We start from the raw sequence: 57,671 nt of genomic DNA, 5'->3' as shown, positions 1-57,671 counted from the left end.
AAGCGCTGGTAGCAGCGGGAGGTTTTAATAAAGCGCGGGCCGAAATGGATTCGGTGAATTTAATTCGCCTCAATCCTAACGGCACTGTTTCGCAGTTAACTGTTAAGGTTAATTTTTCCGCAACAGCTAATGAGGAAACTAATCCCAAACTGCAAAATAATGATGTAATTATGGTAAGGCGATCGGGCCGCGCTACGTTCTCGGATAATGTAGGCGGGACTCTCTCTCCTTTAAGCCCGCTGTTAGGAATATTTCGGTTGTTCAATATTTTTTAGTGATTTGAATAGACTAGCATTAAGGTTTCATAAACCGATTTTTGAGAAAAAATTTCGGTTTGGGAACGCAATATCTAGGAATCAACCGGGTTCCTGAAACTGCGCAAGCGGTACAGACGTTTAAACTAATAAGTTGTAGAAATCAAATGAAACCAGGGAAAAAATCTCAAATAGCACTGTTTAATAATCATAAAAAAGCCGCTGATATGCAAAAAATATCTTCCGTGCTTTATGAAGAAGAGCAATTTTTAGGCTTAGACAAAACAGAGGAAGAAGAGTTAAGTTTTTGGGAAGTTTGCCGCAGTCGTTCCATTTTAGTTATCGGCGTAGCAGCGGCAGTGACCACCGGGGTTTTCGCCTGGACGCTCAATCAAAAAAGCGAGTACGAAGGGCGCTTTCAATTATTAGTAGAACCCGCAGTTACGCAAAATACATTAGCAAAAATATACTCCGGTGAGCTAAAACTGCAACCAGCGGCCCCCGCGACGCAAGAAAAGGGCGGTTTTGACTACGAATCGCAAATTCAAGTTTTGCAAAGCCCGCAAGTAATGTCGCCGATTATTAAACAGTTGCAGGCTAAATATCCGGAAATAAATTATAACTACCTCTTGAACCAAAAAGCCGATAATTTGCCGTTTTCTCAGGAAACCCGGTTGTCAATCAATCGGTTCAAAAACACCAAAATTATAGAAGTTAGATATCGGGATTATGATCCGAAAAAAATTCAGTTTGTTTTGGGAAAAGTGGCGCTAGGCTACCGCAACTACAGCGTGCAAGATACCACAACTCAAATTAGTCAGACTCTGGATTTTGTAAAATCGCAAATTCCCAACCAGCAAAAGCGCCAACAAGCTCTGCAAACAGAAATTCAAAAGTTGCGGCAGCAGTACAATTTCATCGACCCGCAAATTCAAACCCAACAACTGGCGCAGCAAATCAGCCAACTTCAAACGCAAAGATTGGACGCGCAAACGCAGCTCAATCAGCAGAGATTGCTCTATTCCAATCTGCAAAATCAGCTCGGACTGAACCAGAAGCAAGCGCTGATGGCCTCTGCTCTGAGTCAAGCTCCCCGCTATCAAGCGATGCTGACTCAATTGCAGCAATTAGAAGGGCAAATTGCGATTAACTCGGCTACGTTTACAGACCAAACTCCGCAAATGCAATTGTTGCGAGAACAGCAAAAAAACCTCATTCCTTTGTTAAAGAAAGAAGCCCAACAGGTTCTGGGAACTGATTTGGCTAAGGTAAGTTCGCAAGTGCTGGCTTTTCAAGATCCGGTGCGGATTAAGTTAATCGAGCAGTTTATCGGTACTGCTAATTTAATTCAGGTGCTGGGCGTGCGGAATCAAGTTTTGGAACAAGCTGCTAAGCAGTTGAATCAATACTCTCAAGGATTACCGGTGATTTTGCGGCGCTATTCCGATTTGCAGCGCGAGTTGGATTTGACTAACAATACGCTGAATGGTTTGCTGGCAAAACAACAAGCTTTGCAGCTTGAAGCTGTGGGTAAAAAAGAAGTGGCTTGGGAAATTATTGCTAAGCCGGAAATTCCGCGCTACAAAAATGGCGAGTTGATGGCTGTTTCTCCAATTATGCCTTTGAATTTGGCTTTGGGGGGATTGGCTGGTTTGCTGTTCGGTATGCTGGCGGCGCAATTGGCGGAACGGTTTAACAATAAAACGGTGTTCCACACTCCCGAGGATGTCAAACATTCGATTCGGCTGCCTTTGTTGGGGGTAATTCCTGCTAGCGATAAAATTTTGAGGCTTCCTCCTGCTGAGACAAGTCCGGTGGATGTGGCAAGTTCGCCGGTGCCTACAGATGCTTTTCAAGAAGCTTTTCGATCGCTCAATGCTAATATTCGGTTGCTAAACGTTGATACTCCGATTAATTCTTGCGTAATTACTTCTTGTCAAGTAGCTGACGGCAAGTCTACTGTCGCAGTAAATCTGGCGCGGGCGGCGGCTGCAATGGGCCAGCAAGTGCTGTTGGTGGATGCGGATTTACGGCGGCCGCAGGTGCACGAAATGCTGGGTTTACCGAACTGGCAAGGCTTGCACAATGCGATCGCGGATGATGTGGATGTGGAAAAGTTGATTTTGCGATCGCCCCGCGATGAAAATTTGTTTGTGTTAACTTCCGGCCCGGTTCCTCTCGATCCCACAAAGGTGCTTTCTTCCAAAAAAATGCAGCATTTAATGGGAGCTTTGTCAAGTCATTTTGACTTAGTTATTTACGATACTGCACCGCTTTTGGGTTTGGCGGATGCGAATTTGTTGGCGGCTCACACTAACGGATTAATGCTGGTAGTGGGGCTGAATCAAACTGAGCGGGAGGCGCTGTTGTTGGCTTTTGAAGATTTGAAAATGGCGGGGATTCCGCTGTTGGGAATGGTGGCGAATAACGATAAAGGCAGCAGGTATTACTATCAGTCTTACGTGCAGGATTACATTCAGGAACAGTCTGTTTGAGGGAGAAGGCTTGAGAAATGTATAATAGTGGAACAGGCCTTCGGGCCTGTTAAGCGAGAATGCTGCAAGATGTCTGTTTTAATTTTTAACTTTGTATCGAAGTCTCGCTCCTGCTAAACCTCCCTTAAAAAGAGGGACTTTAAGAGATGATTCGGATTTTGAAATCGCTGCTGAGACTCAAACGAAGTCAGCACAACGCGAGATTAAGAGAGCCAGTTGAAGAACGAATTTTCTTAAGATTTGCGATCGAGATTCTGAACTATAATTAAAAGTAGAGAGATTTAAACAAATCCCGACACTTGCCAATTGGCATGACCTGAAAACGTGGCTGGTAAATTCCCATTTTGTAATACATTGATACAACTCCCCACCTAGCTTGAAAACAAGAGGGGAGTTTTGTGTTTTTCATACAGGAGAGGAAACGATGGCTATTGCTACTATCAACCCGGCAACGGGAGAAACGCTGAAAACTTTCGAGGCGATCGCGGATGAGGCAATAGAAGCTAAGCTGGAATTAGCACAGCAAGCTTTTAACAAATACCGCTACCTGCCGTTTGAGCAGCGATCTCTGTGGATGCAGAAAGCCGCAGACATCTTAGAGCGCGATCGCGAAATTTATGCTGAAATGATGACCCTGGAAATGGGCAAAACGCTCAAATCTGCGATCGGCGAAGTGGAAAAATGCGCCTTAGTTTGCCGCTATTACGCCAAAAATGCCGCTCAATTTATGGCAGACGTACCGGCAACCACCGACGCTAGCAGCAGCTTTGTCCGCTACCAACCGCTGGGCGCTATTTTAGCCGTCATGCCCTGGAATTTCCCATTTTGGCAAGTTTTTCGGTTTGCGGCGCCGGCGCTGATGGCGGGCAATGTGGGCTTGCTAAAACACGCTTCCAACGTACCGCAGTGCGCTTTGAAAATCGAAGAAATTTTCGCGCAAGCTGGCTTTCCCGAAGGAGTTTTTCAAACTTTGTTAGTGGGTTCGGACAAGGTAGCTAAGATAGTTGCGGACGATCGCATCAAAGCAGCAACCCTCACCGGCAGCGAACCAGCAGGTGCTAGTTTAGCAGCAAATGCGGGCAAAAGCTTGAAAAAAGTTGTACTGGAATTAGGAGGAAGCGACCCCTTTATCGTGATGTCCAGTGGTGATTTAGCAGCAGCTTTATCAACTGCTGTGACATCCCGGATGCTGAATAACGGTCAATCTTGCATCGCTGCCAAACGCTTTATTTTAGCAGAAGATATCGCCGACGAATTCATCAAAGGATTTGTCGAAAAAATCGAGCAATTAAAAGTAGGCGATCCGATGTTGCCCGAAACCGATATCGGCCCTTTAGCTACTCCCGCAATCCTCAAAGACTTGGACAATCAAGTGCAAACTTGCATCCAATCGGGAGCAAAACTTCTGACAGGCGGCCGCCCATTGTCAGAGAAAGCGGGCAATTTCTACTTGCCCACTATTCTGGCAGATATTCCCCCGGATGCAGCAGCCCGTCAAGAAGAGTTTTTTGGCCCCGTAGCTTTAGTATTCCGGGTTGCAAACATTGATGAGGCGATCGAACTCGCAAACAGCACATCTTTTGGCTTGGGTGCGACGGCTTGGACTACAGCAAACTCAGAGAGCGATCGGTTTATTTCCGAACTAGAAGCAGGCGCCGTATTCATCAACGGCTTAGTAAAATCAGACCCCAGATTGCCCTTTGGCGGCATCAAACGCTCCGGTTACGGACGCGAATTGAGCATCCAAGGAATGCACGAATTTGTCAACATTAAAACAGTGTGGGTAAAATAAGTAAAAATCGATACAATGCTCGTAAAAATACTAATTAATCTACGTTAATCTGCGGTTAATAAAAACTAACCGAGTATTTTTACGAGCATTTAACCGAGACAAAAAATCCATACTTACAGAGGAAAAAACGGAAATGAACACAGCTCAACTACTGGTAAAATGTTTAGAAAACGAAGGCGTAGAATACGTCTTCGGACTTCCCGGAGAAGAAAATTTAGAAGTTCTAGAAGCCCTGAGAAACTCTTCAATTAAATTTATTACTACTCGCCACGAACAAGGCGCAGCCTTCATGGCAGACGTTTACGGCCGCCTCACCGGCAAAGCCGGCGTTTGCTTGTCCACCTTGGGCCCCGGTGCCACCAACTTAATGACGGGCGTTGCTGACGCCAACTTAGACGGCGCTCCTTTAATAGCAATCACCGGACAAGTCGGCACGGACAGAATGCACATAGAATCGCACCAATATTTAGATTTGGTCGCTATGTTTGCGCCAGTTACTAAGTGGAACGCTCAAATTGTCCGCCCCAGCACGACGGCAGAAATTGTCCGCAAAGCCTTTAAAGTAGCTCAAAGTGAAAAGCCGGGAGCAGTTCACATTGACTTGCCTGAAAACATCGCAGCAATGGCTGTGGAAGGAAATCCGCTAACCAAAGATAACCGCGAAAAAACATTTGGCGCTTACCAAAGCCTGAATAAAGCCGCTGTGGCAATTTCCAAGGCCAAAAGTCCTCTGCTATTAGTAGGAAATGGCGCTATCCGCGCGAATGCCAGCGATGCTTTGACACAATTTGCTACTCGATTGAATATTCCCGTAGCTAATACTTTCATGGGCAAAGGCGTAATTCCTTACACTCATCCTTTGGCACTTTGGACGACGGGATTGCAAAAACGGGATTACATTAGCTGTGCTTTTGAAGAAACGGATTTAGTGATTGCTGTTGGGTACGATTTGATTGAATATTCCCCGAAGAAGTGGAATCCAGACGGGAAAATTCCGATTATTCACATAGGAGCTCTGCCAGCAGAAATAGACAGCAGTTATATTCCTATGGTAGAAGTTGTGGGGGATATTTCTGATTCCCTCAATGAAATTTTGCAGCGTGCCGATCGCATGGAGAAAATAGACCCTTTTGCTAAGCAATTGCGGGCGGATATTCGCGCTGGGTACGAACAATATGCAGCCGACGACGGTTTCCCGATCAAGCCGCAAAAACTCATTTACGATTTGCGGCAAGTCTTGGGCCCGGAAGATATTCTTATATCTGATGTGGGAGCTCACAAAATGTGGATCGCGCGGCACTATCATTGCGATCGCCCGAATACCTGTTTGATTTCCAACGGATTTGCGGCGATGGGAATTGCGATTCCGGGTGCGGTGGCTGCAAAACTCGTTTATCCCGATCGCAAAGTAGTAGCAGCCACCGGAGACGGTGGCTTTATGATGAATTGCCAAGAATTAGAAACTGCTTTGCGAGTGGGTACTAATTTTGTGACACTCATCTTTAATGACGGCGGTTACGGCTTAATTGAATGGAAGCAGCAAGATTATTTTGGTCATTCAGATTTCATCAAATTTGGCAATCCCGACTTTGTGAAATTTGCCGAAAGTATGGGTTTAAAAGGCTATCGAGTAGAATCTGCAACTGATTTAATTCCCATCCTCAAAGAAGCCCTTGCTCAAGATGTTCCTTGCGTGATTGACTGTCCGGTTGACTACCGGGAAAATGCGCGTTTCAGTCAATTATCTGGGGATATGAGTTGCAATTTGTAAGAGTAGCGCGGAATCAGGAAACGGCACTGCCGTTTCCCTACAGTTAATCAGGCGATGGTTACATCCTGAAATTGCGATGGATTATTTTGGGGTAGGGAAACGGCATTGCCGTGTCCTCCATCCCCGTCTTGTTGAGGGTTATATCCGATCGCCCTTTAATCGCGCTTTTTGACAATTTGGGATTAAAGGGCGATCGCATGATTGAATCATACTTGTATGCTCAGTAATTAATTAATGAGTGGAATTAATCGCCAAATCGCCCTTGACAGCAGGCACATTGCTAAACACTTGCCAGAGACGCCACAAATGAGAAGACTGCTTAATAAAGGACGTGCTGCTCATATTTTTAACGATGAGGCTACTATGAATCAGGTAGCTCAAGCCATAATAGAAGATGGAGAATTTACAGGTACGATTCGGGGCTACGATCGTTATGGTATGTTTTTTGCTGAATCAATTGGTTATAGAGTTGACCCGGATGGTAGCCGTCTTTTACTTTATTACGGAGAGATAAAAGTTGATGCAGAAAACCGATACCACGTTACGCCTCGAAACCGATTTAGTGAAGAATAACTGGGAATTTACAGAGGTATGGATCGATCCAAATCTTTCACCGCCTTATCTGCTTTTGTTACTAAGTGACGCTGAGGGAAATTGTCGGATATACGATCCGGCTGAGGGTTATAAAATTGTGTTTTCTAGTCAGAGTTATGATGAGGCGCAGTATTGGCTTTTAGAGGATGAGTATGAACCCGTAGAAGGGCGGCTGAGTGTGTCGGAGTTAGTTTGAATAATTCATGTAGAGGCGATTCCCTACGGGATAGCTGCGCTTCACGCACTTTTTGACAAATTGGGATGTAAGGGCGATCGCTATTAGGTCATTATTCCGCACTGTTTGCTACAATTATTTAAGTCAGCTCTAAGAACTGCCATGACTCAAGCTACCTCAATAACAACTGAATATCAAATAAATGTAAGTTCTCCAGTCTGGCAAAAAGTTGAGCAAATTGCCGGAGAATTTAACTTGTCAGTTTCTGAACTATTGGAACAGATAGGCGAAGGTCAACTGAAAGTTGTTGCGGTTGCAGCTAATTCGGACAAATTTAGCGATCGAGATATTGCAAATGCTTTCATTTGGTTAGCCGCGCAAAATAATGTAGAAATCAACGTCTACAAGCTACAAAAACTCTTGTATTACGCTCAAGCTTGGTATTTAGGAGTTTACGGCAAGCCACTCTTTGATGCAGATTTTCAAGCCTGGATTCACGGGCCGGTGATTCCTGATTTATTGGAGAAGTATCAACGCCAATTTAGCTGGGAACCAATTACAGAGAAAATCGAACAACCGAAACTTCCCCAAAAAATTGGGCAATTTATCGAAGAAGTTGGTGAGGCATATTTTGAGTATGATGATGAAACTTTGGAACGAATGATTTGCAGTGAAATGCCTTGGCTGGAAGCGAGAGGGGATTTGCCGAGAGACGAATCTTGTCATGGGATTATTTCTCAGGAATCGATGAAAAAATATTATTCGGCCCGTGTCAAAGAAGAAACCTCAGTCTAAAATTGTCCCTTCTCAACCGGAATCGCCCGAAGGTTTGGGATTTTCCTTCAAGTACCTGCAAACTCAGAATGAAAAATTTTCAATTCGCGATCGCCCTCCGAATTATTTTACTGCTTTTCTGGAAAGAGTGCGCGATTTATCGACATTAACGGCACAAGAAGTGAAGATGAATCGCAGTCAGTCCCTTCGCTGTCATCCGATTAAGTGGCGAGATACAACAGAACCAAATGGGTTTGGTATCCCGAATGAAAAAGAATTGGTAACAATTCCTTATCAGTTTTCTCTTTCAACGAACGAACACGGTCGAGTGCATGGTTTTTTTATTGAAGATGTGTTTTATATTGTTTGGTTAGATCCAAATCACAATCTTTATCAGTAAGTAGTGCTTTTTTTAAAAATAGAGGCGAGGGGCGAGCGCCTTTCCATAAAAACAGTTTTTTGATTAGATAATCATCAGGTTAGCTTTAACAGTGAGAAATTTCTCTATATAGCTATGATAGGAAATTTTGATTTTTTTAGCTCCAATATCTTAATGCTTTATCGTATGCTTCCATTAGTCTTTCAGAAGAGGACTCTAGCCAGTGATTCCGGGTATAGCAATTACATGAAAAAATATGATTTCTAAAGAAACCTAATGATATCAGAGCTGCAATCCCTATTTTCCCGCATTCAGGGCAGGTGCCCCAAAAATGGTCATATGATCGATATATCCAATCTCCTTGAACATGATCTGGGATATAGAAAAAAAGAACTGAGTATATCTCGGCAGCCTCCTGTGGAACCACTGATTTTGAGTAGTGCCAGTCTTCAGAAATAGGCCAAGCGAATCCACCCTGGTCTAAGTATACTAGGTCGCCAGTTTTACCAGCTAATTGTAAACATTTCAACTCTGCTTCCTCTTCGTGTGCAATTTTTGCATTAGGCTTAATCTCGACCCATAAAGCTAAATCAACTATCCAAAAATCAGGTATATATTGCTTTCCATCTGGAAGCTCAAACATCTGTGGTTCGTACTCCCATTTCACTCCTAGCTCATCCCAGAAGACGGCCCATTGAGCCTCTAACTTAGATCTGAATGTCACCCCGTTGTATCTAGTTCGTCTTGCTTCTATATCTCTAGCCATCTTGTATTCCCCTTCGTATTCTATAGGACTGCTATTTTCTATCCTGTCTCTATTGAACTAATTTCCCTAAAGAGAGGGTAGTTTTCCATACTACAATTAGTTCATAAGTCCCCAAATTAGTTCACTTAGCTTTACGCTATTGAGAGGATAACATCTAAAATGACAATAAGCGCAATCAGGTTTACCAGTACCTTATCGATCACAAATTAGACTATCACCACCTTTTGCATAGCACTCTTGTATCATTTTTGGCCTTTGGTTCTCAAATTGTTCACGCACATCCGAACTCACCACCCTCGAAAACTGGATTTTGGACCGCACCCGCCTCATCACCATCTTAGGCTTATCCGGTATTGGCAAAACCGCCCTTACACTCCAACTAATCCCACAAATTCAACACGAATTCGATCGCATTATCTGGCGAAGTCTCCGCAACTCTCCACCGCTGGCATCACTCCAAACCGACTTAATTAAATTCCTCTCGCAGCAGCAAGAAACTAACCCCCCCAACCCCCCCTTATCAAGGGGGGGCGAAGAGATTCAACCTCTTTCTCCCAGGCGCGGCGAAGAGATTCAACCTCTTTCTCCCCCTCTTAGCAAGGGGGGGTTGGGGGGGTAATCAACTATTTACGATCGCACCGCTGTCTCATCATCCTCGATGATATCCAAACCATCTTCAGCAGCCAACAACTCGCAGGAAATTACCAACCTGGATATGAAAATTACGGCGCATTCTTCAAACAACTAACAGAATTATCCCACAACAGTTGCTTAATCCTCCTGAGTTGGGAAAAACCCAGAGAAACAGCCGCCTTAGAAGGCGAAAACCGCCCCTGCAAATCGCTGCAACTCAACGGTTTAGGCGCGGAAGCACAAGAAATATTCAGAGAAAAAGGATTAGCAGAACTGGAGAAATGGTCAGAACTGATCGACCTTTACCGAGGCAATCCCTTATGGTTAAATATAGTTGCCACATTAATTCAAGACTTACTCGGCGGTAGCGTTTCCGAATTCCTCTCCTATGATACCCTATTCTTAGGTGACTTAGAATCACTCCTGCACCAGCATTTCGATCGCCTAACCGCATCCGAACAACAAGTTATCTCTTGGCTAGCAAGTACGATCGAACCAGCCGACATCTCACAAATACCAGAAAACCTGCAACTATCACCGCCAGAACTCTTGAAAGTCATGCAATCTTTAGGACGAAGGTCATTAGTTGAAACAGTAAAACAAAACGGGCGATCGCACTTTACGATCTGGCCAGTAATCAGAGAGTATATAACAAACAAAAAATGAAAATCGCCACCTGGAACGTCAACTCAATCCGCACCCGCATAGAACACGTTACTAGCTGGTTGCAAACCAACTCCCCAGACGTTATCTGCCTCCAAGAAACCAAAGTTACAGACAAAGACTTCCCCCTAGAACCCTTCATCAACCTCGGCTACAACTGCTACATTTCCGGTCAAAAATCCTATAACGGTGTCGCCATTCTCAGCCGATCGCCCCTAACGCAAATCACCACCGGATTTGCCCCCCTTCTCGGCGAAGAAACCGCAGGTATTTTTGACGAACAAAAACGCCTAATAGCCGGAATAATCGACGATATTTGCATTATTTGCGTATACGTTCCCAACGGTTCCGAAGTCGGCAGCGAGAAATATGACTACAAACTAAAGTGGCTCAAACTGCTGCAAGAATACCTCAAAATAGCACTAGACAAATCCCCTAAATTGTGCATTTGCGGCGACTTCAACATCGTCCCGGACGATCGAGATATCCACAATCCCAAAGCCAATGCCAACTCCGTCGGCTTATCTGTTCCCGAGCGCCTCGCGCTAACAGAAATCATAGAATTAGGATTAAACGACCCCTTTCGCAAATTCACATCAGAAGGCGGCCATTATAGCTGGTGGGACTACCGCGCCGCCGCTTTTCCGCGCAACAACGGCTGGAGAATCGACCACCATTATCTAAGCTTTCCCCTGTACGAACAAGCAAAAAACTGTACAATAGACATTGCTCCCAGAAAATTAATTAAACCCAGCGACCACGCCCCCGTAATTGTCGAAATTTGATTTATAAGTTATAAGGTTAATAACAACTGAGATATTGCACCATTCTCAATAAGCCTTCGATGGGAGGCTCTCCTGCCCACTCCACAAGAAAATTCACTCTTTGTGGAACAGGCCGGAAAGCCTGTTATTGAGAAACGTGCAAGATGTAAGTAACAACCAACAACTAAAAATCATGTTCTTAGTAACCGGAGCAACAGGCGCACTAGGCCGCCGAATTGTACGAGAAATCACACAGCAAGAGAAGCCTGTCCGCGCATTCGTTCGCCTCGCATCTCGCTACTCAGAACTAGAAAACCGAGGCGCCGAGATTTTTATCGGCGACTTAAAACAAGACAAAGATATTAAAAAAGCCTGCCAAGGAGTGCAGTACATCATCAGCAGCCACGGCACCGGCGGCGACGTTCAAGCAGTACACTACCGCGCTAACATAGAATTGATTGACTGCGCCAAAGAAGCAGGAGTGCAGCACTTTGTCTTTGTTTCGGTACTGGGAGTCGATCGAGGATACGAAGATTCCGCAGTATTTAAAGCCAAGCGAGAAGTAGAAAAATACCTGCAAAACAGCGGCTTGAATTATACAATCTTGCGGCCAGCAGGTTTTGCTTCCAGCTTGTTACCGCTAGCAGCAAGATTTCGAGAAACCGGACTTTACCTGCTGATTGGCGACGGCAAAAACCGCACCTCTGTTGTCAGTACCGACGACTTAGCAAAGATTGCCGCAGACTCGCCAACAGTCGAAGGCGCCCGCAACCAAATTCTGCGAGTCGGTGGCCCGGATGTGCTGACAAGAGACGACATTCCCCGCATTTTTGGACGCTTATTCAATCGCGAACCTATGGTAATCAACCCGCCGCTGGTTGTGTTTGACGGTTTGAGAAATGCCTTGGGTTTATTGAATCCTCAAGCTCAAAAAGACTTAGGAACTTTGCGGGTATTGCTGGGTAATGAGTATTTCTGCACTCCGGAACAAGTGCAAAACTTGGAATCAATCTACGGCATGAGAATGGAATCCCTAGAAAGCTTTCTGCGGCGCAATTTGAGCGTTTAAAGTGCTAGTTATTCTCGTTACCAGGCAAAGCCTGGTAATGAAGATCCGGAGGCTCTGCCTCCAAACTCTTGTCTCATTTTAATGGAGACAAAGCTTCCCGATATGCGTCCTCAGGCTCTGCCTGGAAACGAGCAAATGTAGGGCCAAATCGCAACTGAAAACCATTTAAGCAGACATAGGTAGTGGTTCAGGACCAATATAGCTCGTAACTGCGATCGGGGGAGAAGTCGGCTTAGCAATCAAATAACCTTGAACCAAAGTTGCTCCCCGTTCTCGCACCCACTCAAACTCCTCCAAAGTTTCCACACCTTCAGCAACAGTTTTAATTCCTAATTGAGCGGCAATTTCTAACATCTTTTCAGTAATGAGTGCCTTATAATAATCTTGATGGACGTTGCGAATCAATTGCATATCCAACTTAATAAAATCTGGACGCAGTTGGTGCATCAAATTTAAATTAGAAGAACCGCTGCCAAAATCGTCCAAAGCAATTAAAAATCCCGCCTCTCGGTAAAAACTCAGAATATTAATCAAGTGATCGATATCAGGAGGGTGCTGAGATTCCGCTACTTCAAAAACAATATTGCTGTGAGGAATTCCCGATTCATCAATAGCCTGTACTGTTCTTCGCAGGCACGTAGCGGGATCGTAAACTGAAGTGGGAGAAAAATTAATAAAAAGTAGTTCTTTGATATCGTAAACATGGGCTTCGCGGATAGCGCGAGTCCGGGCTAAAACATCTAGTTGAAAAATTAGGCCTGCTGATTCTGCTTGGGCAAAAATCCGACCCGGATAAATTAAGTTTCCTTGCTCGTCAATTCCTCGGAGCAGCGCTTCGTGGGCAAAAATTTTAGAAGTATCTGAGGTATAAACAATGGGCTGAAAATGTGTAGTAATGCGTTCTTCGGACAATAAATCTAACAGCCAATCAGAGTTACTGAAGTTAATAAAACTGTCTAAGGAAGTGCTGCGATAAAAATCGCTAAATTTAGGCTGGTCAACTTCGCGCATCCACAAAACTTTTGTCTTTTTCAACTCTTGAGTTGTCAGCACCGATGATGCTAGGGCGTTAAACTTTTCTTTGGCTATTCCCTCAAGCATAATGTACAAACACTTGCTCTCTTCTAACAGCCGAAATTCAAGTTGATCCTTGGTCAGTGCAGAAATAACTTTATTCAGGGTGTGCGATACTGGAAACCACAGGTACAGACCTCCCCTTCCCTCTATTTTGGCGGGTAGTGTTTCGCAGCGAGAGCAGGAGCCGAAGGCTTTGCCACTTTTTTGCATTGGAATATCCTCCGGTTTGTGGGTTAATTTGAGAACAGCTAGCAATTAAATCTTATTATAAGCTCATTCATCTATTAATACATATATCTGAAGATGTAAAATTTAATAAAAGTGTATTTAAGAATTATTGCAGTATGTATACTTGCCTTCGGTTTCAAACCTTAGCAAAATTTCTCAGCATTGAGCAAGTACGTATTATTAAACACAGTCCCAAACCCTCACAGAGTGAGAACGCAAAGACTTGCTCTCTACTCTCTATTGCTGCTCTGATTCTTTACGCCTTATTCTCTAATTCCATCTGCCAAAACAGTCGCTACAGTTGATTTTTTAGCAAAGACAAATTAAAACGATAGATCGCCCCATCGACTAATTTATGCGTACTACAAATATACACACCCGGACGATCGCCCAAAACACACTCACTTGCTGGGGCATATCCAATTTAATTGTATAATCGGGATGACAGGATTTGAACCTGCGACCCCCTCGTCCCGAACGAGGTGCGCTACCAAGCTGCGCTACATCCCGAAATTAGTCACTAGATTTTAAGCTTATCACATTCAAGTTAAAATTTAGCAAGCTCGTATATAATGATTTGTAAAACACTACTCAGGCGGAGACAGACGTGACAGTTAAGCCCCAGTGGTTGCGAGTTAAAGCCCCCCAGTGGGAGCGCGTCGGCAACGTCAAAGAAATTTTGCGCGATTTAGCCCTGAATACGGTTTGCGAAGAGGCTTCGTGTCCGAACATCGGCGAATGCTTTAACGCAGGTACTGCGACATTTTTGATTATGGGCCCGGCTTGTACCCGCGCCTGTCCTTACTGCGACATAGATTTTGAGAAAAAGCCCCAAGCTTTAGATCCCACAGAACCCCAAAGATTGGCACAAGCGGTGCAGCGGCTCAAACTCAACCACGTCGTGATTACCTCTGTCAACCGGGACGATTTGCCGGATGGGGGCGCGTCTCAGTTTGTCGAGTGTATTCAAGCAGTGCGCTGTGCGATGCCCGATACAACTATAGAAGTTTTGATTCCCGACTTGTGCGGCAACTGGCAGGCTTTAGAAATCATTCTCGCAGCCCGGCCAGAGGTACTCAACCACAATACCGAAACCGTAAAGCGACTTTACCGCAAGGTGCGGCCGCAAGGAAAGTACGATCGCACCTTGGAACTATTGCAGCGAAGCCGCGAACTCGCACCTGGGGTTTACACCAAATCCGGCATCATGGTGGGGCTCGGAGAAACAGACGCCGAAATTCGGGAGGCGATGGAAGACTTGCGGGCTGTCGGCTGCGATATTCTAACAGTTGGACAGTACCTGCAACCGACTCAAAAGCACTTGAACGTAGAAAACTTTGTGCCTCCAGAACAGTTTGATGCTTGGAGAAAGTTTGGCGAATCTTTGGGATTCTTGCAAGTTGTCGCTTCTCCCTTAACTCGCAGTTCGTATCACGCCGAACAGGTGAGGGAACTGATGAAACTTTACCCGCGCTAAGTAGGTGGCTACAAATTAACATAACAGTCAACAGTCAACATAGGGAGGGCAGGTTTTGCAGCCGTCTCCTCCCTGGTATTTGCGCTCTTAGTTAAACCCGCCTCTACAAGATACTATGGTTTTTTGCCGCTGACCTACTTAGCAATTTTAATTGCAGGGTTTTGCAGCCATCTACTCGCTGGTATTTGCGCTCTTAGTTAAACCGACCCCTACAAGATACTATGGTTTTTTTTCCGCTGGCCTACTTAGCAATTTTAAGTTGAGCGTTGTTGCAGGCCGCGTGCAAAAAAACAGGTTTTTGATGCTGGCGCTCTTGGGTGATGTTAACCCGGAAGCAGCAGCGAACAGCAAAAAAATTATCAGCAGATCGCCCCCTCAAAGTCGCGACTTACGCCAAAGACATTGAGAAACCGGGTTTCTCCCTCAAACTTCTAGGTTTTAATCTAGAAGTTTGAGGAAGAAACCGGGTTTTTGAGTCAGCCAATAACTCGGTAATGCGGACTGTACCAACTCAGAAGCTCATATACTGTAGTGGATTAAACTTCTGCGCTCACTGCTGGGTATTTAATCAAGAGCGCCGAGTTATATAAAGTTTTATTAAAAAAATGGATAATTTTCCGAAGTGATCGGGAACCAGGTTATCGGTGATGAAGATTAACTTAACTTCTGACTAACGTCACTTGTTTCTAGCCAGTCACTATCTATACTAGCTACATAAACAAAGAAGTACAACATACTTTTCGGGCCTTCAACCTGTTACATCAGAAAGTTCTTAGCGTTTTCCAGAATCTTGGTAAAACAAGTGGGGCAGCAAAAGTTCGATCGAACAACAGCAGAAAAGTCAGGAAAGTTAGTAAAGAAACACAAAGCGGTGATGCTTCGTCTTAACAAAGTGGGCATCATAATTATAAATAGCCGCTAAGCGTAGCATCTTTTCACCCGGAGCAACTGAGAAAATCACTATGCCAGCCACCTCTTTTTACGCTGAAGCTGAATTCGACGAACAACTGCGAGTCAATCCCTTGCAAGGTGATGTGTTGGATGAAGATGCTGAAGAAGCTGGAGACGAACTGCTCGACCAATACCCAGCAGAGACAGAAGATGCAGACCCAGCAGCCAAATTGCAAAAAAACGCCAGCCGTCGCACTACAGATTTAGTGCGCCTGTACCTCCAAGAAATAGGTCGGGTTCGTCTCTTGGGTAGAGACGAAGAAGTCTCGGAAGCTCAAAAAGTTCAGCGCTATATCAAATTGCTGGAATTACGCAACACGGTCGCCTCTCAGGAAGAAGGGCTAATTGGGCGCTTCGTGCATTTAATTGAGGTGCGCGATCGCTTGGCCGCACAGTTAGGACATAAACCTTCCCTGGAACGCTGGGCCTTAACCGCCGGTGTCGGTGACGTGCCAGAACTCAAGCAAATTATGTCCGAAGGCAAGCGCCAGTGGGCAGAGTTAGCCGAGATGACGGTCGAGGCGATCGAAAGAATTCAAGCTGAAGGCGTCGAAGCTAAAGACCACATGATTAAGGCGAACCTGCGCCTGGTGGTTTCGGTGGCGAAAAAATATCAAAATCGCGGTTTAGAATTGCTCGATTTAATACAAGAAGGTACTCTAGGACTGGAGCGAGCTGTAGAAAAGTTTGACCCGACGCGGGGCTACCGGTTTAGCACCTATGCCTACTGGTGGATTCGGCAGGGAATTACGCGGGCTATCGCTACTCAAAGCCGCACCATTCGCCTCCCGGTTCACATCACCGAAAAACTTAACAAAATCAAAAAAGCCCAGCGCAAAATTTCTCAAGAAAAAGGTCGGACAGCTACGATCGAAGACATCGCTGTCGAGTTGGACATGACCGCGCCCCAAGTCCGAGAAGTTTTACTGCGAGTCCCCCGGTCTGTTTCTCTGGAAACTAAAGTGGGCAACGAAAAAGATACAGAGTTGGGCGACTTGCTCGAAACCGACTGCGTATCGCCAGAAGAAATGCTGATGCGAGAAGCTCTGCACCGCGACTTGCAGCAACTGCTGGCAGATTTGACCAGCCGCGAGCGAGATGTAATTCTGATGCGGTTTGGTTTGGGTGACGGACACCCCTATTCGCTGGCAGAAATCGGTCGTGCTCTCGACTTGTCCCGCGAGCGAGTCCGCCAAATTGAAGCTAAAGCTTTGCAAAAACTCCGCCAACCCAAGCGCCGCAACCGCGTGCGCGACTATCTGGAGTCTCTGACTTAAATTTGGCTGGCCAGTCAGCGCGATTAATCAGGGAGCGAGGCATTTGGCACTTGTGCAGAAGGCATGAGGCATGAGGCAGAAGTAACAATTTTTACTTCTAAACAACTTCTCTGTCCTCTGCAGCAAGTCATAAAGCTTGTTAAAAGTCAAAAAATATCAAAAATCAATTTTTTTCATCAATCTTTTTTCAATAAGCTGCGATATTTGCAAAATATCTCGATCGTTGTGTATTATTGTCAATAGGCAGACTTTCTTGAGAGGGTCACTATGGCACTTTATACCGCGTCCTCATTCAAATCCGAACTCAATGACAAAGGCTGGCGGATGACTCCCCAACGGGAAACCATCTTGCACGTGTTTCAGAACCTCCCCAAAGGCAATCACCTGAGTGCGGAGGATTTGTACACTTTGTTAAAAAATCGCGGAGAAAACATTAGCTTATCCACCATTTACCGAACTTTAAAGTTAATGGCAAGGATGAGCCTGCTACGCGAACTCGAACTAGCAGAAGGTCACAAACACTATGAAATAAACCAGCCTTACCCGCATCACCACCACCACCTAGTCTGCGTTCAGTGCAACAGAACGATCGAATTTAACAACGATTCGATTTTAAAAATTGGCCTGAAGCAAGCTGAAAAGTCTGGGTTGCACCTGCTAGACTGCCAGCTAACCATTCATACGGTGTGCCACGAAGCTTTGCGGATGGGATGGCCGTCTTTGGTTTCCAGCAATTGGTCTTGTCCGAGGTCGATCGCCCAGCACGGCAGCAGCGCCCCGGATTTAATCGAGTGACAATGCACTATTTTCGCATTTCAAGTACGGCTTGTTACCTTTTTTAACAAAACTCTTCGGCGCAAGTGCGATCGCAGTTACGCAGAAACCGGGTTTCTTAAGAAAAATACATCATTTCAGGAATGAGTCGGAAACGAGAAACCCGATTTATTTGATGTAGCGTCCGCAAGCCTGGGGCTAAAAAGTTTGGCTCAACAAATCGTCGCTGCTGACCCCGTAACTGCGCTGAGCTCGATCGAGGGCGTCTCTCGTCGAAGCATCCAAAACTCCGCTGATCGAGCCTGTGTAAAAGCCGAGGTCTTGCAGCCGCCTTTGTAATTGCTGAATGCTCGATCGAGAGTTAAAACTGCTGTTAATTGGAACAGCACGAACAGCCACCCGCCCAGGTAATCCATTTTGGAGCGCAGCCAAAGTCGCCGGAGTGGCAATACCCGTCGCCGGTGACAAATTGCGTTCCTGCTGAAACGACAGCACCGCAAACTCGGTCTCGGCTCCAAACACTCCGTTCACCGGGCCGGGGTTTTTGCCCCGACTTCTGAGCGAAGACTGAAGTTGTCGGACAGCAGGCCCAGTATCACCCCGTCGCAGACCAGCAGTGATTTGTGGCACAGGCGCTGCGGCCTGCCTGTTGCCTTGCCGCAAAGCCGATCGAGTGCTGCGATCGACCCTTCCAGTACCGAACAGCCCGCTATCCCTCTGAAAGCGGATCAAAGCTGCCTGAGTTGGTCGATCGAACCAACCGTGAATCTGGCTCCTGTAATAACCCAATTCTTGCAGCCTCCGCTGCACAAATTCTACTTGTCTGCCTCTATCGCCCAACTCCAGAAAATCTTCGGCATTACTCTGTGGGTCATCTTCCTCACTCCACGAGGTAATTTCAGCTTGCCTCATCTGGAAATCGATAGCACTCAAAGTAGCCGTGTCAGCGCAGCCGTCAGAAACCAGATTGTAATCTTGCTGAAAACGAGTCACAGCGTAGAGAGTGCGTTCGCGAAACTTGCCGTCAACGCCGCCTTCAAAATAGCCCAAAGCTTTTAGCTGTCGCTGGATCAAGTCTACCGTCGCCCCTCTGTCCCCAAACCGCAGCCCCTTGCAACCGCCATTTCCCGAAATATCCCCCGGAAGGGTAACGGGGGGAACCGGCCGGGTGGAACCAAACAGCAAAGCTAAAGTTTGCCTGTCGGCAACTCCAGTCACCCGCAGTCGATTAATTCGCTGGAAGTATCTAACCGCATTTTGAGTAACTTCGCGAAAACTTCCTGTGGGATGCGCGCTGAAGTAGCCTAGCTGCTTCAACCTGCGCTGGAGAGCCGAAACATCTGCACCCGCGTCTCCAAAACCCAGTTCCCGATAATTGGTATAAATAGTTTTAAAAGGTCGATCGTCATCCCCGGCAAAACTGTTGAGTGCTATCACCGTAGCTCGATCGGGCCGGCCAGTCAGCGACAGTTGATAGTCTCGCTGAAAATTAGTCAGAGCTTGTTTAGTAACCGGGCCGAGTTGACCTGTCGAAGATCTGGGAAAATAGCCGAGCTCCCGCAACCTGTCTTGAACCGATCGCAAATTTGGATATCCCGGATCTATTTGAGCAAAAGCCGCACCGGCTGCACTCAAAACCGACAGCATCAAAGCCAAAGACAGCAAACGGACATAAGTCTGACTCGATAGGTTTTGCCACTTGGGCCCATCAAAAATTTTCGACTCTGCGGGTGCTTCGCAAACAAGAGCAAGTTCGAGGTAGGCGAGGGATTCCATAACTTTTTACTGTGAATGTGAAATTGTGGGTGGGGTTTACGAGCAAACTCAAGCTGAGCTTTGGGCTGCTGTGGATCTATCAAGGCTAAGTTTTACCTGTTTGCACGAAGCACCCGTATTTGAAAATTTTTTACCTTCAAAAATAATTACAGGTAAAAACCAAGATAGCATCGCTGTTTATAGAGACGCGAGTGTCACGAAAAAAGTTGGCAGGCATAGTCTTAGCCTTTAATGCCAAAAGACAATAAGTTCTGGGGTAGTGCTGGCTAATATTTTATCTGGCTGCCGATGAAATTACCACAAGACTTGCGCGCAGGCTGTCATCACCTTAATTTGTTGTCTGGGAAAAAGGCTGAAAGTACAGGTTTTTTGTTAAGAAACCCGTTTTTTGATGTGGCGAGTGCGTCTAGGAAAGTACCGCTGATTGACCGAAAAAGGAGCCAATAAAAATCCCCACCTTTGTTAGTTGCAAATAGGGCGGGGATTTTTTGATAAGTTGACTTTGTATTAAAAAATCGACGATCGCTTAAATTAAGCCGAACCGATCGCAAAGTACAGCTACTCCCGCTGCAAAAACAGTAATTCCGATGGCTACCAGCGGGTTTTGACCTCTGCTAACCGCAAAAGAGGTAACGACCCCAGCTCCCAGAGCCGCAGTTACAGCAGCACTCGCCAAATCTCTATCCGGACGTTTGTCGTACATATTTTTTATTGTTGGTAGCTGTTAAGCTGAAAACTTACATCTATGCGATCAAAGCTACCATTCTTGCCTCTGCGGGGGTGACAACAGCCTGCGTTTTGCAACTAACCTTAAAATTTTGCTACTTTTCTTAACATACTTTCCTTGATAACATAAGTTAATATTATGTGTTTTCGAGTTTTTCTGTTGAGTTTTAGCTCTTGAAACCTTTTGTCCGCTGGGCTTTTATATAAAATTCAGGATTTTGCAGAGGCGATCGCACCCACAGTCTGTGTGCCTCAAACTGCAATCCTAAATATCGTAAATAAATTTAACTTGACTTGTTGGCATAAATGTGTAGCGAGCTATTGGCAACTAGAGACAGGAAAAAACCCGGCGTTAATGAACAATCTTCACATTGCAATTGCTTCGCTGCCCTCACAATGACAGGAGTATATTTTTTTTCTAAGTCCTATTCGCCCTCAACTTTTTCAGTATTGCCGCCCTTGACCCAACCTTCGCGATTGCCATCCTCAACCCGAATTCGCTGCCACTCTTTATCCGGCGACTCTTCCAAAACCACGACTTTTTCCTTGTAACCAACACCGCCAATGCGGTTCGAGTCTCGGCTACCAGTATCCCGAAGAATTAAGCCGATCGGCTGAGTCACCATCGCTCGGTAAGCTCCCGGTTCCAGCGGTTTCGGAGACGGGGCATCGCTAGATGTAGAAACAGGGCTAGCCTGGGCTGTTGACTGCGGCGCAGCGCCCGCAACCTGAACTGCTGTTTTGTCGTTGGGAAAAACAGGTTTTTCGGGCACAGTAGTTAGCTTAGCGGCAAAGTAAAGTGCAGCCGCCACGCTAGCACCTGCCATCAGGACGATCGCTAGCAGAAAACCCACTAAAAATTTGAAAACGCTATATATACTGTTCATAAAACCGCAAATGAAGGAAGAAGGAAGAAGGAAGAGGGAAGAAGGAAGAAGGAAGAAGGAAGAGGGAAGAAGGTTGACTGTTGAGTTTGACTGCTGAATGTTGAGTAAAATCTGGTAACTGCCAACTGACAACTGGCTACTAACTACTGACTACTGACTTCAAAAGCTTACCCTTGAATCCGGCGACTCAAACTGCCGTATCTAGAAGCAAGGCGAGCTTTCCCAGCAGCGGCCCAATCTTGGAGAAACTGAATTTGTTCTTGAGCCGTTCTGGCTAAAGGCACCATCTGACTAGCTGATTCTAAAATATCATCTGTCGTAAAGTCTCGATTTTGGCTAAATCCAATGTGCATTGCTTCAATCAAAGTTTGCTCAATTTCGGCCCCTGAAAAATCGGGAGTTTCGTAAGCCAAGCGCTCTACATCGTAATTTTTGATGCTGTGCGATCGCAACCGCAACAAATGTACCTCAAAAATCGCCCGCCGTTCCTCCTGGCTGGGCAAACCGACAAAAAATATTTCGTCAAACCTGCCTTTTCTCAGCATTTCTGGCGGCAAAGACTGGATGTTGTTGGCTGTTGCTACCACAAACACCGGTGAAGTTTTTTCTGCCAACCAAGTAATAAAAGTCCCGAACACCCGGCTGGTTGTCCCGGAATCCCCTTTACCGTCCAATCCCCCAAAAGCTTTGTCAATCTCGTCAATCCACAGCACGCAAGGCGCCAAAGCTTCGGCTAGCTGAATCATTTGCCTGGTGCGCGATTCCGATTCTCCGACTAAGCCGGCAAACAAGCGCCCGACATCCAACCGCAGCAAAGGCAAATGCCAGTGGTGGGCGATCGCCTTTGCTGTTAAGGATTTTCCGGTTCCTTGAATTCCGACTAACAACAAACCTCTCGGATGCGGCAAACCGTATTGGCGGGCTCTATCGGAAAAAGCACCGCCGCGACGCAGCAGCCATTCTTTGAGATTGTCCAAACCGCCGATATCGGAAATATTTTCGCGGGCTGGGTAAAAATCCAGAATTTGAGTTTGGCGAATTGTTTGGCGCTTTTCTTCTAAAATTAGTTCCGCGTCGTCGGGATGGAGTTCGCCTCTGGTGGCGATCGCTTTTGCCAAAACTCGGCGGATTCGTTCGATCGACAGACCTTGACAGGAGCGCACCATTTCATCCAGCAAACGTCCTTCAATGGCTTGCCCGGTAGCCCCTAACAGCCTTTCTACCTCAATTTTGATTTCCGCCGCCGCAGGCAGGGGAAATTCCAAAACTGTCATCACTTCGCTGAGGTCTTCCGGGATCGAAATTAGAGGAGATATGATGACAATATTTTTGGGTACAGATTTGAGGCTTCTCGCCAAATTCCGCAGCTTGCGGGAAATCGAGACATCTTCTAAAAAGCGCTGAAAATCTCGCAAAATAAAGATTGCGGGGGCGGAGGCAGGCAACTTTTCGAGAAATTCCAAAGCTTGCAGCGGGTTGCGCTTGCCAAAACCGGCATCGTTGGGATTGCCTTGGTAGCCATCAACAAAATCCCAGATGTAGACGGCGCGAGAACCTTGTTTTTTGGCACTTTGGGCGATCGCCGCTTCTACGCGCTCTTCTTCCCGTGTGGGAATGTAAATTAGGGGGTAGCGCGATCGCAGCAGCAGTTCAAACTCGTCGCTAAAAATAGTCATTAGTTATTAGTCAACCGACGAAGGCAATTGCCGTTTAAGTGCTGCCAGAGACGCCCAGCGACTGTCTGATGCAGCTTCTGAGCTTTCTGTCTCTGGATCGTTTAAACTTATTCCCGGACATTGAGCATCGCATAGCTGTTTGTGTGGCAGTTCCAAACACATTTGCTCGTACACCCAATCGCCCGGAGAGAAATAGCCACCTGGCGACAAATTTTCCACCAAATCTTCTAAAGCAACTTCTATTTCTGCTGAACTTGAATCTGTCTGATTTGCTGTTTCTTCGAGCCAGATTAGTTCAGATGAGTTGAGTGCCAAGCGGTGATTGTATTGTTTCAAGCATCTGTGGCAGGTGAGAGTAACAATTGTTTCTGCTTTCGCCTTCACCTCAAGATAATTCCCTTGGTGAGTCACTTGCAGTCGTCCCCGCACCGGAGTAAGAGTTTCTAAATCGGGGATAAATTCTTCAAAATCAATGACCTCTTTCCGCTCAGTTTTTGTGAGGAGATGAGGGATATAAATTGTCTCCATAATAATTTCTCGCCGTTTTATTATGCTTGTCTCAATGCACAAGTCAAAAGTCAAAAGGAATAGCTAATTTTTCGCTTTTTCCTTTTTCCTTTTTCCTTTTTTCTCTTTTTATTGTCAGCGCAGCCGCACTACCAAACGCCGATCGGGTTCTTGTCCTTGACTGTAAGTTTCTATGTCCTCACATTCGCTCAAAAAGCTGTGGACTTGACGGCGTTCTGCCGAAGACAGCGATTTGAGTTCAAATTCAACTCCCGTCGAACGCGCTTGATCGGCTGCGTACTCTGCCATCGATCGCAATTCCTCTTGGCGGCGGATGCGATAGCCATTGAGTTCAACTGTATAAGGAATTGACTCCTCTACTTCCTGACCTATATTCTGAACTGTGTTGCAGAGGTACTGAATGGCATCTATTACATTACCGTCAGGCCCGACTAAAATTGCAACTTGTTCTGCTGTCAGATTGCTGTCATCGATTGTCATCCAATAGCAATCTTTTTGTTGTTCGCCTACAACTTTTGACGGAATGGCGGACAGTTGTAACAATTCTTCTAACCATTGCTGTCCGCGCTGCATGTGAGAGTCTTTCATTGTTGTTAAAATCAAGCCTTTTTCTTAGAACGCTTGGGCTCAAAGGGAAGTGCATCTAATCCCTGTTCTTTTTGGGTTTTTGCCTCTGCTTCGTCCACTATTTTTTGCAGGTTTTCAGGCAGCGGTTCTCGCGACAAAATAAACGCCTGAACTGTCTGGAAGATGTTAGCAATCAGCATATACATCAACACGCCAGCAGGCAGCGGGAAGAACAAAAACATCCCCGAAAATATGACTGGCGTCAGTTTGTTGACTGTAGCCTGTTGGGGGTTGTCGTTTGGTCCTTGTGCTTGTCCCGAAAGAGTTTGGTTGATATACAAACTGATGCCGAAGCCCAGGATCATCACCAAAATATCCCAGTGGATTGTACCGTCTGAGTCGATCGCGCCAACGCGGCCTAGAGCTTCAATAAACAGGAATCCTTTGTTACTAGCCAATCCGGGGATTGTGCCTTGAACTGTGGCTTCACCGGGCGCTAAGGCCGTGATGTTGCCCTGTTCATCTACCTTGACCACTTCTTCGCCTTTGATGACTTTCCAGCCGGGTTCAAAGTCGATTTCGCTCTTATTTTCTGTCGCTAAAACTTTGAGAGGTTTGCCCTCTGGGGTTTGAAAATTAATCTTGGTTGTGTCGCCGACTGCGAGTTTGTCGCCGCCTGGAATTACCCCCACAACAGGAGCATGAAAAGTACCTGTGACGTAAATATTTTGGGGCGGTGTAGCAAAAGCTTGCGGTTGAACAGTTTCGATTTGTTCTTTCGGCAAAACTTGAACGTTGACGCTGTAATTTATGTCAGAAAACGGCGAGCCCCGGAGCGTTGCAAACAGTGCAAACAGCACTGGCATTTGCAGCACCAACGGGAAGCATCCTGCTAGAGGATTGCCGAATTCTTTGTATACTTTGCTCATTTCCTCCTGCTGTTTGGCAGGATTGTCTTTATAGAGTTTTTGAATTTGATCTACTCGCTCTTTCATCAACGGCTGCGCTACTTTCATGCGCCGCATATTGCGAAGAGAGCCTGCGTTGAGAGGATAAAGAGCAAAGCGAATCACCAGCGTCAGTGCTACGATCGCTAAACCGTAGCTTGGCACGATCCCGTAGAAAAAATCTAGGATCGGCAGCATTAGGTTGTTGGAGAGAAACGAGATACCAAAATCCATTCGCTTTGAGTTAATTTAGTTGCTCTATGTTTGCTGTTGAGAACTATTTTTACCCGCTTAACGCGAGCCGCCTCAATTTTCAGGGTTTTGTCTCTATCTTAGGACATGGCCCGTCGATCGACCGCCCGCTAGCGGTTTGTTGTAATGAGTTTGCCAATACTCGCAATGACTTTACCCTGATTTGAGGGCAAAGCGGTTCGGTTATTTAGCTTGGGCCGCGTTTGCTTTTTGAGCTGCTGCGGGCAGTTTTTCGTTAATGTAGTCATACATTGCTCGAAATTTCGGAATAGCCCTGAGTTCCAAGCGGCTGCCATTTTTCATGGTCAGCACCATGTCTCCATAAGTCCCGAAACCGCGAGGTACTGTGACGATTTTGACTATATCTGAGTAGATAACGTCTGTCTGATCGCCCCCCATCCAACCGCTAGTTACGGACACTCGGCGGCTGGTGATCCGATACCGCAGCCACAGAGCCCGGACAATTGCTCCTACTGCGAGGGGGATGCCGACGACTGTCAGCCCAAGGAGTAAGTTGATGATCAAGTCTCCCGGCGCGGGGCCGCCTTCATAATATACTTCCTCTCGAATTCCCATCTAGTACCTCGGCTTCTACCAACAACTGCTCTAATTCTTGCAGAATTTCTGCATAATTGCACTCTTGTGCGATCGGACGCACGACAATTACTAAATCCCACCCGAATTTTAATCGGGGCAATAGTTGTCGCAAAGCTGCCCGAATCTGGCGTTTAATCCGGTTGCGGACTACAGCGCGTTTGCTGACTTTCAGGCTGATAGAAATGCCTGTACGAGTGGGCTGCAAGGATTTTTCCGCTGTCGGTTTGGCGAGTTCGGCGCTTTTTGGTTTGCGCAGAGCTCTTAAGCTGAAATGAGCGGAGTTACGGCGCATTCCCTTGCGGTAGACGGCGCTGAAGTCTTTTCGGTGCTTGAGTCGGTTTGTCTCGGGCAACATGGCGTAGGGCGATCGTTAAGGCCTCTCAACCTTGATGCAGTGCTAGACTGCGAGGCGGTGGCGACCTTTGCTGCGGCGGGCTTTGATTACCAATCGACCGGTTGCGGTGCGCATTCTGGCGCGAAAACCGGATGTTCTTTTTCTTTTGCGGCTGGTTCCGTGCAGGGTTTGCTGTGTCATTTTGATTTCTCCGGGCTTGTTACTTTACTTTTGATTAATATTCACAATCTTCTAGTTTACCATAGAGTGGTTTTCTTGGCAATAATATTTTTCCGAGTAGAGATGTAATGAGAGTAAGAGTGAAGTTGCGGTATTATTGTATTATATTAAGTATTATACAGAAACTGCGATACAATTATAAGTTAGACAGACAAAACCATCTTCTACTTAAAGTATTTGTATTCCTATTTGCTTTCGCCTGAGATAGCGGTTTAGTTAAGATTGTGAAAAAGCTCGATTGCCGTAATGACAAAGTTACCTAGACGTACAAACTCTCAGAGAATTGGTGGAAGTGCTGCTGACCTTCTTAATTCAGTTTTCACTAATTTTTGTATTGTTATTCCTGTTCCACAAGATCGGGATATGGGGATTGATTTCATTTGTGAGCTTATTCAAGAAGAGTACCCAACTGGAAAGTTATTTAACGTTCAATGCAAAGGTACAGAAGAGTCTGAACTCAAAGGCGATTCAATTCGAGTTCCTATTGCTGTAACGACTCTTAATTATTGGTTAATCCAGCCAAATCCAACATTTTTAGTTGTAGTCGATCTTCAAACTTGCAGTTTTTATTGGTCTTTTCCAAAGGATTTTCTTAGCTCGCTTAATAAAAACTGGCAAGAACAACAAACGGTTTCGATTCCAGTTCCTCTTCAAAATCGTTTTGAGCAAGATGTAGATGCACTGCCTGCTCAATTGGTATCAATAGTTAATATGCTAGCTTCAGCTACTCCTCGGCAGGGCGATTATCTTGGAACATTGACGCTGGAATTTGACAGGTCATCCTCGCGAGAGAGAATGACTATCAAAGGATTAATGCATTACTACTTAGAAGGTAGTCGAATCGCTAATGCCAAGTGTGGATATGGAAGCCCTGGTTTTCCATCAGTTACAGTCTATGCACAAACATTCGGCGGTGAAGGATATAGTAAGGAAGTTAAAGCTATAGCTTGGGGTGAGTTAAAAGCAGGAGAAGCTATCCTACTGCAAATGCCATTTGAAAGAAATTATATTCTCAGTCATGAAACCTTTGAAAAAATATGTTATTTACTAAGCCTTGACTTTACTAATTGCGAGCTACACAAAAATCTCATGTCACCCGGAGGTCATCCTGGGGGAAGCATTTCAGTAATAGTAGACGGAAGGCCTATTTCAGCAATAGCTTGGTATGAAATACCATCAGCAGGTAAATTAAATCTTTTCAAGATGGATGGGCAGTGGTATGCCATTAGCCTTGTGGCTCGTAAAACAGTTTCTACGGAAACAAGGGAAAGGAGGACGGGTAGTTATCTGCATCCAGATCCAAGAAGAGAAATACTTTGGCACTATTTTGATTTGTCTGGACGTAAATACTCTTTACCCTTGAAGTTTCCAAACACGCCTTAAGTTTGACTAGCTGGTGAACGAGATTTCGGTTTTGTTTTCACTACCATATCCCTAACTTTCCAAGATGATATTGCAAGGCCGATCGCCCTTAACCGAAAAAATCAAATCCCAGACTTTTCAAACTTCTCACACTCCCAGAAGTCGGGGATTTCCTCTTCTATTCACAAAAAATCAAATCCCAGACTTCTAAATTCATCCGTTATTTCAGTTCAACATTTACCGTAGCCGACATCCCCGGTGCAATTCGCGATTCATAGCCTTTAATGCTTTCGGCATCAAACACAACTTTTACCGGAATCCGCTGCACAACTTTGGTGAAATTGCCAGTAGCATTATCGGGAGGCAATAAGGAGAATTGAGCGCCAGAAGCAGGGGAGAAACTATCGAGATGACCCTCAAATTGACGGCTACCAAAAGCATCTAATTTGATTTCTACTTTTTGGCCTGGTTTCATATTTGCCAGTTGCGTTTCTTTGAAGTTAGCAATTACCCACAAATCGTTACTGACGATCGCCATTAACGGAGTTCCTGGCTGCACCCGCTGCCCGACTTCAACGGATTTGCGGCCGATTTGTCCGGCGGCGGGAGCGGTGATATTCGTGTAGGAAAGTTGCAGTTGAGCGTCTTTAACTGCGGCTTCCGATTGCCCGATCGCAGCTTTAGCAGCATCATACTGCGATCGGCTGACTTTAGTTTGTTCGCCCGTAGCTTCAGCTTGTTGCAATCCGCCCTTTGACGCAGCAAGTTTAGCTTGGGCGGTGCTGATGCCTTCTTCGGCTAGGGCGACTTTGGCTTGGGCGCTGGCGACGCCAACTTGGGCCTGGGCTACTTGGGCTTGGGCTTGTTTTACTCCTTCTTGAGCTTGGGCTACTGCTGCTTGGGCTTCGGTTACGCCTTCTTTGGCTTGGGCTAAGCGCGCTCTGGCTTGGGCAATTCCTTGTTGGGCTGCGGTAGTTTGGCCTTGGGCTACTTCGTAGGCGGCTCTGGCTGCGTCTAGCTGCTGGCGGGCGATCGCACCTTCAGACTGCAAGCTTTCGTACCGTCTATAATCTGCTTGCGTCTTGACGAGGTTGGCTTGGGCTTGTGCTAGCTGAGCTTGCGCTGCGGCAATGCCTGCTTCGGCTTCCGTCACTTTGGCTTGGGCTTGAGGAATGCCGGCTTGAGCTTGGGCGACTTTGGCTTGGGCGGCGGGTACGCCGGCTTCGGCTTCAGCAACGGTAGCTTCTGCTGCGGGTACGCCTTGCTGGGCTTCTCTGAGTGCTGCTTGGGCAGTGGAAATCGCAGCGTTTGCACCGCTTATATCTCCTTGGGCTTGGGCTGTTTTGCCTTGGCTGGTTTGAGAGGCTAGGGAAATATTGGCTTCGGCTGCTTCGGCTTGACGGCGGGCGTTTTCTAAGGCTGCTTGGGCTTGTTGGACTTTAACTTGGTAGTCGCGGGGGTCGAGTTTGATCAGCAGTTGCCCGGGTTTTACTTGTTGGTTGTCTTGTACTAAGACTTCGCCGACAGTACCGTTGACGCGGCTGCTGATTTGGTGGATGTGTCCGGCTACTGTAGCGTTTTCGGTTTCTTGGTGGATGGAGGCGTATTGCCAGTAGCGGTAGCCGAAGCTGCCTGCTGCGATCGCCCCTATGCCCAGCGCTGCTAATATCAACGCTTTCGGGGCTTTTTTCTTCGGCGTTTCCGCAGGCGACAGGGGTGCTTGCAGTTCTGTTTCTGCGCCTGTTTTGACCTCGGCGGGGGCGCTGATTTCTGTTTCTGGGGCGGGCGTTACGGGTAGGCGTTTAGCTTGGGTGTCGTCGATCGGCTTTTCTAATACGGCAACTGCTTTGCCGTTACCGTTGAATTCTGCTGGGTTGGTTTCGTTTGTGCCTTTCATGATATTTGACTCCTGATACTTTAGTAAGATGTCGTTTGTTTAGGGTACGTAGTATTTATTTAGTAAGACGGCTTTTTTTAAGAGTGCGTAGTATTTTGCGGTTATTTGTAATGTACTGGAGGTAGATGCTGCTGCACTTCACTCAAAAGATTGATTTGTCGGTTTAGGAAAGATTCAGGATCGCTCGATCGATCAGTTGGGAAAAAAGTTCTCGATCGGCCTGTGGAAAGCCCTCGACAGCTCGATCTCTGATTTTAGCTACCAGCGGGGGCAATACCTCTTGCAGTTCCGTACCGGAGTCTGTCAGCCAAATGCGCCAAATGCGGCGATCGCGGGTGTCTCTCTCCCGGCGGACTAGGCCTCTTTCTTCCATGCGATCGATCACGCCTGTCAGCGTCCCGCCTACCTGTTGCAGTTTGTCGCCAATGCTGGAAGTCGGCAAACCGTCTTCTTGCCACAAGCAGCACAGTACCAGCCAGTGAAAAGGTGTCAATCCAAAGGGTTCAAGTACCTCTTGCAGCCTGCGACTGCCTAGCTGTGCCAGAAGTTTGAGACGGTAGCCCAGGCTGTGCGGGGCGAGAACGTCGTGCCACTGAGCTAGATTTATGCGATCGACAGTGGATGTAATAACCATAGGTTTATTAGTTAGCGTTCGTATTATTAGAGTAGGATATATTTTTGGTGTTGTCAAGGGGGCGCAAGCAGATTTTTTGAGGTCGACAGCTATGCTAAAACCGGGAATCCCCCTGGGACTTAAGTCCCAGGCTAAAAGCTGAATTCGGTTGAAACTGACTAAAAAATTCAAGCTTAACTGATGGGATGCTCGATCGTTCGATCGAGACTGCCACTGCTGTTTAGTCCACTTAAAGTAGACTTTAGCTGTAAGCCAGGGACTTAAGTCCCTGGCTTACTCGCGGGTGGACTCGCAGACTGTGGCGCTGCGGAGGATGTGTAGCTTTCCATAGGATTGTCGATCGCACTCTGACCATCACCCGAGTGCCGGATGTCCGCCCTGCGAGGTGTGTTTACATTTCTTAATTTTTCTTAAACTAGAAAGGGTAAATCTAGTTTGCGATCAGAATTTATGTTGCTTCCAGCCGACAAACGCACTAAGTTAGACGACACCGACGACAATTTGTTCTATTCCTATCCCCGGTTTGTGACTCACGTAGACGATGGATTTATTCAGCAACTAACGGATTTATATCGGGAACGGCTGAAACCGAATACTCGGATTTTTGATATGATGAGCAGTTGGGTTTCTCACTTCCCCAACGAGATGCAATTTGCCCATGTTGAAGGGCACGGCATGAATGAAGAAGAGTTGGCAAAAAATCCCAGACTAAATCATTATTTCGTGCAAGATTTGAACGCAAATCCCAAATTGCCGCTGCCGGATGCAGAGTTTGACGCTGTTGTCAACTGCGTTTCGGTACAGTATTTGCAACACCCGGATGCGATTTTTGCCGAGATTCACCGGATATTGAAGCCAGGTGGCGTAGCAATTGTGAGCTTTTCCAACCGGATGTTTTATCAAAAGGCGATCGCGGCTTGGCGGGAAGGTTCGGAGGGCGATCGGGTAGAATTAGTCAAGAGTTACTTTGATTCTGTCAAAGGAGCGAATATACCCGGATTTAGCAAGCCGGAAGTAATAGTTCGCAAGCCTAACTTGCCTAGTTTTATGCAAATGCTGCGCATAGGAAGCGGCGATCCTTTTTATGCGGTAGTTGCTTACCGCCAAAGTTAGGATTTTTTGGCATTTAAGGACTTTAGATGGAGATTGAAAGCACTAAAGTCCTTACTAAAAACCGCTCGAAAGCTACAGTCTTTAGGTTAGGATATATTTAATATTTGCTCCTAAAATATGGAAGACCAACTTTTGCAGCGCATCACACTCCATCCAAATATCTGTCACGAAAAACCATGTATTCGCAGTCTCTGATATCCATTCGAGTTAATTCTTGAATTACTCAGTTCTGGTATGAATGCTAAAGAAATTATAGATGACTATGAAGATTTACAACATGAGGATATTCTAGCTGCTTTGCTATGTGCAGCGCGGCTGACTCAAGAGAAAAGCATATACTGAGTAGGGTAGTTCATCAGTAATCATAAAGTAGGGTAACACCTTGATATGAAACCATACCAGCAAATAGCGATCGACGAATGCGGCGAACCTTTAGTCCCCATTCCACCAGAACATTTTGCCTTTGAAATCCCGCACCCTTATCAAAACTTGGGTGCTCCCTATCACAACAGCAAAGCAGATTCGCCTTACTATTTGCGGCAAGGAGTTGTAGATAGTTTGATCGTCGCTCAAACTGAGCTACAGCAAAATTATCAAAATTGGAAAATTCTGATATTTGACGCTTATCGGCCGGTCGAAGTCCAGCAATTTATGGTAGATTATACTTTCAATCAAATTGCCCTAGCTCAAGGCTGCGAATTTCCAGTTTCCGAAGACAAACGCCAAGTAATTATAGAACACGTATATCAATTTTGGGCAGTACCGAGCCTCGATCGCGCGACACCTCCCCCTCACAGTACAGGTGCTGCTTTAGATGTAACTTTAGCGGATAAAAATAATCGGCCAATTGATATGGGTTCTCCGATTGATGAAATATCAGAACGTTCTTATCCAGATTATTTTGCTAACAGCAATCACCCACAAGAACAGCAATATCACCGTCACAGGCAAATCTTAAAAAATGCGATGATAAATGCGGGTTTTCAGCAGCATCCTAACGAATGGTGGCATTTTTGTCGGGGCGATCAGATGTGGGCTTGGTTGACAAATCAAAACAATAGTGGTAATCAATTGATTGCCCGATACGGCCGCTATTAAAACGGTACGCAATTAAATCTGGACGGGTGGACTCGCAACCTTGAGAAACCGGGTTTATTGACAAAAAACCTCAGCTTTTAGGTGCTTTCTTCGGCAAGAAACCTGGTTCCTGACACTCTATGCCTCCAAGACTATAAAAGCTCGATCGGCATAAATAATTTGTATCATCAGACACGGCAACTATTGCCAGCGGGGTAGCGGTGCTTTAAAATCAACAAGAGCGAACAAGTGCCGGCAAATCAAGCCAGCACCGCAAACCCTAAAGGATAACTCAGAGTTCACCCAATGAAAGCACTCATCCTCTCTGGCGGCAAAGGAACACGCTTGCGTCCCCTCACCTATACAGGTGCTAAGCAATTGGTTCCTGTAGCAAATAAGCCGATACTGTGGTACGGAATTGAAGGAATTGTGGCGGCTGGGATTACGGATATTGGGATTATTATTAGTCCCGAAACCGGGGAAGAGGTGAAGACGAAAACGGGAGATGGATCTCGCTTCGGTGCAAAAATTACTTATATCTTGCAAGCAGAGCCGGCGGGTCTCGCTCACGCGGTGAAAGTTGCTAGACCATTTTTGGGCGATTCTCCCTTTATTATGTATTTGGGAGATAACTTAATTGAGAATCAGCTAGATCCGTTTTTAGAAATTTTTAACAAGCAAAAACTAGACGCTCTGATTTTGCTGCGTCCCGTTCCCAATCCCTCTGCTTTCGGTGTGGCAAAAGTTGATGAGAAAGGAAGAGTTTTGGAGTTAGTAGAAAAACCACAAGTTCCGCCATCGAATTTAGCACTGGTGGGGATTTACTTTTTTGCTCCTACTATTCACGAAGCGATCGATCAAATTCAACCCTCTGCCCGCGGCGAACTGGAAATTACAGACGCTATTCAACAGCTCATGAATCAGGAAAAACAGGTAGAAGCCTGCAATTTAGAGGGTTGGTGGCTGGATACGGGGAAAAAAGACGATTTGCTGAGTGCAAACCAAATCATTTTAGATAGCCGTATCGTAGCTTCAACTGAATTAAAAGTAGACGCAAAAAGTCAAATTATCGGACGAGTCCAAATAGGCGAAGGAACGGAAATCATTAATTCTACAGTTCGCGGCCCAGTGGTAATTGGGGAAAATTGCCGCATTGAAAATTGCTTTATTGGGCCTTACAGCAGTATTGCCGATCGCGTGACGATGATTGATGCTGACATCGAACACAGTGTAATATTGCAAGGGGCAAAAATAGTTGGCATTCACCAGCGAATTGTTGACAGCGTGATCGGGCAGCGAGCTCAACTCACCAATGCACCGGCTCGTCCAAAAGCTCTGCGGTTTATGATTGGTGATGACAGTCAAATTGAGTTAGCTTAAATTGAGATATTGCCAATATCAGAAGCAATAATCCTGATTTAACAAGAGATGAATTTTATTGTGGGGTGGGCATCCGGCCCGCCCTTGAACAGCCAAGATGCCTGTTCCACAATTAGTTACAATTATTATTCAAGCAGCCAAGATGCCTGTTCCATAATAAGTCATACTAAGTTATCTAAAGGAGAGGAAAGTTTGCAGTACGAAGAAATACCAACTCAACAAATCATAGATAGATTGCGGCAAACTTTGGAGCCGCGAATTGGTATTGCTGAGCCGTCGCTGCTGGGAACAGAAAATAGTGCGATCGCCCAAAATGAAGATGACGAAGACATCGCCCTTTTAAAGGCGGGTTTCGACATTTATAACATACCAATTACCTCTTACCAAAGACGGCTGGGTTCGGCAGTAATTGCAGTTAGAAAAATAGTCCGAAAATTGCTCAGACCCGTACTTGAACGACAAGTAATTTACAATTTTGCTAATACCCGCGTCGTTCAAACATTGAGCATTCAATTGCAAAAATTGCAAGAAAATCAACAAAGCCTAGAGAAAAAAATTCAAGAGGAATTCAGCAGCGGATATCCCGAAGTTACAGCACAGCTTGAGACTCAACAAAATGCGATCGCAACTTTTCAGTCTGAAATAGAGCAAATTAAAGCAGTGCAGCAGCAACATACTGCTATTTTAGAGAAGATTACCGCTCAATTGCTCGATCAACAACAATAAAGCATCAAAGATGACCCAAAATAATTTGGTCGCACCCCTCCGATTCAGTCGCGAGAGCAATGCTTCAATGCTTCAATCTAAAATCTAAAATTATTCAATTCCTCAATCTAAAATCCCAAATTCCAAATCGCAAATTCCTCGATCCTTCAATTTTTAAATCGAAAATTCTTCAATCCCAAATCGAAAATCCAAAATTCTTCAATCCTTCAATTACTCAATCTAAAATCTAAAATCTAAAATCTAAAATCTAATGACTGCACTGCCAATATGCTCGTTAATTATAGTCAACTATAACGGTCTGCGCCACACGAAAGATTGCTTAAAATCTCTACAAAAACTTGCGTATCCCGAATCGCAGCTAGATTTAATTGTAATTGATAATTGTTCTCAAGACGATTCCGTTAATTCCCTACGCGAACTATTTCCAAAAGTCCGCATTTTTGTCAATTCCGCCAACAACTTTGCGAAAGCCCTCAACCTCGGTATCAGCGAAGCAAAAGGGCAATATATCGGCTTTCTAAATAACGATGCTACCCTTGACAGTCGCTGGTTAGAGATTCTTGTAAAACGGCTAGAAACTAATAAAGAAGTAGGCGCGACTAGCGGCAAATTGTTGTTTAAAGACGGGCGAATTAACAGCGCAGGTATTCAGCAATTACCTAATTTTTATTGGCAAGATGTCGGCTTTGGCGAAAAAGATGCGGGACAGTACGATACAGAACGGGAAGTCGAAGGGCTTTGTTGGGCGGCGGTGCTTTTTCGGAGAGAATGTCTCGAAGATGTCGGGCCGATAGATGAAGATTTTGTGATGTATTTTGAAGATGTAGAGTTTGCCAAACGCTGCCACAAACGCGGTTGGAAAATGCTTTATACTCCCGCCGCTATCGCCCATCACGAGTATCGAGGTTCGAGTAAAGGCAGCAAACTTACCGAGTATTTCTGCAACCGCAATCGGTTTTTGTATTTAGCGAAACACGAACCTTTGCAATTAGTCAAAGGAATTCATACTTCAGATTTTTTTACTAACAAGCAGTACGATTTGCTGTTCGAGAGTTTATTTGTAGCGATTAAAAAACTTCTAGATTATCAGAAACCAGAAATCATCGAAACTGTAATCCCGCAGTTGTCAGAAAAGTTGGCGGTGATTTACAGTCGCCTGAAGGTCGATCGCATTTTTTCTCGGTTACAGGTAGTTCGGGGCGATCGCAAAATGTCGATCGCCATTTACGATCACGGGCTGCATTTTATTGGTGGCGGTCAAAAATACGTCGCTACCATCGCCTCGCTGCTACAAAATGAATTTGACATTACTTTTATCGCCAACAAACCAGTTGCTATTTCCGACTTAGAATCGTGGTACGGACTCAACCTTTCAGAGTGCAAACTTAAAATTATGCCCTTGGCGTTTTACGAGAAACGCGCAATGCAGTGCATCGATTCCAGCATCATTGTGGAGGATATGGAAAATCCCTTTGATGAAATTGCCAGAGAAAGCAAAAACTACGATATTTTTATCAACGCAAACCAACTGGAAAAAGTGCAACCACTGTCGCCAATCTCAGTATTTTTCTGCCACTTTCCCAATACTTTCCGCAACCGTCACTTTGCAGTCGATGATTACACTTTTATTATTGCCAACAGTCAATTTACAGTCAAGTGGTTGGAGAAACGCTGGAACTTAAAGCCAACTTTTCTGCTTTATCCCCCGGTGGAAATGGCAACAGTTAAAGTGCCGAAAGAAAACATAATTTTGGCGGTGGGACAATTTGAAGCTGGGGGAACAAAAAAGCAAATTGAACTAATTAAAGCTTTCCGCAGTTTGCTAGCGGATTATCCCGAAGAACTTCAAGGATGGCGGCTAATTTTAGCCGGTAGCAGCATTCCCCGCAATCCTTATTTAAAGACTGTTCAGAATTTATTGAAGCAAGATTCAAGGGCGATCGAACTCAAAGTCAATGCTGACTTCGATGAGGTAAAATCGCTTTATGCTAGAGCAAGTATATTTTGGCACGGCTGCGGTTTGGGTGAAGTCAATCCTCAAAGATTTGAGCATTTCGGGATGGCGACTGTAGAAGCAATGCAAAATAGTTGTGCTCCGATTGTTTTCAACGGTGGCGGCCAACCGGAAATTGTCGAACATGGGCGATCGGGCTTTTTGTTCAATACCGTTGAGGAACTGTGCCAGCATTCACATCAACTAATTGTTAATCCCGATTTGCTAGCAGAACTTCAAGCTGGTGCACAGCAGCGCAGTCAGAACTTTAGACTTGCACGTTTCGATAAAAAAGTCAAGAGTTTTTTTGAGATTATTCACCAAGAATATGCTACAATTCGGCTGCCAAATCCTGCCGATATAGCTCAAATGCTCGATCGAACTTAAAGGTTAATTAAGTAGTCCACCAGGGGTTAAAATCCTTAGCCCAAAGCTAAAGTCTTCTTGCATAGGACTAATATCAAAGTCGATTTTATTACCGTTTTCTTCAGTCCGCGCAGGCGGACTTTGTATGTGTAGTCGCGACTTCCAGTCGCCGGATATCTAAAATTATGTCTAATTCTCTGTTAATCAATTTGTCCTTCTTAACACCCGAACCAACGGGAATCGGGACTTACGCCGCTAATCTTTTCCCGCAACTGCAACAACTAGAACCCACATTACTTGTTTCCCCGCCAATTGAAAATTATACTTGCTATCAAATACCCGAAACTCTGACACCGGATCGCGGCCCGAAAGGACAAGTTAATAGGCTGCTGTGGACTCAGTTAGAGTTACCTAAAATTTACAAAAAATTGCAGTCAACCCTGATATTTTCCCCAATCCCCGAAGCACCTTTGTATTCCGGATGCCGCTACATCGTCACAGTTCACGATTTAATTCCTTTGCGATTTCCCAAACGATTGTCTCGTTTAACAGCTTATTTTCGATACTACATACCGCAGGTTTTGAGGCAAGCAGAACACATTATTTGCGATTCTCAAGCAACGGCGGCAGATGTTGCTAACTTTTTCCAAATTCCGCCTAAAAAGATGACCGCAATTCCCCTAGCTTGCGATAATATTAATTTTAGATATCTCGACTTGCCAACCAAAAATTATTTTCTTTATACCGGCAGACACGATCCTTATAAAAACTTAGAAAGATTAATTGCTGCATTTGCGAGTTTGCCCGATCGCGCAAATTGCGAATTGTGGCTAGCTGGGCCTCCCAATGCCTACACGCCGCAGTTGACAGCACAAGTTGAACAATTGGGTTTACAATCTTTGGTAAAGTTTCTCGGTTACGTTCCCTATTCTCAATTGCCCGTACTGATGAATCAGGCGATCGCCCTAGTTTTTCCTACACTTTGGGAAGGATTCGGCTTACCAATTTTAGAAGCAATGGCTTGCGGCACACCCGTCATCGCCTCCAACCTGTCATCGATACCAGAAGTAGCCGGAGATGCCGCATCATTAGTCAATCCTTACAGCGTCGGAGAAATAGCCGAAGCCATGCAAACATTAGCCACAGATTCAAAAGTGCGATCGAACTTAAAAACTGCGAGTTTAGCCAGATCAGCTCAATTTAGCTGGAACAAAACCGGAACAGCAACCGCCAACATCTTACAGCAATATCTTTAAATCTTCCCTCTCTTCCTTTCTCTTCTCTGCGTCCTCTGCGGTTAAACTTACATCTTGCACCATTGTCAGCAACAGGCAAGATGCCTGTTCCACAAGAAAATTTATCTTTTGTGGAACAGGCATCTTGGCTGTTCATAAAAGGCTAATTGAGAATGGTGCAATATCTCAGGTTAAATAAAAAAAATTCCACCCAAAAACCGCAATCTACATATTATCCCATGCCCAATCCCCAATCCAACCTGCTAATCAACCTCTCCTTCCTAATTGCCAAACCAACAGGCTTAGCCATCTACGCCAAAAACCTATTTCCTCACCTAAAATCCCTCAACCCAACATTACTAACAGCCGAAAAATTCCCCCATAACAACTGCTACCAAATCCCCGCCAACCTAACACCAGAACAAGGAACCAAAGGACACATCAACCGATTGGTGTGGACACAAACCCAACTCCCCAAAATTTACAAACAGCTAAAATCTAACCTGTTATTTTCCCCAATTCCCGAAGCTCCTCTATTTGCAGGTTGCCGCTATATAATTACAGTACATGACTTGATAGCGCTGCGATTTCCCCGCCGATTCGATCCTCTGACACCTTACCACCGCTACTACATTCCCCAAGTGCTGCGACAGGCTCAACACGTGATCTGCGACTCAGAATCAACTGCCAAAGATATCGCTAATTTTTGCAAGATTCCTACTAATTTAATTACGCCAATTTTCCCTGGATATGATACCAGTTTTTTCCGTTTTTTAGACTTACCAACAAGCAATTATTTTCTTTATATCGGCCGCCACAATCCTTATAAAAACGTGCAGCGAGTTGTAGCAGCATTTGCTGCTTTGCAGCATAATTCCGAGTACGAATTATGGATAGCAGGTTCGGAAGACAAACGCTATACGCCGCTGTTGAAAGCGCAGGTTCAAGAATTGGGATTGGTTGATCGAGTAAAATTCTTAGATTACATTCCCGCGACTGACTTGCCCAAAGTCATCAACCAAGCGATCGCCCTGGTTTTCCCCAGTCTTTGGGAAGGATTCGGCCTCCCCGTGCTCGAAGCAATGGCCTGCGGCACTCCTGTCATCACCTCTAACCTGTCTTCAATGCCAGAAGTGGCGGGGGGTGCAGCATTATTAGTCAACCCCTACAGCGTCGAGGAAATTGCCTCTGCTATGCACCAGCTTGCAGTGGATGCCAAAGTTCGATCGCACTTGCGGGAGCTCGGTTTAGCCAGAGCAAAACAATTTAGTTGGGAAAAAACAGGGCTGCAAACTGCTGCTATTCTCGATCGATATATCTAATTTTTCTATTCTGACAGCACAGAGAATCGTATTGAGGGTGCGATCGCATTTAGGGTGCGATCGCTACCGGTGTCAGCAGACATCTGGGAAATAGAAGCTACAAGCCCGATCTCATGTCTGGCAAATTAACAGCAATTAAGCTCGGGGACGGGTTTGGTAGAGGCGGGTTCGCCAATATCTACGATTCAGATCCAGGGTATTTGTCAACCCGCCCTTCCCGCCCATTTCGGCAAAATTCGCCCTTTTACTTGTTGATACCCAACTGATCGCCGCGCTTGTACTGCTGATAAGCAGCAAAAAACAGCCCCGCCAGAGTAACAAAGATTAGACCCAGAACAATACCTGAAAGCAGCGGTTCTACCATGAGATCTCCTTAACGTTAAGATTTAACAACCTATTTTTAATATTACCAGCACTTACACAGATGAATTTTCCGAAAAACGCCCTTCCGGGAGTATTAGATCTTGCTCTCCCCGCTGCGAACGATTAAGCTATGTTATGAGAAATAAATTTTCTTGTAGATACTATTTTTAATTGAACTCCTTTGAATAACCAACTTGCCAGGAATGAAATTAAAAACCCGATCGAGCGACTTGCCATATTTGCGCTAGCGGTGTTGCTTGCCATCTTCTTGGCGACGATCGCAATTCGTCACTTTCAAGTCGCAGATCCTTACGTCAAAAGCGTACTATCCCTCACTGGCAATCCGTTTCAGGGTTCCGCCATCTTTCAAATGAACTGTGCGGGGTGTCACATATCCGTTTCAGACAGTCAAGTCGGGCCCAACTTGCACGGAGTGTCCGAGCGAAAATCCGAATTCGCTCTGATCCGGCAAGTCACGAGCGGGCAAACCCCACCAATGCCCCAGTTTCAGCCGAGTCCGCAAGAAATGGCAGACTTGCTGAAGTATCTCGAACAACTTTGAACCAAAGGAGGGGAGGAAATATGGTTCCCCTCCTCCCCATTGTCCAGGCAAGAGTAGGGTGCGCGCCGTGCGCACCCTACTGTGGAATGCGGACTAAACCAGCAAGGTAAAACTCTGAGCCGATAACTGGCTCGGCTGCACGCCCGCCACTACAGCCAAAATCTCGTTGCTGCCGGCGATTCCGATCGCAGTTGAGCCATTAGTTTCGCTCAATGACAGTTGATTCAAGTCCAAGCCTCCCACCAACACGAGCGAATCAACTCCTTGCGTGAAGTTGATAATGGTGTCAATTCCCCCGCCCGCTGCCAAGGCAAAGCCATTCCTGCCACCGCCGACTAGAGTATCGCTACCAAGGCCGCCAAAGAGCAAGTTATCGCCGATATCACCAAAGAGCAAATCATCCCCGCTGCCACCAATTAAGGTATTGTTACCGTCGCGGCCGCATAGAGTGTCATTGCCTTGATCGCCAATTAGCACGTCGTCGCCGCCTCCTCCCAAAATTACGTCCTCGGCTTTGCCGCCGTACAATACGTCATTGCCTTCGTCGCCAGAGATCGAGTCGTTGCCGCGATTGCCATAAATCGTATCGTTAGCGCGATCGCCAAAAATCAGGTCAAAGCCTTTGCCGCCGAAGAGAGTATCGTTATCGATGCCTCCGTAGATAGTATCGTTGGCTGTATTGCCATTGATGTAGTCGCCGCCCCCTCGACCAAAGATCAAATCGTTGCCGCTCAACCCGAAGATAGAGTCACTGTCGGCACTACCCACGATCGTATCGTCGCCGTTAGGGCCGTTGATCACATTACCCGCCGCTGAAGGAATGCCGGGCTCATTGGGAGTAGCGATCCTCGGGAAGTTCTCAGGGCAAACCAAATCTGTGGGTACAGGTGCAGGTGTCGGCGTCGGTACAGGTGCAGGCGTCGGGAAGTTCCCGAAGTTGATGCCGCTGACAATAGCGCCTGAAGTTAGGTCGATGTCGGCGGGGTCGGGGGTGCTTTGGGTAAACCCAGTTTGGTTGACTTCCCGGACGCGGTAGGTTCCCGGCGTTAAGTTCGCGAACAGGTAGTTGCCGCTGTTGTCTGTGGTAGTAGTAACAGGAGCAGGAGCAGGAGCAGTTCCAGCTACGACATTGGTTAACTGAATTTGGAAATTCGGTAAACCCGGTTCTCCAGCCTCCTGAGTGCCGTTGTTGTTGGTGTCTCGGAACTTCAGACCTCGGATCGTACCCGGTTGGGGCAGGAAGTTGCCGAAGTCAATGCCCGTGATGTTAGCTCCACCTGTTACCGTAACGGGGGCGGGGTTGGGGGTCGTCTGCGTCCAGCCATTTTGCTGGACTTCCCTTATCTGGAAAGTACCTGCGGGTATGTCCTTGAGAGTGTAGTTGCCTGTGGCATCGGTGATGGTAGTGAGTTCGCCCTGCTGAAACAATCCATCCGGAGTGATACTGTCGAGGAATATTTGCCAGTTACCTAGCCCCAATTCTCCGGCATCCTTAACGCCGTTGTTGTTGAGGTCATTGAATTTTTGACCGCTGATGGTACTCGACTGGAAGTTGCCGAAGTTGATATTAGCGATGTCTTGACCGCTGGTGACAGTGATGTCCGCCGGATCGGGGGTAGTTTGCGTCCAAGTAGGCTGCAAGACTTCCCGCACTTTGTAGGTTCCTGCTGACAAATCGAGGAATTTGTAGTTGCCGGCGGCATCGGTGAGGGTGTTCGGTTCCCCGGTGTCGAGACTACCGTTATCGTTGGTATCGAGGAAGAATTGCCAGTTGAGTAGTCCTGTTTCTGCTGGCGCATCTTGGATGCCATTTGTGTTGAGGTCATTGAACTTCAGACCACTAATCGAGTTGGGCCTGAAGTTGCCGAAGTTGTTGTTTTGGGAGTCGGTGCCGCTGGTGACGGCGATCGTAAACGCACCGGAAAGAGTAGGCGTGGCTGCATTGACGGGGGGCACAGTTTGCGTCCAGCCAGTTTGTGGCACTTCCCGCACTGTATAAGTGCCGGCTGGCAAGTTGGTGAACTGGTAGTTACCTGCGACATCGGTGACGGTGGCGTTGGTGCCTGTTTCGGCTGGTACTGCCTCTTGCACGCCGTTGTTGTTGGCATCCAAGTAAATTGTCCAGCCTCCTAGCGGTGGTTCTGCTGGGGCATCTTGAATGCCATTTTTGTTGAGATCGTTAAATTTGAGCCCGCCGATTTTGCCCAACTGGAAGTTGCCAAAGTCTTGAGCCGTAATGTTTGTGCCGCTGACCGGGTTAATTGTATAAAAAACCGGACCGGCAGTTTGTGAGAAACCCGTCGGTACGTCTTCTCTCACAAAGTGCCGTCCGGAGCCGACGTTGGCAAAGCTATACGTCCCAGCAGCCGCAGGCGCTGTTCCGGTAACTTGAGAGGCGATTTCCGCATCACCCGTATCTAAAGTGCTGTTATCGTTAGTATCTTTGAACAAGCGAACGGTAGTGCCGTTGAGGGGGGTGTCGTCAGCAGTGAAGCCGTCGCCTGTGAGGTCGGTGAATTTGGTGCCGCTGACGGTGATGCTTTGGAAAATGCCGAAGTTTTGACCCGTAACGGCAGTACCGCTTTGGGCGCTAACGAGAATTGCGGCAGCGGGGAAAGAAATGCTGGAGTTTGCTGGGGCAGTGGCTTGTATCAGGTAATTCCCGGGGCCGATATCCGCGAATGTGTAATCTCCGGCTCCCGCAGTCGTTTGCGCAGTGCCGACAACAGTATCTGTGCCGACTTCTAGTGTGTTGTTGGCGTTGGTGTCTTTGTATAAGTTAACGGTGATGCCGTTTAATACGGTGTCGTCGGGAGTGAAGCCGTTGCCCGCGAGATCGGTGTAGGTTTTGCCCGCGATCGATGTCAGTTGGAAGTTGCCGAAATTGGCACCGGTGACATTAACAATACCCGTATTTGCCGGAGTCGGGCCGACAGTCTGCACCCAAGCAGTCGCAGGCGTTCCAGCGGGCGGCGCTTCTGTAATCGGAGTAGCTGTTTTTACGTCGCGGAGGATGTAAGTGCCGTCGGCTGCGGTAGTAGCGCTCTTCGTGCCTACAGAAATCACCCAGCCCGGAAGACCTGGTTCAGTCGCTGCTGCACCTTGCAGGCTATCCCCGTTAAGGTCGTTGAATTTAAGGCCTGTGACGATCGGGCCGTATTCATAAGCACCGATATCAACATTAGCGCCGATCGTCCGGGGAAAGCCAGCACCCCGCTGGTCAGTTGCCCCCGCAGCGGCTGCGGCTGCGGCATCCCCAGTATCGATCGCCGGATTAGGAGTCGCGGTGCTGTCAGCCAAAGCATAAGTCACGGGAACGCCTGTAGCCTCGTTCAATCCTGCAGCAGGTGCGATCACATTTCCTATAGGAACTGTCAGTTGCTGGGCGACAGGTAAATTGCTGCCAGCAACATTCCCGATCAAATTGTTGATACTGGTGGCGGCGAAAGATGTCCCGAACACGTCAGGATTCGCGCCGCCCAAATTCCCGGCGACGATCGAATTTCTAACATTCACAGTACCGCCGTTAGTAGCAATACCCCCGCCGACAGCAACAGCCGGAGCAGTCGCAGCCGCAGTATTAGCAGTGATGGTGTTGTTAGTGAGAGTAGCAGTAGCACCGGTGTTGACAAAAATCGCGGCCCCCGCGCCCTGGCCCGGTGCAGCGTCCGCAGCGCCAGCAGCGCCTCCCGTTGCTGTATTGCTGAACAAAGTGCTGTTGTTCAGGGTCAAACTGCCAGTATTAACAAAAATTGCGCCTCCCAAACCAGCACCGCCGCCGCCGCCGGTTGGGCTGCCGGCGCCGCCCGGGGTGAAAGCTCCCACTGTCGTGCTGAGTCCGCCTACTGTACCGCGGCCGCCGCCTCCTCCGAAGCCGCCAGCGCCGCCGTTGCCGCCCACACCACCGCCGCCGCCTCCTCCTCCGAAGCCGCCAGCGCCGCCAATACCGCCAATGCCGGCTGCACCTGCTGTGCCAGTGCCGGCGACGCCGCCAGCGCCGCCGTTGCCACCGCCGCCACCCCCTCCTCCGAGGCCGCCAGCGCCGCCAGCGCCGCCAGCGCCGCCCGTACCGCCGTTAGTGCCACCAGTACCAGCACCGCCCGTACCGCCAGCGCCACCGACGCCGCCGTTAAGACCTGTGCCTGGTAATCCGCCGCTGCCCGCGCCGCCGTTGCCGCCCGTACCGCCAGGGCCGCCCTCACCGCCGATGCTTGTCAACCCGGGAAGACCGGTTTGACCGGGGCCGCCTGCGGAAACGAAGGGAAACAGGCCTGCAAAATCGGTGTTGCCGCCAGGGCCTGCTGCTGCAGGAGCTACGGGGGCCGCGCTGCCTGCGCCCCCCGTAGCGCTGTTGCCAGTAAAGGTCACGCTGTCAACTGTGACAGTACCGCTGTTGATAAATAGTGCGCCGCCCATGCCGGCTGCACCGCCGCCGCCGCCCGTACCGGCACCGCCTGTAGATATGCCGCCGGTAATTGTCAGGTTGGAAAATGTGACTGGGGTAGCGGCGCTGTCGATGAAGAAGCCCCGGTTATTGCCGAGATTTAGGGTGAAACCGCCGCCGGTAAAGGTGATGGGAGTGGAAATCCTAGGCAGAACCTGTCCGGCAGCGAAGCTGATGTTGCCGGTGATGGGAATCGTGTCTGCATTGGGCAAAGCGTTAGCCAGAGTTATCGCATCTCGCAGTTCGCCAAATGTGGCGACTAAAACTGCGCTGTAAGCTTCCCTTGCCTCTGCAGAAAATGCCAAAGGGGTTTCTATGTTGCCCGTAGTTACTTCGAGTTCCCAGTCTCCACCCAACGCAGCATTCCCAGTCAAGTTGTCGGAAGCGGCAATATTTGCCCCCGTGAGCTGACTCAGCCTTTCGACGAAAGCCACACCTGCTTCTGTGGCGGCGACGTTGCAGCCGTAAAGTAGAATTTCGGGTTTAGCAGTAATTGGAGAGTTAGAGTTTGCTTCGGCTGCTGGCAAAGCAAACCATGTTTCTAAATAATTTCGATAGCTTTCAATGTTGCTGAGATTTAGTTCTGTCGTTCCCAGTTGCAAGCTGGCTGCTGCGCCGTGAGACAAAATGTGGACGGCTGCAATATTTTTCCGGTGTTTAAGTGTTTCGGCGATTTGCTTGATGCCGTCGCGATCGGCTTTGAGAATAACAATTTCTGTATCGGGATTTGCGGTTTCTGTTAAACTTTCGCAATCTTTAACTTGTGAATCTGCAAAAACAATCTGGTGTTTCTGTTCTTTATAGAGTTCCATGATTAAATTCTCCTGGTACACACACACATCAAATTCATAGCACAAACCAACCGCAGCAGCGATCGATCTTTTTCCGGTGCGGATAAGAGTCGATCGCCCCTAACTTTCACCTAACTTAACTTTCACCTAAATTGAATATTGACAAAAACTTTTTTTTATGCACCCCTAGCCTAACTGAGTTAGTTTGATGGTTGAGAAGTTTTAAAGGGGGATATTGTTCCGGCTGTTACCAAAAATGTTGAAGAAAACTTGCGCGCTGTTTTCCGATCTACCAGATAGAGATGGATAAAATACCAGGTTTTACAAAAATTGTCAATCAAATCATTAACCGATGGCGAGCGAGATTTGTTAGTCAAGAGTCATCAGTCACTGTTATTAGCTATAAGCTGATATTATTTGGTAGTTGTTGGCTGCTGAATGATATGTATGTGTGATCGAACAACCGCAATCAAATTGGTTTCTAGTGAGGAATGCAAATCTTCATAAAACTCAGATGACTTGCATTCCTCACTAGAAAGGCGATCGCGGTTATTTTACAGGAATAGATATGACTGATAAAAGCTGACTCATCACTAAAATTCCAGGAGACTCTTAGACTCAATAAACCGGGAAGAGGAGTTAAAATTCTGCGTGTCAGTCCAGAATCTTAACTCCTCTTCCCGGTTTCTGCGTCCAAGACTGACTAATTACCAAGTTTCTTCATCGGGTTTATTGGAATTGCTCCAGATTTCCACATCTAAATCATTGAGATAAATCAGAGCAGTTTCAATCTGTTTACTGGTACCGTTAAGTTCCAAGTCAAACCAACCGTCCTCTAAAGTTTTGACACCCAAGAAAGCAGCATTAAAATTAACCGTCAAACCGTATTCAGAAATCAGGTGAGAAATGACTGGTTCCTGATGGTACTCTTTAGGCACACGAATGCGAATGCGGGTTTGAGTGGGTCTGCTGTCGCCACTGTCAGATTTGGGAATATCTGATTCTTGGGTTTTGTGAAAATCGTCGCTCGCCTCAAATTCAGCTTCGCTAGAGTTGTGAGCTAACATTTCAGCCTCCTAATGTTTACTGTTTTCAGGGATGAGGTGCACCGTGCGAACCTACCGCCCTAATGACTAATAACCAATGACTAAAGACTAATGACTATTATTCAACTTCTTTAATGCTAGTTTTTCGTTCTAAAATCTCCTTAAGTACAAGGGTAATAACTCCTAAAAAACCTAGAATTACCGCCGCTGAAAATGCGGCTTGCGTCGCATACTGCTTGTAAGCATCCTCTACAAACAAAGGTAAAGTTTGCGTTTTTTTAGCAATATTTCCCGATACCACAGAGACTGCTCCAAATTCTCCCATTGCTCTAGCATTGGTCAAAATTACCCCGTAAAGCAATCCCCAGCGAATACTGGGAAGCGTGACATTCCAGAAAATTTGCCAGTCATTTGCTCCCAAAGTTTTCGCCGCTTCTTCTTGATCTGTTCCCACTTCCTCCAAAACAGGAATCACTTCGCGGGCCACAAAAGGCAAGGTAACAAAAGCAGTAGCCAGCACCATTCCCGGGAAGGCAAAAATAACCTTGATATTGGCCGCCTCCAGCCACGGCCCGAACCATCCCACCCGACCGTAAAGCAGTACAATCATTAAACCTGCAACTACGGGAGATATGGCAAACGGCACGTCTAAAATGCTGATTAATAGCGTGCGCCCCCGAAATTTATTGCGACCAATTACCCAGGCTGCGCACAAACCGAATACTGTATTTACAGGCACAACTATCAGAGAAATCACCAAGGTAAGTTGCGCGGCGTGCAGAAAATCGGGCGATGTTAAGTTAGAAAGAAATGGCTCTACTCCCTTTCTGAACGCTTGGTAAAAAACGTTGAGCATGGGGATAAATAAGACGAGAGCAAGATAGCCGCTCGCAATTCCGATTAAAGTTGGTTTTACCCAGGCTTTCTCCTGACTCGGACTAGAACCCGCAGGCGGAAATTTGTAATCAGCGGGTGAATTGATATTATTAGCCGTCATAGCGTCTTCTCCATGCTTGTAATAGATTAATTGCGAACAGCATTGTCAGCGAAATACCTAACAGGATAGTGCCAATAACTGTTGCTCCTGCATAGTCGTACTGTTCCAATCTTTGAAAAATTAATACGGGCGCGATTAAATCTTTGAAGGGAATGTTAGAAGCTACAATTACCGTAGAGCCATACTCGCCAACCGCTCGCGAAAATCCGAGGGCAACGCCGGTTAAAATAGACGGGAACAGCGGCGGTAAAACGACTCGCCAGAAGGTTTGAAATTGAGAAGCACCCAAGCACCAAGCTGCTTCTTCGATGTCTTTTTCCATTTCGTTTAAAACTGGCTGTACAGTCCGCACGATAAAGGGCAAAGAAATAAAGATCATCGCTATTCCTACGCCCAAGCGAGTAAATGAGATCTTGATTCCCAAGGGTGCAAACAGCCCGCCGATCCAGCCGTTATCGCTGTAAACTGTGGCGAGAGTTAAACCGGCGACGGAGGTGGGCAGTGCAAAAGGTAAATCGACTGCTGCATCGACAACCCGTTTTAAGGGAAAGTCGTAGCGGACTAATACCCAGGCAATTAATGTGCCGAATACTCCGTTAATTAATGCCGCAATTAATGCCGTAAAGAAGGTGACATCGTAGGCGGAAAGGGCGATCGGACTGGTGGCAATTGCCCAAAATTCGGCGGGGTTTGCTGTGCTGGCTTTCAGCAGCATTGCTGCAACTGGGAGCAATAGCATTAAGCTGAGGTAGCCTAGGGTGATTCCCCAAGGTAATGTGATTTTGCCGATCGCCCTTTTGATATTTTCGATCGGAGACTCAGGGTTGCTGGTTGGAGATGATACAGCCATAAGTTAATAGTTTTGAGTTGTCAAGAATAGTGAATTTTTTAGAGCCCCGACAACTTCGGGGAAGTCGGGGCTCTGAGCATTCTGTTTTTTTACTGTTTAATTGAACCTTGGATTTTGTCAAAAACAGCTCCGTCATCGAAGAATTTCTTCTGAATATCTCCCCAACCTCCTAAGTCTTGAGCTGTAAATAGGGTTGTGATGGGGGCATATTTTTTGACAAATTCTGGTTCCGCCACTACTGTTGCATCTACTGGGCGGAAGCCTGCTTTGGCAAATTCTCGCTGAGCTTCTGGGGTATACAGAAACTTGACAAATGCTTCGGCGACTTCGCGAGTACCGTGTTTATCAACGTTTTTATCGACAATGGCAATGGGATTGTCGATCGAAACATTGACTTCGGGAATAGTATAAGTCGGTTTTTCACCTTTCTGACCAGCCAGAAGAATCTCGTTTTCGTAGTTAATTAAGGCGTCGCCTTGGCCTTGTTTGAAAAATACGTCAGTAGCTTCGCGGGCGTCTTTAGTCAGGATAGGGACGTTTTTGTAGACTTTGCTAGTAAAGTCTAATGCTTTGGCTTCGTCTCCTCCGGTTTTAACAACCGAGCCCCAAAGTGCGAGGAAATTCCAGCGTGCAACGCCTGATGTTTTGGGATCGGCAGTAATCACTTTTACTCCGTCTTTGCTTAAATCTTCCCAGCTTTTGATGCCTTTGGGATTGCCTTCGCGGGTGACTATTGCTCCTACGGATTTGCTGACTATGCCTTCGTTGGGGACTTCTTTTTCCCACCCGGGTTCAATGAGTCCGGCTTTTTCGATTTTTGCGGTGTCGAGGGCGAGGGCTAAGTGTACGATGTCTGCTTCTAAACCGTCAATTACTGCCCGAGTTTGGGAACCGGAACCGCCGTAGCTTTGGTTGAAGGTGACAGTTTGGCCTTTTTCTTTTTGCCACTGTTCCACAAATTTGGGAATTATCGCTTCGTGGGCGGCTTTAGTGACGGCGAATGATACTAGGGTTAATTCTACGTTGCCTTTGTTGGCTGCTGGGCTAGCACCGCCTGGAGTGGCTGCGGGGTTGTTGGTGGTTCCCTGGCCGCAGGATGCAACGGCCAGACTTAAGGTTATTCCCACTAAAAATAGCGACACAAATCTTTTCAGTCCAGTTAATGATTGATTTGTGCTGACTGATGGCTGTTGCGGCCAGTGAAGGTGTTGAGTTAGGCGTTGCCACGGACTCATTATATTTATTCCTCTAGTGAAAGTACGGTTATTAGGTAGGAATACCGTAATTATGGTTGTGAAGTATGATTATAGACAAGAGCGAGTCAAATGGCAACAAAAAAAACAAATTGGGGGAACTCAGGGTCGATCGAATATCGTGAAGTCTTTTCCCTCGGTGCTTTCGAGTAAGATTCGCGGTAAAATGTAAACCATCTATATAGATATTATTTAGTTAAGGTGCTAAACTTGCGCGGCTGCACGATACGCCTGCACGATACGCCTTACGGATACAATCGGCCGATCGCCCAAATGTAATAGTCCTGCCAAGAGTTTCCGCCTCAGGGGGATATGCCTGACTCGCGCGATCGCCCTTAATTAAAAAAAAGTTTTAACTGGTATGTCCTTACCCCGCCCCGTCTCAGACACCCTAATTGAACTGTTGAAGCCTGTAGCATCTGAATTGGGAGAAAGATTGGGAGCAAGCGCTGTCAACGAACGCTATGCAGAAATTGAGCCGTCTGGTTCTTCAGCTTTGAACCAGCAAATCAAAAAAGACCCCCGCTGGATTAAAGCACAAGTCAGGTATTTGCAGCGACAGCAGGCCAGAGAACAAGAATTAATCGCGCTCGCCGACGCAGAAGAATGGGTAAAGGAAGAACGCGCTAATCGGATTAAGGCACAAGAATTGAGAGATAAGCGGGCAATTAGCCGACTTTGCCGCGACTTAATGCGGGAGTTTCAATCAGAAGCAATTCGAGTTAAGCTGAGCGAAATTCAAACTATTTGGGACAGAGACAACTGGTTTTCTAATTTGAGCAGGCAGGAAACCGAACAGATTTTGCAGCAGCAGCAGCACCGATTGCTGCTGTTAGTTGCTCCGGCAAAAATTAGCCAAGATTGCCCGGATTCGTTTCGCCACAATCTGAATATCGAGCTGCCTGCTAAGTTGAGAGCTTTTTTAAACCAGCACTACCCCCAGCACGGAGATTTGTCTCCGGTTCAGTTTTACGGAGACTATTTCAAAAAGCCGATCTCTGATATTGATGTGGAGCGGTTGCAGAGTGTTTTGTCTCCCGTACCTACAGCTATACTGTACAGCGATATCAGCGATTATGAAGTTAATTTTCATGTCGGTTTTTGGGGGATCATAAATCAGAGCGTTTCTTTAGTGGCGATGCAGCCTTGGAATTGGGAAGAGGTTTATCTCCAGTTGGAGGCGGAGGGCAAAGATAGAAAAGTGAGCCTGCGGATTATTCGGCAAATAATTGTGACAATCCACAAGTTATTGGCGGGTTTTTTAGCTGATTTGTATTATTTAAATATCGATTTTACTCACGAACCTCAGCTATTTAAATTAGAGGCGGAATTTGCTCACGAATGGTTTTCTAAAGATTGGGCCCTACCGTATATTGAAACTCTTAAAGAAATTCAGGAGCAGCAGCGAATAGTTTATAAGGGAGAGATGCGGCGGCTGACGCTTAGAGAGGCGAAAGCTAGGGCGGAACGCCAGCGTTTGGAGGAGGCTGAACTCAAACGCAGACAGGCAGTTGAGGAGGCATCTAAGCGGGCGAAGGAATTAGCTCACAAATTAACAAATCTGAAATGGCGGTGCGTATACACGCTGCCTGGACATTCATCGTTTGTGAATTCTCTGGCGATTAGTCCTGACGGCAAAATTCTCGCTAGCGGCAGTTGGGATAAAACTATTAAGATTTGGAGTTTAGAAACAGCGGAATTAATTGGCACTCTGACGGGACATTCCGATCGCGTAAATTCGGTTGCTATTAGCTATGACGGAAAAATGTTGGTCAGCGGCAGTTCGGACGAAACCATTAAGTTTTGGAATTTGCATAGCGGTGATTTGCTGTGTACTTTTCCTGGACATTCTATGGAGGTGAATTCGGTCGCGATTAACCCGAAGCGGCAGGTAATTGCTAGCTGCGGCGGGGCTGATAATACGATTAAGCTTTGGAATTTGCGGACTGGTGAGTTGCTGCGGACTTTGAGGGGTCATTCTGACAATGTGAATGCGGTGGTTTTTAGCCCGGACGGTAAAATATTGGCGAGTGGCAGTTCGGATGCGACAAGCAAGGTTTGGGATGTGGAAAGCGGCAAGTTGCTGCGGACTCTTTCGGGGTTGAATGTGGGGGTGAATTCTGTGGCGATCGCCCCGGACGGTCAGATTCTTGCTAGCGTCAGCAATGATTATACGATTAAGCTGCGGAATTTGCAGACGGGCAGTTTGTTGCGGATTTTAAATACTAATTCAGGGAGGGGGAAGGGTGTCACGAATTTAGGAATGAATGAGGCCCTGCATATTTTGCAGAATTATGTGAGTCGGGGCGATTCGGTTGCTATCAGTCGGGACGGTTTGACTTTAGCTAGCGGGTGCGATGATAATACGATTAATATTTGGAATTTGCAGACCGGGGAGCTGTTGAGCGCTCTTAAGGGACATTCGGGTACGGTGTACTCGGTGGCGATCGCACCTTCGGGCAATTTGCTCGCCAGCGGCAGTGCGGATCAGACGATTAAGATTTGGCGGTGCGATTAGTTAATTGGCAGTGGGCTGTGGGCAGACAATTCCGGTTTTTCCCTTGCCCCGAGGGCTTTTGGGCGAATTTGAAAAAAAAATTGGCTGGGGGGGTTGCGCAGATGACTATAAGTTTGCTATATTAAGTTTCACTGCTGGTGTAACTCAGTTGGTAGAGTAGCTGATTTGTAATCAGCCTGTCGCAAGTTCGAGTCTTGTCACCAGCTTTATAGCAGTTTTCACCCGGATTAAATATCGGATTAAATACAGTAGGGACACGGCACTGCCGTGTCCCTATCTGATATATGCTATTTTGTACCTTTGGAGCGGGCTAGAAGCCCACTCCACAATAGTTTTAATAAAAATAGGTGCACAAGTTAAATGTGCGACCAATTACAAGGCTTAACCTAACGCAGCGCAGGCTTTTTTCAACCATTCAACTGTTGCCGCATCAAGTACGGGCTCCAGTTTCTCGACTACCGAAGCGTGATAATTATTCAACCATGCTAGTTGAGTCTTTGACAGCCGATCGACATTTATTAATTTGCGCTCAAACGGAATATACGTCAGCGATTCAAATCCGTACCAAACCGTACCGTTTTTGGAGGGCATTTCCCTGACAACATAGAGATTTTCGATGCGAATTCCGCCCCATCCCGGTTCGTAATATCCCGGTTCGATGCTAGTTACCATTCCGGCTTCTAGGGGATACTGGACAGATTTGCTGATGCCGTTTGGGCCTTCGTGACCGGCTAAAAATGCGCCGACTCCGTGCCCTGTGCCATGTCCGTAGTCTAGCTGTTGTTGCCATAATACCGCACGGGCGATCGCATCTAATTGCACTCCCGTTGTTCCTTTGGGGAATTGCTGCATTGCACAGTTGATGTGGGCGATTAAAACTGTGGTGTAGTGTTCTATTTGTAGCGCCGTCGGTTCTCCGATACTTACTGTTCTCGTATCGTCGGTTGTGCCTGCTAAATATTGCGCGCCTGAGTCCAATAACAGCAGTTCCCCCGGTTTTAAGGTTATTTCAGGGCTGGGGGTTCCGTAATGTACGATCGAGCTATTGGCTCCCGCACCGGCGATCGTTCTAAAAGTTAAAGTCTGAAAATCAGTTTCTTGCTGGTAAAAATTTTCGATGGTTTCTTTGACATCAAACTCGGTCAATACATTACCATTTTCTAGCTGTTCTGTCAACCACTTTAAAGTCAAAGTTTTCGCTCGACTTGCTTTGAAATTAGCTGATTTCATCTGCTCGATTTCTACGGGATTTTTGCGAGCTTTCATCCCTTCCACCGGATGACTCTCAAAAACTATTTCGATGTTGTAGAACTGGGCTTCTTGCTGGTTTAAGATTAACTGGTAAGTGCCTGCTGTGCTGTGTTTCGGATCTAAAAGTACCCGAATTTTATTTGGCAAATTTACGCAACTTTCTAAGGTATGCGGATAGTCTGCGTAGGGAAGCAAAGTTAGATCCGCCCGCAATTCTTGCTTGATTTCTGGTGAAATTCGTTCGGGATTTGTAAACAAAAACGCTGAATCTGTGGTGACAATGGCATAGGATATGAAAATGGGAATGTGGGGAATATCCGAACCTCGGAGATTGAACAGCCACGCTATTTGATTCAGGTTGGTAATCGGCAGCACATCGATGTTGGCTTTTTGCATCGCTTCCCTGACTCTGGCTAATTTTTCTGCCGCGGTTTCTCCTGTCAGGGATACAGGTAAGCTAAATATGGGATCTGCATCAATCGCGGGTAACGTCTCTGCTGTTTTCCAATGATTTTGCGATCGCACTTTGTCTGTCAAATTCTCCGGGATTGGTATGAGTTCAATCTCCGCAGTTGCAAATTTTTTTACCCAATTTTGATATAGCTCTGTCGCTACGGTAAATGGGTCAAAGCCCAGGCGAATTTTAGTTGATTTTTCAGCCGATTCTACAGCCAGTTTTTCTAAAGTTTCAATTAAGGTTAAATTTCCTTCTAACCCAAGTTTCGATATTTGAATAATTCCAGGATCTACTTGCAATTCCGCTTGTTCGTAATAGCGGGAATCCACAAACAACCAAGCGGAATCTTTGCCAACCAACAAATCCCCGGCGGAACCCGTAAAACCGCAAATCCAAGCTCGTCGCTGCTTGGCTGCTGGAACTGATAAATTTAAATGTTCGTCAACCGCTGGGATGAAATAGCAATCTAAGTCGTAATCTGCCATCAAATCGCGCAAGTCTGCCAGTTTAGCAGCGGAGGTATCTTGAATATTTGTATTTGCTTTCAAGTTAGTGGAAACCATTTTTAATTTTCCTATTTTACTTGTTTAAAATTGTCTTCAAACCTTTAACTAATCTCCTAATACCTGCGGTGGCGGTTGCTTTCTCCAAAGCACCGTAAGCAACGCGCAAATAGCAGCCGCTATCCATGCCGAAGGTTGTACCCGGAAGCACTGCTACGTGATATTCGCGAATTAATTGTTCCACTAATTCCATTGTATCGAGGTCAGTATCAACTTTCAAGAAAAAGTAGAATGCTCCGCAAGCTGGGGAAATTGTACACAAGTTTTGGATGGTATTGAGTTCGTCTAATACGAGTTGTCGCACGGATGCGATCGCCCTTACATAATTATCGCAGTAACCTCTACCAATTTGCAAGGCTCCCAGGGCTGCATACTGAGAAATTACCGGGGGACAAATTAAGATTGTATCTTGAATTTTTCTCACTGAAACGAGCAAGTGTTCTGGGATTACCATATACCCGATCCGCCAACTCGCAAAACCGTAGGCTTTGGATAGGCTAAATAGAGAAATTGTATGTTCGCTGCTGTGGGGAAAAGCGGCGGGCGAACAGTGCTTGACACCGTTATAAGTAAAATATTCGTAAGCTTCATCGCTGATGTGATAGATGTTGTGCTGGCGACAAATTTCGTTAACTTCCCGGAGTGCTTCGGCTGAATAAACAACACCAGTGGGATTATTTGGTGAAATGGTGACGATGGCTCGCGTTTTGTCGGTAATTGCTTTTTTTATAGCATCGATATTAAGTTGATAGTTGGCGTCGGTTTCTACTATCACTGGTCGGCAATTTGCCATAATTGCCGCCATTTCGTGGTTGAAGTAATAAGGTGATTGGATAATCACTTCGTCCCCAGCCGAAGTAATAGCGAGAAGGGCGTTGGTAAATCCCATGTTGCTGCCGGCGGTAACGACAATGCAGTTTTTGCTATTAATTTCTATGTCGTTATCTGTTTTGAGTTTGGCTGCGATAGCATCATGTAATTGTGGAATTCCTTCGACAGCTTTGTATTTGTGATTGTCGGAATTGGCGAAGAATTCTGGAATTTTATCAAATGATTCTTGTGGCGGATTGTAGTAAACTACGCCTTGTCCTAAAGATATCGTTCCCGGATTTTGGCGAATCAGTTCGCCAACTACTGGAATTATGGGCGACTGTACCGATTGCATTCGAGTCGCGTGATTTTTTATCATATATTATAGGTAATTGTAGGAGCAGGTTTAGTGATAATGTACGTCCTTAAGCAAGTTTACTATTTCAGGGAAGCGCCTCTCCACTTCAGGATCTATGTAATTCTATTTTAGAACCTTGCGGCGACTTAAACACTTTAACTTGTGCGGGCAATCTTTCCCCCAATTCTCTAACGTGGGTAATCACTCCAATGAGCCTTTCTCGCTGCCGCAAAGATTCTAAAATTTGAGTAACGCTTTCGAGAGTTTCAGTATCTAAAGTGCCAAATCCTTCATCGAGAAACAAGCTGCCCAAGTGAGCTCCTTGAGACAGTTTTTCTGACAAAGCTAAAGCCATTGATAAGGAAGTGGCAAAGGTTTCACCGCCGGAAAGAGTGCGTACTCGTCTAGCTTCGCCGCCGTTCCAATTATCTGCTACCCAGTATTCGCCGTCTTGGTTTCTTAGTTTATAGCGATTTTCGGTTAATTCTTGCAAAATTAATGTGGCACTGCCGACTAATTCTGCTTCTAAATGTTCTAAAATGTACGATTGAAATTCGTTGGATTTGAGATTCTGCGCTAAGGTGTGATAAGTTTGCTCTTGTTCTGTGAAATTTGTGATTTGCTGTGACAGTCTTTCGGCTTGTTCGAGATTTTGAGCTGCTACTTGAATCCAAGCTAAAAGTTCGGCGCGGTTGTTGTTGGCTTGTTTGAGGTTTTCTTGGGCAGTATGTTTTGCCGATCGCACTTGTGCTAAATTATTCTCATCGGTAGTTCTGCCTGCGATCGCCTCGCTCAAATCTTTCGCCCGCGTCTCTAACTGAATTTTTGATTCGCGGTGAGAACGAATAGCATTTTCCCATTGCGATTGTTCCTGAACAGTCGCAACCGCTGCTAAAAATGTCTCTTCTGTGAAATCAGCCGCTGTTAATTTTTCTGACCAATCCAGGTTTAGTTGCTGTTTATGGGCCTGGGCTTGTCCAAAAACCTCTCCAGCTTGTTGTTCTCTCTCTGCTGCTTGAATAACCGTATTTTGAGCAGTTTGATAGGATTTTTCGGCAACTTTCAGCAGATTAGTCAAGTTTTTCTTATCTTCTTCTAAGGCTTTTGCTAAATTAGGATAAGGTTGATATTCGGTAATTTGATAAAGCGCATTTACACAACTTTGCAACTGCTGCTGCCGGCGGTCGGATTCGGCGATCGCATCTTGATATTCTTGCTGTTTAGCTGCTTGAGTCGCCGCTGCAAAATTAAATATTTGCTGACAATTATCATATTCCAATGATGCCATTTGGAACTGCTGCTCGGTTTCGCGGTATTTGCGATCGCTCTCTTTAAGGATTGCCAACTCCTGCTGCAACCCCAAGCTTTCCCACTGAGGAGTTTCCAGAATTTGAGCGATTTGCTGCTGCAATTCGGCAACTCTATTCGCGGTTAATTCCAACATTTGAGCAATTTCCGACTCTTTTTGCAGGCAGGCTGAAACTGCGCTTTTTCCCTCAGCCTCCAACCTTTGAGCAGCTTGAAAAGCCTGATTTGCCGCCGCAAGTTTCTGCCGCAAACCAGTGAGAGCGACAATATTAGAATTAGGCAAAGGAGGCAGGCGATCGCTCTCAGGATGCACCCCCCCGCACACCGGGCAAGTATCGCCAGAATTCAGCGACATTCTGACAGCAGCAACACTCTCTAAACGTGCCGCTTCCGCATTAGCGGTTTCCGCCGTTTCTAACTCGCGGCTGCACTCTTTTAGCCTGATTTCGGCTGCTTCTAAATTAGTGGCAACCTCCACATAATTCTGTTGAGCCTTTTCCTTCTCTGCGATAGATTTATCCAACAATTTCTCCTGAGCTTTTCCCTGCTTGG

Annotated in this window: 49 protein-coding genes, 2 tRNA genes and 1 pseudogene (2 of these 52 cut by a window edge); 27 read left to right on the top strand and 25 right to left on the bottom strand. The window is 46.4% G+C overall.

Features of this window, described 5'->3' with window-relative positions:
* From E5S67_RS00510 to E5S67_RS00495, 4 genes are all read left to right on the top strand, one after another.
* On the top strand, positions 1 to 275 hold the end of the coding sequence (locus E5S67_RS00510) for an SLBB domain-containing protein (RefSeq protein WP_172184415.1). 1,444 nt of this gene lie to the left of the window's left edge; the window shows 275 of its 1,719 coding nt (coding positions 1,445–1,719); its start codon lies off the left edge, out of view; it ends in the stop codon at positions 273 to 275.
* A gap of 146 nt (positions 276 to 421) precedes the next feature.
* Positions 422 to 2,749, top strand: coding sequence for a GumC family protein (locus E5S67_RS00505; RefSeq protein WP_172184413.1), 2,328 nt, complete (start codon positions 422 to 424; stop codon positions 2,747 to 2,749).
* A 424-nt stretch (positions 2,750 to 3,173) separates the two neighbouring features.
* On the top strand, positions 3,174 to 4,541 hold the full coding sequence (locus tag E5S67_RS00500) for an NAD-dependent succinate-semialdehyde dehydrogenase (protein WP_172184411.1): 1,368 nt from the start codon (positions 3,174 to 3,176) through the stop codon (positions 4,539 to 4,541).
* Between the two features lie 133 nt (positions 4,542 to 4,674).
* Positions 4,675 to 6,312, top strand: a complete 1,638-nt coding sequence (locus E5S67_RS00495; protein WP_172184409.1) for an acetolactate synthase large subunit — start codon at positions 4,675 to 4,677, stop codon at positions 6,310 to 6,312.
* 58 nt (positions 6,313 to 6,370) lie between these two features.
* Here the strand turns inward: E5S67_RS00495 and E5S67_RS32125 are convergent, their stop codons facing one another.
* Positions 6,371 to 6,511 (bottom strand): hypothetical protein, encoded by a 141-nt coding sequence (locus tag E5S67_RS32125; protein WP_216670100.1) that lies wholly within the window; start codon positions 6,509 to 6,511, stop codon positions 6,371 to 6,373.
* Between the two features lie 35 nt (positions 6,512 to 6,546).
* Here E5S67_RS32125 and E5S67_RS00490 point away from each other — a divergent pair, with 35 nt between their 5' ends.
* The 4 genes from E5S67_RS00490 to E5S67_RS00475 all read left to right on the top strand — a co-directional run bounded on the left by E5S67_RS00490 (position 6,547) and on the right by E5S67_RS00475 (position 8,255).
* Entirely contained in the window at positions 6,547 to 6,885 is a 339-nt protein-coding gene (locus E5S67_RS00490) for a DUF6972 family protein (RefSeq protein ID WP_172184407.1), read from the top strand.
* Positions 6,875 to 7,102, top strand: coding sequence for a hypothetical protein (locus E5S67_RS00485; RefSeq protein WP_425487370.1), 228 nt, complete (start codon positions 6,875 to 6,877; stop codon positions 7,100 to 7,102). Before E5S67_RS00490 ends, E5S67_RS00485 begins: the two co-directional genes overlap by 11 nt.
* A 141-nt stretch (positions 7,103 to 7,243) precedes the next feature.
* Entirely contained in the window at positions 7,244 to 7,876 is a 633-nt protein-coding gene (locus E5S67_RS00480; protein WP_172184403.1) for a Panacea domain-containing protein, read from the top strand.
* Positions 7,851 to 8,255: a hypothetical protein gene (locus tag E5S67_RS00475; RefSeq protein ID WP_172184401.1), complete on the top strand. Its 405-nt coding sequence runs from the start codon at positions 7,851 to 7,853 to the stop codon at positions 8,253 to 8,255. The genes E5S67_RS00480 and E5S67_RS00475 overlap by 26 nt, the downstream gene beginning before the upstream one ends.
* Before the next feature lie 136 nt (positions 8,256 to 8,391).
* Here the strand turns inward: E5S67_RS00475 and E5S67_RS00470 are convergent, their stop codons facing one another.
* Complete coding sequence (locus E5S67_RS00470; RefSeq protein ID WP_172184399.1) at positions 8,392 to 9,000, bottom strand: PDDEXK family nuclease; 609 nt, start codon at positions 8,998 to 9,000, stop codon at positions 8,392 to 8,394.
* 310 nt (positions 9,001 to 9,310) lie between these two features.
* On the opposite strand from E5S67_RS00470, the gene E5S67_RS35000 reads away from it, so the two are divergent.
* The 3 genes from E5S67_RS35000 to E5S67_RS00455 all read left to right on the top strand — a co-directional run bounded on the left by E5S67_RS35000 (position 9,311) and on the right by E5S67_RS00455 (position 12,129).
* A complete protein-coding gene (locus tag E5S67_RS35000) occupies positions 9,311 to 9,619 on the top strand; it encodes an NB-ARC domain-containing protein (RefSeq protein ID WP_479686923.1) in 309 nt (102 codons plus the stop codon).
* Between the two features lie 676 nt (positions 9,620 to 10,295).
* Positions 10,296 to 11,081, top strand: coding sequence for an exodeoxyribonuclease III (xth, locus tag E5S67_RS00460; RefSeq protein WP_172184397.1), 786 nt, complete (start codon positions 10,296 to 10,298; stop codon positions 11,079 to 11,081).
* 172 nt (positions 11,082 to 11,253) lie between these two features.
* Positions 11,254 to 12,129, top strand: a complete 876-nt coding sequence (locus E5S67_RS00455; protein WP_172184507.1) for an SDR family oxidoreductase — start codon at positions 11,254 to 11,256, stop codon at positions 12,127 to 12,129.
* Between the two features lie 165 nt (positions 12,130 to 12,294).
* On the opposite strand, the gene E5S67_RS00450 is transcribed toward E5S67_RS00455, so the two are convergent.
* Complete coding sequence (locus E5S67_RS00450; protein ID WP_172184395.1) at positions 12,295 to 13,416, bottom strand: EAL domain-containing protein; 1,122 nt, start codon at positions 13,414 to 13,416, stop codon at positions 12,295 to 12,297.
* 454 nt (positions 13,417 to 13,870) lie between these two features.
* Positions 13,871 to 13,944: transfer RNA gene (locus tag E5S67_RS00445), tRNA-Pro, on the bottom strand.
* Positions 13,945 to 14,035: 91 nt separating this feature from the next.
* Between E5S67_RS00445 and lipA the strand changes: the two are divergent.
* From lipA to E5S67_RS00430, 3 genes and pseudogenes are all read left to right on the top strand, one after another.
* A pseudogene (lipA, locus tag E5S67_RS00440) lies at positions 14,036 to 14,911 on the top strand (lipoyl synthase); the annotation flags it as partial.
* Between the two features lie 962 nt (positions 14,912 to 15,873).
* Positions 15,874 to 17,139 carry an RNA polymerase sigma factor SigC gene (gene sigC / locus E5S67_RS00435; protein WP_172184391.1) on the top strand — a complete coding sequence of 422 codons (1,266 nt, stop codon included), beginning with the start codon at positions 15,874 to 15,876 and terminating at the stop codon, positions 17,137 to 17,139.
* 267 nt (positions 17,140 to 17,406) lie between these two features.
* Positions 17,407 to 17,934 carry a ferric uptake regulation protein gene (locus tag E5S67_RS00430; RefSeq protein WP_172184389.1) on the top strand — a complete coding sequence of 176 codons (528 nt, stop codon included), beginning with the start codon at positions 17,407 to 17,409 and terminating at the stop codon, positions 17,932 to 17,934.
* Between the two features lie 177 nt (positions 17,935 to 18,111).
* Here E5S67_RS00430 and E5S67_RS00425 read toward each other — a convergent pair whose 3' ends face one another.
* The 3 genes from E5S67_RS00425 to E5S67_RS00415 all read right to left on the bottom strand — a co-directional run bounded on the left by E5S67_RS00425 (position 18,112) and on the right by E5S67_RS00415 (position 21,302).
* Positions 18,112 to 19,689, bottom strand: a complete 1,578-nt coding sequence (locus E5S67_RS00425; RefSeq protein WP_172184387.1) for a peptidoglycan-binding domain-containing protein — start codon at positions 19,687 to 19,689, stop codon at positions 18,112 to 18,114.
* Positions 19,690 to 20,215: 526 nt separating this feature from the next.
* Positions 20,216 to 20,392 (bottom strand): hypothetical protein, encoded by a 177-nt coding sequence (locus E5S67_RS00420; RefSeq protein ID WP_172184385.1) that lies wholly within the window; start codon positions 20,390 to 20,392, stop codon positions 20,216 to 20,218.
* 448 nt (positions 20,393 to 20,840) lie between these two features.
* Entirely contained in the window at positions 20,841 to 21,302 is a 462-nt protein-coding gene (locus E5S67_RS00415; RefSeq protein WP_172184383.1) for an SH3 domain-containing protein, read from the bottom strand.
* Here E5S67_RS00415 and E5S67_RS33900 point away from each other — a divergent pair.
* On the top strand, positions 21,277 to 21,399 hold the full coding sequence (locus E5S67_RS33900; RefSeq protein WP_281363505.1) for a hypothetical protein: 123 nt from the start codon (positions 21,277 to 21,279) through the stop codon (positions 21,397 to 21,399). The two genes, E5S67_RS00415 and E5S67_RS33900, sit on opposite strands and share 26 nt — an antisense overlap.
* Before the next feature lie 70 nt (positions 21,400 to 21,469).
* On the opposite strand, the gene E5S67_RS00410 is transcribed toward E5S67_RS33900, so the two are convergent.
* The 7 genes from E5S67_RS00410 to rpmH all read right to left on the bottom strand — a co-directional run bounded on the left by E5S67_RS00410 (position 21,470) and on the right by rpmH (position 26,404).
* Positions 21,470 to 22,978: an AAA family ATPase gene (locus tag E5S67_RS00410; RefSeq protein WP_172184381.1), complete on the bottom strand. Its 1,509-nt coding sequence runs from the start codon at positions 22,976 to 22,978 to the stop codon at positions 21,470 to 21,472.
* 6 nt (positions 22,979 to 22,984) lie between these two features.
* On the bottom strand, positions 22,985 to 23,506 hold the full coding sequence (locus E5S67_RS00405) for a YceD family protein (RefSeq protein ID WP_172184379.1): 522 nt from the start codon (positions 23,504 to 23,506) through the stop codon (positions 22,985 to 22,987).
* 114 nt (positions 23,507 to 23,620) lie between these two features.
* A complete protein-coding gene (locus E5S67_RS00400) occupies positions 23,621 to 24,094 on the bottom strand; it encodes a Jag family protein (RefSeq protein ID WP_172184377.1) in 474 nt (157 codons plus the stop codon).
* An 11-nt stretch (positions 24,095 to 24,105) separates the two neighbouring features.
* Entirely contained in the window at positions 24,106 to 25,254 is a 1,149-nt protein-coding gene (yidC, locus tag E5S67_RS00395; RefSeq protein WP_172184375.1) for a membrane protein insertase YidC, read from the bottom strand.
* A 201-nt stretch (positions 25,255 to 25,455) separates the two neighbouring features.
* Positions 25,456 to 25,848 (bottom strand): PH domain-containing protein, encoded by a 393-nt coding sequence (locus E5S67_RS00390; RefSeq protein WP_172184373.1) that lies wholly within the window; start codon positions 25,846 to 25,848, stop codon positions 25,456 to 25,458.
* Entirely contained in the window at positions 25,820 to 26,224 is a 405-nt protein-coding gene (gene rnpA / locus E5S67_RS00385; RefSeq protein WP_172184371.1) for a ribonuclease P protein component, read from the bottom strand. The genes E5S67_RS00390 and rnpA overlap by 29 nt, the downstream gene beginning before the upstream one ends.
* 42 nt (positions 26,225 to 26,266) lie before the next feature.
* A complete protein-coding gene (rpmH, locus tag E5S67_RS00380; protein WP_006632320.1) occupies positions 26,267 to 26,404 on the bottom strand; it encodes a 50S ribosomal protein L34 in 138 nt (45 codons plus the stop codon).
* Between the two features lie 285 nt (positions 26,405 to 26,689).
* Between rpmH and E5S67_RS00375 the strand changes: the two genes are divergently transcribed.
* Positions 26,690 to 27,826, top strand: a complete 1,137-nt coding sequence (locus E5S67_RS00375; protein ID WP_172184369.1) for a DUF4365 domain-containing protein — start codon at positions 26,690 to 26,692, stop codon at positions 27,824 to 27,826.
* 199 nt (positions 27,827 to 28,025) lie between these two features.
* Here the strand turns inward: E5S67_RS00375 and E5S67_RS00370 are convergent, their stop codons facing one another.
* Together E5S67_RS00370 and E5S67_RS00365 are read right to left on the bottom strand one after the other, a co-directional pair.
* A complete protein-coding gene (locus E5S67_RS00370) occupies positions 28,026 to 29,702 on the bottom strand; it encodes an HlyD family secretion protein (protein WP_172184367.1) in 1,677 nt (558 codons plus the stop codon).
* Between the two features lie 163 nt (positions 29,703 to 29,865).
* Positions 29,866 to 30,336, bottom strand: coding sequence for a MarR family winged helix-turn-helix transcriptional regulator (locus tag E5S67_RS00365; RefSeq protein WP_172184365.1), 471 nt, complete (start codon positions 30,334 to 30,336; stop codon positions 29,866 to 29,868).
* A gap of 450 nt (positions 30,337 to 30,786) precedes the next feature.
* Between E5S67_RS00365 and E5S67_RS00360 the strand changes: the two genes are divergently transcribed.
* The 8 genes from E5S67_RS00360 (at position 30,787) to E5S67_RS00325 (ending at position 39,548) form a co-directional block, all read left to right on the top strand.
* Entirely contained in the window at positions 30,787 to 31,449 is a 663-nt protein-coding gene (locus E5S67_RS00360) for a class I SAM-dependent methyltransferase (RefSeq protein WP_172184363.1), read from the top strand.
* 210 nt (positions 31,450 to 31,659) lie between these two features.
* Positions 31,660 to 31,791, top strand: a complete 132-nt coding sequence (locus tag E5S67_RS32990) for a DUF433 domain-containing protein (protein WP_339382692.1) — start codon at positions 31,660 to 31,662, stop codon at positions 31,789 to 31,791.
* A 45-nt stretch (positions 31,792 to 31,836) separates the two neighbouring features.
* Positions 31,837 to 32,547: a M15 family metallopeptidase gene (locus E5S67_RS00350; protein ID WP_172184361.1), complete on the top strand. Its 711-nt coding sequence runs from the start codon at positions 31,837 to 31,839 to the stop codon at positions 32,545 to 32,547.
* Between the two features lie 285 nt (positions 32,548 to 32,832).
* Positions 32,833 to 33,906, top strand: a complete 1,074-nt coding sequence (locus E5S67_RS00345) for a glucose-1-phosphate thymidylyltransferase (protein WP_172184359.1) — start codon at positions 32,833 to 32,835, stop codon at positions 33,904 to 33,906.
* Between the two features lie 192 nt (positions 33,907 to 34,098).
* On the top strand, positions 34,099 to 34,632 hold the full coding sequence (locus tag E5S67_RS00340) for a hypothetical protein (protein ID WP_172184505.1): 534 nt from the start codon (positions 34,099 to 34,101) through the stop codon (positions 34,630 to 34,632).
* 250 nt (positions 34,633 to 34,882) lie between these two features.
* Positions 34,883 to 37,012 carry a glycosyltransferase gene (locus tag E5S67_RS00335; protein WP_172184357.1) on the top strand — a complete coding sequence of 710 codons (2,130 nt, stop codon included), beginning with the start codon at positions 34,883 to 34,885 and terminating at the stop codon, positions 37,010 to 37,012.
* A gap of 164 nt (positions 37,013 to 37,176) precedes the next feature.
* The gene (locus E5S67_RS00330) at positions 37,177 to 38,247 is read left to right on the top strand and encodes a glycosyltransferase family 4 protein (RefSeq protein WP_172184356.1); all 1,071 of its coding nucleotides are present in this window, start codon (positions 37,177 to 37,179) and stop codon (positions 38,245 to 38,247) included.
* Between the two features lie 218 nt (positions 38,248 to 38,465).
* Positions 38,466 to 39,548: a glycosyltransferase family 4 protein gene (locus E5S67_RS00325; protein ID WP_172184355.1), complete on the top strand. Its 1,083-nt coding sequence runs from the start codon at positions 38,466 to 38,468 to the stop codon at positions 39,546 to 39,548.
* 244 nt (positions 39,549 to 39,792) lie between these two features.
* Here the strand turns inward: E5S67_RS00325 and petG are convergent, their stop codons facing one another.
* Complete coding sequence (gene petG, locus E5S67_RS00320; protein WP_006632329.1) at positions 39,793 to 39,912, bottom strand: cytochrome b6-f complex subunit V; 120 nt, start codon at positions 39,910 to 39,912, stop codon at positions 39,793 to 39,795.
* Between the two features lie 180 nt (positions 39,913 to 40,092).
* Between petG and E5S67_RS00315 the strand changes: the two genes are divergently transcribed.
* Positions 40,093 to 40,473, top strand: a complete 381-nt coding sequence (locus E5S67_RS00315) for a c-type cytochrome (protein ID WP_172184354.1) — start codon at positions 40,093 to 40,095, stop codon at positions 40,471 to 40,473.
* Between the two features lie 93 nt (positions 40,474 to 40,566).
* Here the strand turns inward: E5S67_RS00315 and E5S67_RS33895 are convergent, their stop codons facing one another.
* From E5S67_RS33895 to E5S67_RS00290, 5 genes are all read right to left on the bottom strand, one after another.
* Positions 40,567 to 45,729 carry a DUF4347 domain-containing protein gene (locus E5S67_RS33895; protein WP_172184353.1) on the bottom strand — a complete coding sequence of 1,721 codons (5,163 nt, stop codon included), beginning with the start codon at positions 45,727 to 45,729 and terminating at the stop codon, positions 40,567 to 40,569.
* Positions 45,730 to 46,415: 686 nt separating this feature from the next.
* Positions 46,416 to 46,775: an NIL domain-containing protein gene (locus E5S67_RS00305; protein ID WP_172184352.1), complete on the bottom strand. Its 360-nt coding sequence runs from the start codon at positions 46,773 to 46,775 to the stop codon at positions 46,416 to 46,418.
* 97 nt (positions 46,776 to 46,872) lie between these two features.
* The gene (cysW, locus tag E5S67_RS00300; RefSeq protein WP_172184351.1) at positions 46,873 to 47,751 is read right to left on the bottom strand and encodes a sulfate ABC transporter permease subunit CysW; all 879 of its coding nucleotides are present in this window, start codon (positions 47,749 to 47,751) and stop codon (positions 46,873 to 46,875) included.
* The gene (gene cysT, locus E5S67_RS00295; protein WP_172184350.1) at positions 47,741 to 48,601 is read right to left on the bottom strand and encodes a sulfate ABC transporter permease subunit CysT; all 861 of its coding nucleotides are present in this window, start codon (positions 48,599 to 48,601) and stop codon (positions 47,741 to 47,743) included. Before cysT ends, cysW begins: the two co-directional genes overlap by 11 nt.
* Positions 48,602 to 48,690: 89 nt before the next feature.
* Positions 48,691 to 49,836, bottom strand: a complete 1,146-nt coding sequence (locus tag E5S67_RS00290; protein WP_172184349.1) for a sulfate ABC transporter substrate-binding protein — start codon at positions 49,834 to 49,836, stop codon at positions 48,691 to 48,693.
* Between the two features lie 379 nt (positions 49,837 to 50,215).
* Between E5S67_RS00290 and E5S67_RS00285 the strand changes: the two genes are divergently transcribed.
* Complete coding sequence (locus E5S67_RS00285; RefSeq protein WP_172184347.1) at positions 50,216 to 52,372, top strand: WD40 domain-containing protein; 2,157 nt, start codon at positions 50,216 to 50,218, stop codon at positions 52,370 to 52,372.
* A gap of 133 nt (positions 52,373 to 52,505) precedes the next feature.
* Positions 52,506 to 52,578: transfer RNA gene (locus E5S67_RS00280), tRNA-Thr, on the top strand.
* 175 nt (positions 52,579 to 52,753) lie between these two features.
* Here the strand turns inward: E5S67_RS00280 and E5S67_RS00275 are convergent.
* The 3 genes from E5S67_RS00275 to E5S67_RS00265 all read right to left on the bottom strand — a co-directional run.
* Positions 52,754 to 54,643 carry an aminopeptidase P family protein gene (locus E5S67_RS00275; protein ID WP_172184345.1) on the bottom strand — a complete coding sequence of 630 codons (1,890 nt, stop codon included), beginning with the start codon at positions 54,641 to 54,643 and terminating at the stop codon, positions 52,754 to 52,756.
* Positions 54,644 to 54,659: 16 nt separating this feature from the next.
* Positions 54,660 to 55,832 (bottom strand): pyridoxal phosphate-dependent aminotransferase, encoded by a 1,173-nt coding sequence (locus E5S67_RS00270; RefSeq protein WP_172184343.1) that lies wholly within the window; start codon positions 55,830 to 55,832, stop codon positions 54,660 to 54,662.
* An 85-nt stretch (positions 55,833 to 55,917) separates the two neighbouring features.
* Positions 55,918 to 57,671: the 3' portion of an AAA family ATPase gene (locus E5S67_RS00265; protein ID WP_172184341.1), read on the bottom strand. 1,288 nt of this gene lie beyond the right edge of the window; the window shows 1,754 of its 3,042 coding nt (coding positions 1,289–3,042); its start codon lies off the right edge, out of view; it ends in the stop codon at positions 55,918 to 55,920.

Source organism: Microcoleus asticus IPMA8 (genome assembly GCF_013179805.1).
GTDB lineage: Bacteria > Cyanobacteriota > Cyanobacteriia > Cyanobacteriales > Microcoleaceae > Microcoleus > Microcoleus asticus.
The sequence above is the reverse complement of the archived record's forward strand: the minus strand, read 5'-3'. Positions and strand labels throughout refer to the sequence as shown.

Bases quoted from the DNA above. Each gene is read 5' to 3' on its own strand.
- rnpA (WP_172184371.1), bottom strand. From the start codon at position 26,224: ATGTTGCCCGAGACAAACCGACTCAAGCACCGAAAAGACTTCAGCGCC.
- E5S67_RS00405 (WP_172184379.1), bottom strand. From the start codon at position 23,506: ATGGAGACAATTTATATCCCTCATCTCCTCACAAAAACTGAGCGGAAA.
- sigC (WP_172184391.1), top strand. From the start codon at position 15,874: ATGCCAGCCACCTCTTTTTACGCTGAAGCTGAATTCGACGAACAACTG.
- E5S67_RS00270 (WP_172184343.1), bottom strand. From the start codon at position 55,832: ATGATAAAAAATCACGCGACTCGAATGCAATCGGTACAGTCGCCCATA.
- E5S67_RS00335 (WP_172184357.1), top strand. From the start codon at position 34,883: ATGACTGCACTGCCAATATGCTCGTTAATTATAGTCAACTATAACGGT.
- E5S67_RS00350 (WP_172184361.1), top strand. From the start codon at position 31,837: ATGAAACCATACCAGCAAATAGCGATCGACGAATGCGGCGAACCTTTA.
- E5S67_RS00390 (WP_172184373.1), bottom strand. From the start codon at position 25,848: ATGGGAATTCGAGAGGAAGTATATTATGAAGGCGGCCCCGCGCCGGGA.
- E5S67_RS00505 (WP_172184413.1), top strand. From the start codon at position 422: ATGAAACCAGGGAAAAAATCTCAAATAGCACTGTTTAATAATCATAAA.
- xth (WP_172184397.1), top strand. From the start codon at position 10,296: ATGAAAATCGCCACCTGGAACGTCAACTCAATCCGCACCCGCATAGAA.
- E5S67_RS00415 (WP_172184383.1), bottom strand. From the start codon at position 21,302: ATGAACAGTATATATAGCGTTTTCAAATTTTTAGTGGGTTTTCTGCTA.
- cysT (WP_172184350.1), bottom strand. From the start codon at position 48,601: ATGGCTGTATCATCTCCAACCAGCAACCCTGAGTCTCCGATCGAAAAT.
- E5S67_RS00410 (WP_172184381.1), bottom strand. From the start codon at position 22,978: ATGACTATTTTTAGCGACGAGTTTGAACTGCTGCTGCGATCGCGCTAC.
- E5S67_RS00400 (WP_172184377.1), bottom strand. From the start codon at position 24,094: ATGAAAGACTCTCACATGCAGCGCGGACAGCAATGGTTAGAAGAATTG.
- E5S67_RS00290 (WP_172184349.1), bottom strand. From the start codon at position 49,836: ATGAGTCCGTGGCAACGCCTAACTCAACACCTTCACTGGCCGCAACAG.
- E5S67_RS00490 (WP_172184407.1), top strand. From the start codon at position 6,547: ATGAGTGGAATTAATCGCCAAATCGCCCTTGACAGCAGGCACATTGCT.
- E5S67_RS00480 (WP_172184403.1), top strand. From the start codon at position 7,244: ATGACTCAAGCTACCTCAATAACAACTGAATATCAAATAAATGTAAGT.
- E5S67_RS00325 (WP_172184355.1), top strand. From the start codon at position 38,466: ATGCCCAATCCCCAATCCAACCTGCTAATCAACCTCTCCTTCCTAATT.
- E5S67_RS32125 (WP_216670100.1), bottom strand. From the start codon at position 6,511: ATGCGATCGCCCTTTAATCCCAAATTGTCAAAAAGCGCGATTAAAGGG.
- E5S67_RS00370 (WP_172184367.1), bottom strand. From the start codon at position 29,702: ATGAAAGGCACAAACGAAACCAACCCAGCAGAATTCAACGGTAACGGC.
- E5S67_RS00275 (WP_172184345.1), bottom strand. From the start codon at position 54,643: ATGGTTTCCACTAACTTGAAAGCAAATACAAATATTCAAGATACCTCC.
- yidC (WP_172184375.1), bottom strand. From the start codon at position 25,254: ATGGATTTTGGTATCTCGTTTCTCTCCAACAACCTAATGCTGCCGATC.
- E5S67_RS00470 (WP_172184399.1), bottom strand. From the start codon at position 9,000: ATGGCTAGAGATATAGAAGCAAGACGAACTAGATACAACGGGGTGACA.
- E5S67_RS00420 (WP_172184385.1), bottom strand. From the start codon at position 20,392: ATGTACGACAAACGTCCGGATAGAGATTTGGCGAGTGCTGCTGTAACT.
- E5S67_RS00360 (WP_172184363.1), top strand. From the start codon at position 30,787: ATGTTGCTTCCAGCCGACAAACGCACTAAGTTAGACGACACCGACGAC.
- E5S67_RS00365 (WP_172184365.1), bottom strand. From the start codon at position 30,336: ATGGTTATTACATCCACTGTCGATCGCATAAATCTAGCTCAGTGGCAC.
- E5S67_RS00330 (WP_172184356.1), top strand. From the start codon at position 37,177: ATGTCTAATTCTCTGTTAATCAATTTGTCCTTCTTAACACCCGAACCA.
- E5S67_RS33895 (WP_172184353.1), bottom strand. From the start codon at position 45,729: ATGGAACTCTATAAAGAACAGAAACACCAGATTGTTTTTGCAGATTCA.
- cysW (WP_172184351.1), bottom strand. From the start codon at position 47,751: ATGACGGCTAATAATATCAATTCACCCGCTGATTACAAATTTCCGCCT.
- rpmH (WP_006632320.1), bottom strand. From the start codon at position 26,404: ATGACACAGCAAACCCTGCACGGAACCAGCCGCAAAAGAAAAAGAACA.
- E5S67_RS00430 (WP_172184389.1), top strand. From the start codon at position 17,407: ATGGCACTTTATACCGCGTCCTCATTCAAATCCGAACTCAATGACAAA.
- E5S67_RS00500 (WP_172184411.1), top strand. From the start codon at position 3,174: ATGGCTATTGCTACTATCAACCCGGCAACGGGAGAAACGCTGAAAACT.
- E5S67_RS00495 (WP_172184409.1), top strand. From the start codon at position 4,675: ATGAACACAGCTCAACTACTGGTAAAATGTTTAGAAAACGAAGGCGTA.
- E5S67_RS00375 (WP_172184369.1), top strand. From the start codon at position 26,690: ATGACAAAGTTACCTAGACGTACAAACTCTCAGAGAATTGGTGGAAGT.
- E5S67_RS00455 (WP_172184507.1), top strand. From the start codon at position 11,254: ATGTTCTTAGTAACCGGAGCAACAGGCGCACTAGGCCGCCGAATTGTA.
- E5S67_RS00285 (WP_172184347.1), top strand. From the start codon at position 50,216: ATGTCCTTACCCCGCCCCGTCTCAGACACCCTAATTGAACTGTTGAAG.
- E5S67_RS00305 (WP_172184352.1), bottom strand. From the start codon at position 46,775: ATGTTAGCTCACAACTCTAGCGAAGCTGAATTTGAGGCGAGCGACGAT.
- E5S67_RS00345 (WP_172184359.1), top strand. From the start codon at position 32,833: ATGAAAGCACTCATCCTCTCTGGCGGCAAAGGAACACGCTTGCGTCCC.
- E5S67_RS00450 (WP_172184395.1), bottom strand. From the start codon at position 13,416: ATGCAAAAAAGTGGCAAAGCCTTCGGCTCCTGCTCTCGCTGCGAAACA.
- petG (WP_006632329.1), bottom strand. From the start codon at position 39,912: ATGGTAGAACCGCTGCTTTCAGGTATTGTTCTGGGTCTAATCTTTGTT.
- E5S67_RS00425 (WP_172184387.1), bottom strand. From the start codon at position 19,689: ATGGAATCCCTCGCCTACCTCGAACTTGCTCTTGTTTGCGAAGCACCC.